This is a genomic window from Bradyrhizobium altum (genome assembly GCF_020889705.1).
In the GTDB taxonomy this organism is placed as follows: Bacteria; Pseudomonadota; Alphaproteobacteria; order Rhizobiales; family Xanthobacteraceae; genus Bradyrhizobium; species Bradyrhizobium altum.
In genome coordinates, this window is the sequence record NZ_JACMYP010000029.1 from 1 (window position 1) to 50,662 (window position 50,662).

The following is a 50,662-nucleotide window of genomic DNA, read 5'->3' on the forward strand; positions in this document are numbered from 1 at the left end:
ACCGCCGAGCTCGGCAGGATGGTGGTCGAGCGCGCGGCCGCGCGCCTGGTCGCGCTCGTCGACGAGATCGCCCGATATCCGCTGGCGGCGGTTGCGACCCGCACCGCGTTTGATCGGCCCCGGCCGATCTGACCACGACAGGAGCCGACGCATGGCATTCGGTATCGCGCAACTTGCCAGGGCCAAGGCCTTTCGCATCGCGCCGAACGACACGAACTATTTCGCAATCCTGTTCGATCATACGACCGATCAAATAGACAACATCTTCGTCATCGAGATTTTCCGGCCCGGCGGCGCCACGCCGCCGAACGAGCACGCCATTGCGCATGAATTCTTCCACGTCCTGCACGGCGAAGGACTTGCGAGCTGCGACGGCAGGACGGTGCCGATCCGGAAGGGCGATTCGCTGCTGCTGCATCCAGGCTCCGAGCATGTGATCGAGAATACCGGTGCCGGCAAGCTCTACACGCTCACGGTGATGACGCCGAACGAGGGATTTGCGGAGCTGATCCGTGGCGGCGAGCCGGTCGAGCTCGATGCGGAGGATATTCGCGTGCTGCAGGGGCACCAGGCATGAACTTCGCTCCCCGCCATGACCCGGCCGCCGAACCGCTGACGCCGTTGGGCTCGAGCGAGCGCAACCGCTGGCTGGTGTCGGACAGCCGCGCCGATTTGGTGCGACAGCCGGCCGCGCCGCGCCCGGTTACGCTCCGGACCGACGGCAAGGTGATTTCGATCGACCTTGCGCGCAGCGCAATCATCATCGTCGATATGCAGAATGATTTCTGCCATCCGGACGGCTGGCTGGCCCATATCGGGGTCGACATTGCGCCGGCGCGTGCACCCATCGAACCGCTACGGCGTCTGCTGCCGGTGCTGCGCGATTGCCGACTGCCGGTGATCTGGGTCAACTGGGGTAACCGGCCCGACCGGCTCAATCTCAGCCCGGCGCTGCTGCATGTCTACAAGCCGAGCGGCGCCGGCGTCGGGCTCGGCGACGCGCTGCCGCGCTCCGGGGCGAGAGTGCTGGAGCGTGGCAGCTGGTCTGCCGCCGTCGTCGAGGAACTCGCCGTCGGCTCCTCCGATATCGAGGTCGCAAAATACCGGATGTCGGGTTTCCAGGATACCGAGCTCGACAGCATTCTGCGCAATCTCGGCGTCACGACGCTGATGTTTGCCGGTGTCAATGCCGACCAGTGCGTGCTATGCACGCTGCAGGACGCCAATTTCCGCGGCTACGATTGCCTGCTGCTGCAGGATTGCACGGCCACGACGTCGCCGGAATATTGCCTTGCCGCCACGCTCTACAACGTTCGCCAGTGCTTTGGCTTTGTCGTCAGGTCGGACGAGGTACTGTCCGAGCTCAGCCAAGTGCAATGCAGCCGGGGCGAGACATCGTGAGCGAAGTTTCAGCCGGCGCACTGGACAGGCTGGTCGCCGATCTCGGCGACATGACGGTGATCAGCGACCACAAGGTGGTGCGGCGCCGTTCGCGCGACTTCTTCTGGTACAGCCCCATCCTGAATGATCTGCTGAATGATAAATCAGCAGACCTGATCGTCGTCCCGCGGGACGAGCGCGACGTCCTTCGGCTTGCCGCAGCCTGCGCGCGCCATCGCGTGCCGCTGACAGTCCGCGCCGGCGGTACGGGAAACTATGGTCAGGCCGTGCCGCTCAAGGGCGGGGTGCTGCTGGATATCATGGCGTTGTCAGCCATTGAGTGGACGGCGCCCGGAGCGATACGGGTTGGCGCGGGCGCCAAGCTCAATGCCATCGACGCCGACCTGCAGCCGACGGGCTGGGAACTGCGCATGCATCCATCCACCAAGCGCACGGCGACAATCGGTGGCTTCGTTGCCGGCGGCTCCGGCGGCATCGGATCCGTGACGCATGGCGGATTGCGCGAACCGGGCAATATCCAGGCGGCGCGGGTCGTCACCGTCGAGGAAACGCCCCGGATCATCGAATTGCGCGGCGAGGCGGCACAAAAGATCAACCGCGCCTATGGCACCACCGGGATCATCACAGCACTGGAAATGCCGCTGGCTCCAGCCTGGCGCTGGATCGACGTCGTCGTCTGCTTCGACGACTTCCTGGATGCGGTGGCGGTCGGCTACGAGGCAGCTCTTGCCGATGGCATCACGAAGAAGTTGCTGTCGCCGGTCAGCTGGCCGCTTCCGTCCTACTTCGGTGCGTTGAGATCATGCGTGGCCGAGGGACAGAGCATCCTGATCGCGATGATCGCCGAGCCGTCGCTCGAAAGCTTTAAATCGTTGCTCGGTCGTCGCGGGACCATCACGCTGGAGACCCCGACCGATGACGGCCCGGGCCAGGTGCCGCTCTACGAATACACCTGGAATCACACCACGCTGCAGGTCCTGAAGTCCGATCGCACCGTCACCTATCTGCAATGTCTCTATCCGCATGATGCCCTGATGGAGAAAGTTGCCGAGATGAGGGCGCTGTTTCCCGATGAGGTGCTGCAACATCTCGAGTTCATCCGCTTTGGTGGCCGGGTCACCTGCAGCGGCTTGCCGGTCGTTCGCTACCGCGGCGCTGAACGGCTGAACGAAATCATCCGGATGCATGAGGAGCGCGGCGTTTTCATCGCCAATCCGCACGTCTACACGGTCGAGGACGGCAGCCGCTACAAGCGCGCCGACGCCGATCAACTGGGCTTCAAGCGCGAGGTCGATCCGCACAATCTGCTCAATCCCGGCAAGATGCGGAGTTTCGTCGCTGCCGGGTCCTGACATGCGCGTCCTCTATGTCTACTGCCATCCGCTTGCCGACAGCTTCCACGCCGCGATCCGTGGGGAAGCGCTGGCTGGGCTCGCCGAAGCCGGCCACGCCGTTGATCTGCTCGATCTCTATGCGGAGGGGTTCGATCCGATCCTGACGGCCGAACGTCGGCGCGACTACCATGATCCCGTGCGCAACCGGCACAACAATCAGGCCTACGCCGATCGCCTGATGGCGGCCGACGCGATCGTAGTACAGTTTCCGACCTGGTCGTTCGGGCCGCCGGCCATGCTCAAGGGCTGGTTCGATCGCATGTTCGGCCCCGGCATCGCGCTCGATCTGTCCGATCCCGCGCGGGCGCGGCCGATGCTGCATCACATTCGCCGCATCTCCGGCATTGCGACCTACGGCCGCCCGCGCTGGCAGGCGATTGCGATGGCCGATCCGCCGCGCAAGCTCATCAAGCGATATCTGCCGTGGTTCACCGGGGCAAAGGCGACGACGCGCTATCATGCGCTCTATCACATTAACGTTGCAACGCCGGCCAAGCGTGCGCACTTTCTGGCCAAAGTCAGGCACGAAATGCGCCGGTTCTAGAGCCTGTTCCGTCCCAAGACGCGCCTTCTCCGCGAAACGAGATGCGCTTCGCTCGGAAGCTCTCTAGCTCGGGTCCGGCGCGGCCGCGACCGCTTCGATCTCGACCAGGAATTCCGGCCGGCTGAAGCCGGACACGATCATCAGGGTCGAGGACGGCGGCGTCCCGGGAAATTGCCGGTCACGCGACCGCATGTAGCCCTGCATGTGCTCGCGGTCCGTCACATAGGCGTTGAGCCGGACAATGTTCGCCAGCGTCATCCGATCTTCGGCGAGGATCGCTGCGATATTCGCAAAACAGAGATCGGACTGCGCCTCGCTGTCCGCAGGAATTGTCTCGTCGCTACCGATGCCGAGCTGCCCGGACGTGAACACCAGGCGGTGTCCGGCCGGCACGACGATGCCGTGGCTGTATCGTGCGAACGGGGGACGAATTGCATGAGGGGAAAGCGCGCGCAAGCTCATCGCCACAGGCTCAAAAGTTGTCATTGCTGCTACGAGCTTAGGCCAAGGCGCCGACGCCGGCATGCCGAAATTTGGCTGATCGGCGCCGCCATTTGGTGCCCCTTGCTCAAAAAATCGGCGTTGCCGGAAAGGCAACGGATCGCTCGAATCAAAATGCTTTCGGGCGACAGTGGTCGCGTGCATCCTGAGCTCATCGAGGATGCGGTCCGTGCGCGAGCACATTCCCGTCCAGACAGTATTGACGTCATCCGCAGCCGGCATTCACCGGACGATCAAAGGTAGCCACGATGGCCATGACGATTGCCTCCCGAACGATTGCTTCCGCCCTGGTGGGGACCGCCATGTTTGCGATGTCTTTCGTACCTGCTCTGGCCGCCGACAAGGTCACCTTCCTCACCAGCTGGTTCGCGCAGGCCGAGCATGGCGGATTCTACCAAGCCAAGGCGACCGGTCTCTATGACAAGGCCGGTCTCGACGTGACCATCAAGATGGGTGGTCCCCAGGTCAACGGCACGCAGCTTCTGCTCGCAGGCGATGCGGATTTCATCATGGGTTACGACATCCAGGTGATGAAAGGACGCGAGCAGAACCTGCCGCTCGTGACTGTCGCATCGTCGTTCCAGTTCGACCTGCAGGGGATCATGACCCATGATGACGTGCCGGACCTTGCCGCGCTGAAGGGCAGGCCGGTGCTGATCGCGGGATCCTCGCGGGTGACGTTCTGGCCGTGGCTCAAGGCCAAATACGGTTACAGCGACGACCAGATCCGGCCCTACACGTTCAACCTGCAGCCTTTCTTCGCTGACAAGACCATGGCACAGCAGGCCTACCCGTCATCCGAGCCATATCAGGCGCAGGAGCAAAAGGAGAAGGTGAAGTTCTTCCTGCTGGCCGACGGCGGGTATCCACCCTACGGCTCGACAATCGTGACGACTGAGAAAATGGTCGCCGAGAAGCCGGACGTGGTGGCTCGCTTCGTCAAGGCGTCGCTCGAAGGTTGGCGCGACTATTTGCAGAATCCTGCTCTGGCCAACGGCCTGATCAAGACCGACAATCCCAAGATGACCGACGGGCAGATCGCATTTGCGATCGAGAAGCTCAAGGAGAGCAAAGCGGTCGACGGCGGCGACGCGGCGAAGCTCGGGATCGGCATCATCACCGCCGAGCGCTACAAGCAAGTCTACGACTTCCTGGTGGCCGGCGAACTGCTCGATCCCAAGACCGCCTGGCAAAGGTCGTTTGACGACCGTTTCGTCAAGGATCTCAGGATTGGCGTGAAATAGGAGCGTCCATGAACGTTCTGCCGCCGCCCTACACGTTCGACGACGACACCGAACCCATGGCGACCTCCGAAGGCCGCCCGCCCGTCGTCGAGGTGCTCTCGGCGGAGAAGCTGTTTCCGAACGGCACGCGGGGCCTTGCGCCGATCGATCTCACGATCGCGGACGGCGAATTCCTGACGCTGATCGGCCCCTCCGGCTGCGGCAAGAGTACGTTGCTCAAGCTGATCGCCAACTTGATCGAGCCAACCGACGGTCGGCTGTTGTGGTGGCGTGGCGACCACCGCCAGGTCGGGCAGCAGGGGAGGCGGCTCGCCTTCGTGTTCCAGGAGCCGACCCTGATGCCCTGGGCGCGTGTCGAGGCCAATGTCCGACTGCCTCTGGAGCTTGCCGACATGCCCGGGGTGAAGGCGGCCCCGCTGGTCGAGGATGCGATCGCGCGTGTCGGCTTGTCGGCGTTCAGTCAACACTACCCGCGGCAGCTGTCGGGCGGCATGAGGATGCGGGTATCAATCGCCAGGGCGCTGGTGACGCAGCCCCACCTCCTCCTGATGGACGAGCCGTTCGGCGCGCTCGACGAGTTCACGCGCAACAGACTGGACGACGATCTGGTTCGGCTGTGGTGGGAACGCAAGCTCACGACGGTGTTCGTCACCCACTCGATCTATGAGGCTGTGTTTCTCTCGACCCGGATCATCGTCATGGCTGCCGGTCCCGGCCGCATCTTCCGCACCATGACGATCGACGAGCCGCAGCCGCGTGAGGTCGGGTTTCGCGACAGCCCGAAGTTCGCCGCCTATTGCCGGGAGCTCTCGACCTGGCTCGCTGAAGCTTCGCTGCCGCGGTCGGGCGGGGGCGAAGCATGAAGCCGCTCCTGCAATCGGACGCCTTCGTCCGGGTCGCGGCCCCGGTCGCCGTCGGGATCGTGCTGTTCGGCCTGTGGGAGGCCAGTTTCCGCCTAGCCTCCGTTCCCGTGTACCTGTTTCCCAAGCCGAGTGATATCTTCATAAGTCTTGTGCAGCACGGGCCGTCGCTGCTGCGTGCCCTGCTGGTGACCTTGCGGGTGACGCTGCAGGCCTTCATTGCGGCGACCGTGTTCGGCACCCTGATCGCATTCATGTTTGTGCAGAGCCGGGCGATCGAGGTCAGCCTGTTTCCCTATGCGGTGCTGCTGCAGGTGACGCCGGTGGTCGCGATTGCGCCGCTGATCATCATCCTCGTGAAGAACACCCAGCTGTCGCTGACGATCTGCGCAACCCTGGTCGCGCTATTCCCGATCATCTCGAACACCACGCTAGGTCTGCGCAGCGTCGATCCAGGCCTTGCCAATTATTTTCGGATGAACCGGGCCAGCCGCTTGAAGACCTTGATCAAGCTTCGCATCCCGGGCGCGTTGCCGTACTTTTTCGGCGGGCTGCGCATCTCGAGCGGCCTCGCGCTGATCGGCGCGGTGGTCGCCGAATTCGTGGCGGGCACGGGAGGGCGGTCTTCAGGCCTCGCCTATGAGATCCTCGATGCCGGCTTCACGCTCGATATTCCCCGCATGTTCGCGGCGCTGTTCCTGATCACGTTGACCGGCGTCGTGCTGTTCACCGTCATGGCGGCGCTTTCGCGGTTTGCGTTATCAAACTGGCACGAAAGCGAGATCCGGGCCGAGACATGACATCAATGCTGATCGAGAATGCGGCCGGGATCTTCACAGGCCTGTCAGGCGATGCGATGCGAACGACGGGTGCGATCCGGATTCGCAATGGTGTGATCGTCGCAATCGGCATGCTGCAGCCGGAGCCAGGCGAGCGCAGGCTCGACGCAAAAGGCTGCGTGATCTATCCGGGTCTTGTATCGACTCATCACCACATGTTCCAGAGCGTGCTGAAAGGCGTCCGCGAAGGCATCAATCTTCCGCTCGCAGGGTGGCTGCGTTCGGTGCCCTACCGCTTCTGGTCGGCCATCGACGAGGAGGCTTTGGCGGTTGCCGCGCGGATTGCGCTCGCCGAACTGCTTCTGTCGGGTACCACCACGGTCGCCGATCACCACTATCTGTTCAGCGACACGTTTCGCTTCGATCCGGCGCAAGTGATTTTCGAAGTTGCCCGCAGCCTCGGCATCCGCCTCGTGTTCTGCCGCGGGGGCGCCACCGTCAGCCGCCATTTCGATACCGATCAGTCCGTGCCGATGCCGGTCGAAACGTTGGACCGGATGCTGCAATCGGTCGAGGCCTGTGCGCAGCGCTTCCACGATCCGTCACCGGACAGCCTGACCCACGTCGCGCTGGCGCCGACCACGCCCACCTGGTCGCTGGATCCTGGCGAGTTGCGCGAGGTGATCGCCGCCGCGCGGCGAATGAAGCTGCGGCTGCACAGCCATCTTTCGGAGACGTCGGATTATGTCGACTTCTGTTTGTCGGTTCATGGCAAACGGCCAGTCCACTGGCTCGCAGAGCACGACTGGCTCGGCGAGGACGTCTGGTTCGCGCACCTCGTACATCTCGATCCGGAAGAGGTGGCGATCCTGGCCCGCTCCGGCACCGGCATGGCGCATTGTCCGCAATCCAATTGCCGCCTCGGTTCCGGCGTCGCGCCGGCGGACGCGATGGCGCGGCTGGGCGGCGCGGTGTCGCTCGGCGTGGATGGTGCAGCCTCCAACGAGGCGGCCGACATGATCAGCGAGATGCATAGTTGCTGGCACACACATCGCGCCGTGAAGGGAGCCGACGCGGTGACCGCGGAAGACGTCGTGCATTGGGCCACTGCGGGAGGTGCGCGCGTGCTGGGCCTGCCGCGGATCGGTACGCTGGCGCCAGGCCAGCAGGCCGATATCGCCATCTTCAGCCTGGACCAGCCACGCCACTTCGGCATGCACGATCCCATGATCGCGCCGGTGACGTGCGCAGGTTCGGCGCACGTTCGCCATTTGCTGGTCGGTGGTCGCCCGGTCGTCGAGGACGGCGCGATTCCCGGCCTCGACATGCAGAAGCTGAAATTCGATGCGGCCCGCGTTGTCTCGCGTCTGGCTGCCTGAACCGCGGAGGAAATGATGCTCGCTACCAAGCAACCCGTGCTGCGCCGCTTCTGGTACGCAACGATGCCCGTCGACCATCTCAGGGAGGGCCCGCAGCCGTTCACCCTGCTCGGGGAGCCGATCGTACTGTTCCTGGATGCCAATGGCGAGCCGGCCGCGCTCGAGGATCGCTGCTGCCATCGCACCGCCAAGCTGTCGAAAGGCTGGTGCAACAACGGGAATATCGTCTGCGGCTATCACGGTTGGGAGTACGACCGCGACGGCAAGCTGGTCATGGTCCCGCAGTTTCCCTTCGAGCAGCCGATTCCCGATGCCAGGGCGCGCTCGTTCCGGGCCAGCGCACGGTATGGTTATGTCTGGGTCGCTCTGGATGAGCCGCTGCGCGGCATTCCCGACATTGCCGAAGAGAACAAGGCGGGCTACCGCCGCATCCATCAGTTCTATGAAAAGTGGGACACGGCGGCGCTCCGCCTGATGGAAAACTCGTTCGACAATGCCCATTTCGCATTTGTGCACAAGGGGACGTTCGGCGACATCAATCAGCCAAAGCCCGAGAAGTACGAGATCACCGAAACCGAGGATGGCTTCGACGCCGAGACGATCATCACCATCCGCAATCCGCCGAACGCTTTCCGGATCAGCGGCACAACCGATCCAGCCACGAAACGTCATCAGCGCAACAAGTGGTTCATGCCGTTCTGCCGCCGCCTCGACATGGAGTATCCGTCCGGCATTCGTCACATCATCTTCAATTGCGCGACGCCGATCTCTGATGGCCAGATCCAGGTCGTGCAGCTGCTGTTCCGCAATGATACCGAAGCCGATTGCTCCACCCAGGAGCTGATCGATTGGGACGCCGCCATCATCGCAGAGGATCGCGAGATGCTCGAATCGACCGACCCTGACGCGATCGTCGACATGAGCCGGAAGCTCGAAATGCACATGCCTTCCGATCGGCCCGGAATGATCATGCGAAAGCGCCTGCTCGAGCTTTTGGGCGAGCACAACGAAAAGGAGCAGCCGAGGGAGAGGGTCGCTTGAACCGAGGCGAACTTCCGTCGTTGAGGCCCGGAGAGCCTGCGTTGCTTCGACGGAAGCAGGTCTGGCAATTCACCGACAAGATTGGCCGCACGCTGCCTCCGACGCATAGGGCATAGACCGATCGATGCGCCCGGGACTTGGAGTGGTTCTGTGAGATACACGGCGGGTGTTGTTCGGACCGCGCTCGTGCAGGAGTGCCTTCGGGAGATCCGGCTCTGGCCGGGATGTGAAGCCGTGGAGGAGGTCGGCGTGCTTGGAGACCCCTGCGGCGGCTTCTCGGTTCATGTCGTCCAGTACGGCACTGCAAAAAAGTGGCTCGCTGATCGCGCCATTCGTTGCATCACACGTGAGAAGCTCCGGTGGTACCACCTTGAAGCAGAGTAGCCATGTCCGACGGTGAAGCCATGTTGTTGATCGGCTCGCGCAGCGAGCCGTTGCGGGCGCGACTTCGGCCGGACGGGCAGGCATCAGGCCGAAGTTGTCTTGGCGCGCCAGAGTCTGGAGTTGGACTAGTGTCCGGCCGGAGCCGAATAGCCGCCGGTGTAATAAGAGGAAACGGGGCTGTTTACCCTGGGTTGCTGCCAGGCCGCATAGGCGTCGGTCGGACGGGACTGCGATTGCTGAACCGGTGCAACCTGTGGCTTGCGATGGCGCTCCGAGGCCATCGCGCTTTGTAAGGTCGATCCGAGCAGCAGACCGGCCGTCACGACGTAAACAACGCGAGTGTTTTTCTTCATTGGGTTCTCCCTTGGGCTCCTGGCCGGAGGAATCGTTCGGCCTGGTTTTCCGCAAATAGTGCTTGCAACAGGGTTGCTTAGCCCGGCGGCGATCACGAAGTGGTGCGCAAAATAATTGGGCGCGACTAAACTTTTGGCAGGGTCTATCGTTGGCAGACTCCAATCGCACGCGCGCAAACCATCCGAGAACACACAGCCGATGAAGACGAAAATCTTGTTAGTCATGCTGTTGGCCGCTTCGCCGGCGGCGGCCGAGACGCGGCCGGCGCCCAAAGCCGTTCCGAAAGCTGCGGCCGCACCAGCAGACATTTGCGCCCCGATCGGCCGGACTGCGAAAGGCGAGCTGGTCTATTCGATGAAGTGCCAGGACGTGCCGGTCGCTGCAGCGCCAGCGGCCGAGTCCAAGGAAGCTGCGCCGCCGCCCGAACCGGAAACGCAGCGGACCGGATTGTTCGGTTTGTCCTACGACCGGCGGAAACAGGGAGACTAGTGCATTGCAGCGTGCCGTGCATCGCGCGGAATGACCCTGCGCGCCGCATGTCGAAGAGCCATCCATCGAATGGACCAGCGGACGAATTCATGACGACGTTGATTGATCTCAACAATGCCAGCCGAGATGACTTTGTCGCGGCCCTCGCCAATGTCTTCGAGCATTCGCCGTGGGTTGCCGAACAGGTTGCGATGAAGCGGCCGTATGCCGGGATCGCTCAATTGTTCATGGCGATGAAGGCGGCGGTCGAGCAGGCACCGGCCGAACTGCGACTGGCACTGATCAAGATGCATCCCGACCTCGCCGACAAGACGCAGCGTGCAGCGGGTCTCACCGATGATTCCTTTGCCGAGCAAAATAGCGCGGGGCTCGATCGGCTGTCGGGTGCGGAATACGATGCGTTTCAGCGCGTCAACAATGCCTACCGCGCGAAGTTCGGATTTCCTTACATCGTCTGCGTGCGGCGCCACACCAAGGATTCCATTCTACGTGATTTCGAGCGACGCCTGCCGAACGACATCGCGGTCGAAATGCAGACCTCGGTGGACGAGATCTGCCGCATCGCGGCCCTGAGGCTCGACCAGATCGTGATGGCTGACGACCGGCTTGCCGTTCACGGGCGTCTCTCGACCCACGTGCTGGATACCCACAGCGGCAAGCCCGCTGCCGGGATTGCAGTCGAGCTGATCGAACTCGCGGGGCTGGGCACGAGCCGCGTGGTGACGCGTGCCTTGACCAACGCCGACGGCCGGACGGACCAGCCCTTGATTGGCGGCCGTCCCGTTCCGGCCGGGACGTACGAGCTGCTGTTCAGCGTCGGCGACTATTTCGCCAGGCGCGGCGTGCCTTTGTCTGATCCACCGTTCCTTGACCGGATACCCCTGCGCTTTTCCGTCAGCGAACCCGAAGGCCATCTCCATGTGCCGCTGCTCGTGACGCCGTGGAGCTACGCGACCTATCGTGGCAGCTAGTGTTTCGAGCGAAGTGAGCTTCGGCTGGTGAAAAGAAAACTCGTCAACCGGAATCCGGGCCTCCGTTTTGATTCCACCGAAGCGGCCCTCGGTGCACAAGCGCAAGCGGTGGACGGTTGCTGAAAGGTTCGGCAAGCATGGTGAAGAATCCGGCAGCGATAGCCGTGCTGTGGATGCCGCTAAATCCGGTGATCGGCATTCTTTATCCGTCCACAGTGCGTGGCATGGGCTTGCCGATGGCACGAACGTTGCTCGATACTGGCTGCGAGAGGCGGCGGGCGTTGCTGGCCTGGTGCCATTGCTGGAGACTTTGACGTGTCGCTGATCAAGAACCGATATGGCAAGGGCCGGGTCCGCGTGATGCGGATTCACCGTGACGGAGAGCGGCAGGAGGTCAGTCAATTGAGCATCAGGGCGATGCTCGAAGGCGATTTCGCTCCCACCTTTACCCACGCCGACAACAGGATGACGGTCTCGACCGACACCATCAAGAACATCGTCAACATCGTGGCGCGCGAGAACACCGGTCTTTGTGCCGAGGAATTCTGCCAGGTCCTGGCGAGCAAATATCTCGAGACCTATCCGCAGATTTCATCCGTCGCGATTACTTCGCACGAGACCAAATGGAGCCGGCTGAGTTTCGACGGCAAGCCACATCCACACAGTTTCGTGCTCGACGCCAACGGCCGTCCGACGGTTGAAGTCACGATGACGAGCACCGGCGGGCCGGCGCTGGTTTCGGGCATCGATGGGTTCGCATTCATGAAGTCGACCCAGTCGGGCTGGGAGAACTATGTCAAGGATCGCTACACCACGATCCCGGAGACCGCAGATCGCATCTGCGCGACCAGCATGGTCGCGTCGTGGACATGGTCCGCGAAGCCCGAAAGCTATCCGGCAGCGAATTCACATATCCTCGATACCTTGCTGAAGGTCTTTTCGACAACCTACAGCAAGAGCGTGCAGGACAGTCTATACCGCATGGGAGAGGCGGCACTCGCAGCGGTATCCGAGATATCCGAGATCAGCATGGCTTGCCCGAACATGCACTTCATCCCGATGAATCTTTCGCCTTTCGGACTGGACAACAACAACGACGTGTTCCTCCCCACCGACGAGCCGCATGGCCAGATCGAGTGTACGGTGGGGCGGAGATAGGGGCTGCCCAAGACATTAGCCGAATTTCTTCAGCAACTCCGGAAACAGCCGGTCAGGCTTGAAGGGAACGTCGGTAAAGCGGATGCCGGTGGCGTCGGCGATGGCGTTGCCGAGCGCGGCGGCGACGGGGTTGTAGGGGCTCTCGCTCATCGATTTCGCTCCCATCGGGCCGACGCTGTCGGAGGTGTCGGCAAAATAGACGTCGGTGCGCGGTACGTCTGCAAAAGATGCCAAGTGATAGTCCCGGAAACTTGGATTGATCACGCGGCCGCCGCTGTCGATCACCAACTCCTCAAAGAGTGCCGCGCCCAGCGATTGCGCCACGCCGCCCTCGACCTGACCGCGGCACTGCATCGGGTTGGCGACACGGCCGGCATCGGCGGCCTGCACGCTCCTCAGGATCTTGAGCGCGCCGGTACCCTTGTTCACTGCGACGCGAAACCCCTGCACGTTGAATGCGACCGAACGCGGCGTTCCCTCCGACGTACCGCTGGCTTGCAGGACCTGGCCGCTGCCGCGCGCCGAGCGCGCAAGCTCGATATAGGGCAGTCGCTGCCTGCCGCAGATCGCGTGATCGGCCTCCAGCACGCACGTGCCAGGATCACCTCCAGCCAGACGGCAGGCCAGCGCCCTCAAGTCGCCCGCCAGATTCTCGGCCGCGGCCTGAGTCGCGCTTCCGGCCACGAAAATCCCCGCGCTGCCATAGGCGCCGGTGTCGTGGCCGCCATGCGCGGTGTCGGATTGTCTCAGGCGGATGCGATCGACCGAAGTGGCGAGCGCGGTGGCCGCGATCTGGCGATGCACCGTGCTGGTGCCGTTACCGAATTCCGCGGTGCCGACGGTCAGCTCGAAATGCCCGTCGTGGCAGAGCCTAATCCTGCAATCCGCGAGGTGGCCGGCGGGTGGTACGGTATCGATCATGGTCAGCGCGATGCCGTCGCCGACCAGCCAGTCGGCGGAGAGCTGCGGTGCGGGGGTTTCCGCTGACATCGCGCGCTCAACCAGGTCGAGACACTGGTCGAGGCCGTAGGAGCCATACGTCACGTCGTGATATTCGGAGCCGGGTGGCGAGAGCATCGGGTCGCCTGGCCTGACGACATTGCGACGGCGTATATCGAACGGCGAGATGCGGAGCTGTTTGGCGAGTTCGTCGATGGCCGCCTCGACGGCGATCAGCGTCTGCGGCAGACCATAGCCGCGGAAGGCGCCGGCCGGCAGCGTGTTCGTGTAGCTGGCAATCGCATCAACCTTCTTGTTCGGGCAGTTGTAGACGCTGATGCATTCGCTGACCGCGTGGAAGAGCACAGGGCCTGCGTGATTGCCATAGGCACCCGTGTTCGAGAGCACATCGAGCTGCAGGGCTGTCAGATTGCCGTCCTTGTCGGCCCCCGCCTTGACTGTCACCCGCATTGGATGCCGCGTCGAGGTCGCCGTGAATTGCTCTTCGCGTGTGAGTTCGAGCTTGACCGGCCGCCCGGTGCGGAGCGCGGCGAGCGCCAGGATGTCCTCGACGAGCATCTCCTGCTTGCCGCCGAAGCCGCCGCCGACGCGCTCGCAGAACACCCGGACCTTGTCCGTCGGCAGCTTGAAGAGGCTGGCCAGCGCGCGGCGGGTGAGGAATGGGACCTGCGTGCTGGAACGGACGTTGAGCACGCCCGAGGCGTCAAGCCATGCCAGCCCGCCATGGGTCTCCAGTGCGGCGTGCTGGACGCGCTGGGTGGTGAAGGTCCCCTCATAGGTGACAGCAGCCTCGGCGAATCCGCGTGTGACGTCGCCAAACTCGCCATGCGTTTCGGCGACAATGTTGCGCGCGGCATTGGCGACGCGATGCGCGGCCGTCTTGTCGGCATGAATCGCCGGAGCGCCCGCGGCGATAGATTCGGTGGGATCGAACACGGCGGGAAGGATCTCATACGCGACCTTGATCAGCCGGCAGGCATTTTCCGCGGCGGCTTCGCTGTCCGCCACCACAGCTGCGACCTTCTGACCGATGAAGCGGACGGTCGTGTCGAGCACCCTGGTGTCATCGGGATCCATCCAGTCGCGCTCGTGGCGCGCGGTCGAGAACAGGCAATCGGGCGCGTCCTCATGCGTCAGCACCGCGTGGACGCCGGCGGCCTTCAGCGCATCCGTCTTGTCGATCGCGACTATTCTCGCGTGGGCGTGAGGAGAACGCAGCAGCTTGATGTGCAGCAGGCCGTCGATCGTCGTGTCGAAGGTGTAGGGCGCTGCACCGCGCACGATCAGGGGGCCCGCGGGGGCGGGCAGGCTGCGGCCAAAGGCCGTGCCGGGCGTGGCATCCTCTATGTTGGTCTTGCCGTCGAGCGCGTCCTGGATCGAACGATAGCCGGTGCAGCGGCAGATATTGCCCTTTAACGCCGCATCCAGGTCCTGCCGTTGTGCCTGGTTCAGCGAGGCACCGGTCAGGATCATGCCGGCAGTGCAGAAGCCGCACTGAAATCCCTGCGCATCGAGAAACGCCTGCTGCAGCGGATGCGTGCCGGTGATGCCGGCAAAGCCCTCGATGGTGGTTATTGCATGGCCGTCGGCGCGGAATGCCGGGATCAGGCAGCTATGGACCGGCTCGCCGTCGAGCAGCACCGTGCAGGCGCCGCAGTCGCCGGCATCGCAGCCCTTCTTGACGCCGAGATGGCCGAGCTCGCGCAGGAACGTGCGCAGGCATTGTCCGGCACGCGGTGGATTCGAGAACGTCTTGCCGTTGATCTCGAACGTCATGGGTGCGCCTGCAATTCGTCGCGGATCTCCTCGGCAAGCCGCAACGTCATGTGCTTGCGCCACAGCGGCCTGCCATGGACGTCGGCGTGGTAGAGGCCATCCGCAATGAGCCGCTGGATCGTGTCGCGGAGTTGGTCGGCACGAGGCATGGCAGGAAACGACAATTGCACCGGCCGCACCGTCGAGGCGGTGACGGTCAGTGTGAAGCTGCCGTTGTTGTCGACGCTGCCGATCAGCAGCGCGGCTGAGCGGCCGACTGGCGTCAGCGAAATCTGGCGGAATGCCGAGCGCCGCTTCAGGGCAGCGATCGGGATATCGATTTGCCGCAGCAGGTCACCGGGGGCCAGCACGTTTGCATGATCGCCGGTCACGAAGTCCATGACCGGGATGGTTCGCTCGCCGCCGCTCGCCGTCCAGATCGTGCACACGCCATCGAGCGCCGAGGTCAGTGAAATCATCGGTCCCGCCGGGAGCGACATGCAGATGTTGCCGCCGACGGTCGCGGTCTTCCAGATCTTGAACGAAGCGAGAAAAGCACGGCAGCACTGGTTGATCAGCGGCGCGGCCATCCAGTCCGGCGGGCAGGCCAAGGCATCGAGCTGCGCGACCGTACAGGTCGCCGCAATGCTCAGATGCGTGTCACCAATCGTGAGGGCCGGCCAATTCAGCTCAGCGAGATCGATCAGGCGGATGAGATGCACCTGGGGCTCCGAGAACAGCCAGGTCCCGCCCGCGAGCCAGGCATCGCCTGCCGTCCAAACGGGCAGTTGTGCCCGCGAGAGCGGATGGACAACCTCGGTGATGGTGTTCAAGTCCATGGATACGCCAGCGCTTTCAACGAGATGCATCATTGACTATGAAGTCCTGCAAGAGCAACGCCAAGTCTCGCGGGACGTGGGACGGTCCTTGCAGGTCAGGAATGGCGTTCGCCGGCTCGGGAGACGAAAATGATGGATCAAATGCAGGCAATCTGGATCAAGGATCCCCTGTCGATTCTGGCCAACGGAGCCGAACGCGGCGTTGTGGTCTATGGCGGCAAGATCGTCGAGTGCGTGGGCGCCGGGCATCAGCCGACGACGGCGAATGTTGCGGTCTACGACGCGAGCGCCCATGTCGTGCTGCCCGGGTTGATCAATACCCACCATCATTTCTATCAGACGCTGACGCGGGCGCTGCCGGCTGCGATGGATCGCGAGCTGTTTCCCTGGCTGCAGGCGCTGTATCCGGTGTGGGCGCGACTGACCCCGCAATCGCTCGAACTCGGCGTCAGCGTCGCGATGTCCGAGTTGCTGCTGTCTGGTTGTACCACGACCACCGATCACCACTACGTGTTTCCGGCGGGCCTCGAGGAGGCGATCGACATCGAGGTCGCGGTGGCTAGGCGGCTGGGTATCCGTGTGCTGCTCACCCGCGGCTCGATGAATCTCTCGCAGCGCGACGGCGGGTTGCCGCCAGACAGTGTGGTGCAGGACGAGGATGCGATCCTTGTCGACAGCGAGCGGCTGGTGTCGAAGCATCACGAGCGCGGCGAGGACGCGATGGTGCAGATCGCCCTGGCGCCGTGTTCGCCGTTCTCGGTGACGTCGTCGCTGATGCGCTCGACCGCCGATCTCGCCGGCAGGCTCGACGTCCGGCTGCACACGCATCTTGCCGAGACCGAGGACGAGAACAGGTTTTGCCAGCAGATATTTGGCTGTCGCCCGCTCGATTACCTCGAGCAGTGCGGATGGCTGAATGCCCGGACCTGGCTGGCTCACGGCATCTTCTTCGATGCACAGGAGATGAAACGGCTGGCCGGGGCCGGAACGACCATTAGCCATTGCGCCTGCAGCAACCAGATCCTGGCGTCCGGCTGCTGTCCGGTCTGCGAGATGGAGGAGGCCGGCGTGGTGATCGGGATCGGTGTCGACGGCTCGGCGTCGAACGACGGATCCAACCTGATGCAGGAGGTCCGCGCCGCGTTCCTGCTGCAGCGTGCCCGTTACGGCGTAACGAAGGTCAGCCACAAGGATGCGTTGCGATGGGCGACCAGGGGCTCGGCTGCCTGCGTCGGCCGTCCGGAACTGGGCGAGATCGCCGTCGGCAAGGCGGCTGATCTCGCGCTGTTCAAGCTTGATGAGCTACGCTTCTCCGGCTCTGGCGACCCACTTGCCGCGTTGGTGCTTTGCGGCGCACATCGTGCTGATCGGGTGATGGTCGGAGGGAGATGGGTCGTGATCGACGGAGCCATTCCCGGGCTCGATGTCCCGGACCTCATCCGACGTCACAGCGCAGCTGCGAATGCAATGCACGCGGGATAGCGCGCAAGGAAACTCGGGCCGGATCACCCGAGCCCGAGCCTGGCCGTGATCGGGTCTATTTCCCGGGGAGCTTGTCGTCGATCCCTTTGACGTAGAAATTCATGCCCAGGATCTGAGTGTCCTCGAGGTGATCGCCGCCCTTGCATTCGACGTCCTTGCCGTCCTGCGTGACGACGGGGCATTTAAATGGATGCAGCTTGCCCGAGGCGATAGCGGCCTGAGTGTCCTCCGCCATCTTCTTCACGTCGTCGGGCATGTTGGTGTAGGGAGCCATCTCGAACATCTTGCTTTCGAGGCCTCCCCAGGTGTCTTCGGATTTCCAGGTGCCGGCGAGCTCGGCCTTGACGCGCTCAATGTAGTAGGGCGCCCAGGTGTCGAGGATCGAGGTCAGCTGCGCCTTGGGACCGAACTTGATCATTTCAGAGTCCTGGCCGAATGCGAGCTTGCCGCGTTCGCTTGACACCTGCATTGCAGCCGGGCTGTCGGTGTGCTGCATGATCATATCGGCGCCCTGGTCGAGCAGGGCCTTGGCGGCGTCGGCTTCCTTGCCGGGATCGAACCAGGAGTTCACCCAGATGATCTTGACCTTGATGTTCGGGTTGATGGTCTGGGCGCCCAGCATCGTCGCGTTGATGCCCGACACGACCTCAGGAATCGGGAACGAGCCGATGTAGCCGAGCACGCCGGCCTTCGACATCTTGGCCGCGATCAGGCCCTGGATGTAGCGGCCCTGGTACCAGCGCGCCGAATAGGTCGACATGTTCTTGTCGCGCTTGTATCCCGAGCAATGTTCGAAGTGCACATTGGGATATTTCTTCGCGACCTTCAGCGTCGGATCCATGTAGCCGAAGGATGTGGTGAAGATCAGCTTGTTGCCGGCACGCACGAGCTGTTCGATCGCGCGTTCGGCGTCCGGTCCTTCCGGCACGTTCTCGAGGAATGTCGTTTCGATCTTGTCGCCAAGTTCCTTCACAAGAGCCTGGCGCGCCAGTTCGTGCTGATAGGTCCAGCCAAGGTCGCCGACCGGTCCGAGATAGATAAAGCCAACCTTCAGCTTGTCGGCGGCCCAGGCGCCGCTGTTGATGCATCCGGCCAGGAGTATCGCTGCCGCCGCAAATAATGTTCTCTTCATCTCAATCTCCAAACGGGGAAACCATAGTTCGGAACGTGGGCGCCCCATCGCGGCACGTACCGACATCAAGCTAGCGGTCCGGCACGAATACGGTTCCGAGCGCAGCGGGCGCCGTCGAGCCGCCGGTGCGCGCGCGCGAGAGCAGAACCAGAACAATGATGGTTGCGAGATAGGGCAGCGACGACATGAACTGAGATGGAATTCCGATGCCGGCGCCTTGCGCGTGGAGCTGAAGAATGGTGACGGCGCCAAACAGGTAAGCTCCGACGACCAGCCGGGCCGGCCGCCAACTCGCGAAAACCGTCAAGGCCAGTGCGATCCAGCCGCGGCCTGCGGTCATGCCGGGAATGAAGAAGGGCGTGTAGGCGAGCGGCAGATAGGCGCCGGCAAGCCCGGCGCAGGCGCCGCCGAACATCACCGCATAGAGCCGGATCCGGAGCACCGGATAGCCCAACGCATGGGCGGAGACGTGGTTGTCGCCGCAGGCGCGCAAGATCAGCCCGGCCCGCGTCCGATACAGGAACCACCAGACGCCGACCACCAGGGCGATCGAGAGATAGACAAATCCGTCCTCTCCAAACAGGATGCGCCCCGCCAGCGGAATGTCGCTGAGGCCCGGAATGTGGAGATGCGGCGCCGGCGTGATGCGTTCGCCGACGAAGCCGGCGCCGATCAGGCCGGACAATCCGATTCCGAGGATGGTCAGCGCGAGGCCGGTCGCGACCTGGTTGACCGCGAGCCCGAGCGCCATCAGCGCAAAGATCAGCGACATCAGGATGCCGGCGACCATGCCGCAGAGCGCGCCGACGATGATCGAACCGGAGAGCCACGCGCCGCCGAAGCCGCAGGCCGCGCCGACGATCATCATGCCTTCGACGCCGAGGTTGAGCACACCCGAGCGCTCGGTCACGAGTTCGCCGGTGGCTGCGAGCAACAGCGGCGTGGAAGCCGCCAGCACCGACAGGATGATGGCCTCAATGAGCCCCACTTTGCACCTTTGGCGATGAGGAAATAAGCCGAAAGCGGTAGAGGATCAGGGAATCGCAGGCGAGCACGTAGAACAGCAGAATGCCCTGGAACACCTTGGTGACGTCCAACGGGATTTTCATCGCGATCTGGGCCTGCTCGCCGCCGATAAAGGTCAATGCGAGGAACAGTCCTGCAATTAATATTCCAATTGGGTTCAGTCGCCCGAGGAAGGCGACGATGATCGCAGTGAAGCCATAACCTGGCGAAATACCGGGCTGCAGATGGCCGACCGGGCCGGCCACCTCGATGATGCCGGCGAGCCCGGCCAGCGCGCCGGAGATTGCAAAGGTCAGCAGCACCAGCTGGTTGGCGTTGAACCCGCCGAACCGCGCTGCCCGCGGCGCGGCGCCGACGACCCGGATCTCGAAGCCCTTGATGGTCCTGCCGAGCAGCACCGCGCCGGCGGCCACCACGAACAGTGCGATGATCGAGCCAAGATGCAGCCGGCCGCCTTCGATCAGCGTCGGCACGGTTGCCACCGGATCGAACTCGGCCGTGGTCGGGAAGTTGAAGCCTTGCGGATCACGCCAGGGACCGCGCACGAGATAGTCCAGCAGGAGGTCGGCGACATAGACCAGCATCAGCGAGGTCAGGATCTCGCTGGCGCCGAACCGCACCTTGCAGATCGCCGGAATCAGTGCGTAGAGCGCGCCCGCGGCCGCGCCGAGCACGAGCATCGCCGGCAACACCCAGTGGCCGGCATCGGTGCCCTGGGTCTTCACCGCGAGCCAACTCCCGGCCACCGCGCCGATCAGGAATTGGCCTTCGGCACCGATATTCCAGGCGTTGGCGAGATAGCACAACGACAGCCCGATCGCGATCATGACCAGCGGCGTCGCCTTGACCGCGATTTCCTGCAGGGAGTAGCCGTCGGTCAGAGGGTCGATGAAGTAGACGGCGAGCGCGGCAATCGGATTCTTGCCGAGCACTGCGAACACGATGCACAAGGTGGCGATCGTGAGTCCGATTGCGATCAGCGGCGAGATGAGCGCGATCGTGGCCGAGCGCTCGGCGCGCTTCTCAAGCACGAGTTGCATGAGGTGTCTCCGGAGCTTCGATGCTGCTGCCGCCCATCAGCAGGCCAAGTGTCTCGCGGCTGGCTTCGGCGGTTGGCACGGGGGCCGACAGGCGGCCATGGAACATCACGGCGATGCGGTCGGTGATTTCGGCAAGTTCATCGAGGTCCTGGCTCGTCACCAGCACCGCGGCGCCGCCTGCGGCAAGATCGAGCAGGGCCTGCCGGATCACGGCGGCCGCACCCGCGTCGACGCCCCAGGTCGGCTGGTTCACGATCAGCACGACGGGATCGCGGAGGATTTCGCGGCCGACGATGAATTTCTGCAGGTTGCCGCCCGACAGGCTCGCCGCCTCCGGGTCGCGCTTGGCTTTGCGCACGTCGAAAGTCTCGGTCGTGCGGTCGACGGTCTTCAGGGTCGCGGCCGTGTTCACGAAGCCATGAAGCACCATATTGCCGATGGCGTGGCCGGTCAGGAGGGCGTTTTCCGAGAGCCGCATGCGCGGCGCCGTGCCGTGGCCGAGCCTTTCCTCCGGGATGAAGGCCGCACCCAGCTTGCGGCGCCTGGTGATCGACAGGTGACCCGCCGCGTGCCCGTCGATCACGATCGTGCCCGGGTCTTTCGCCAGCCGCTCGCCGGAAAGGGCTGCGAACAGTTCGTCCTGTCCGTTACCGGCAACACCGGCGATGCCTAGAATTTCACCACCCCTGAGCTCGAACGAGATGTGCTCGAGCCGTATGCCGTGCGGATCGTCGGGTGTGAGGCTGAGATCGTTGACCAGCAGGCGAGGCACGGTGATCTGGCGGCTCGCCGCAGCCTTCACTTCCATGATCTCGCCGCCGACCATCATGCGCGCAAGTGACGCCGCGGTCTCAGCCCTGGGATTGCAGGTCTCAACCTTCCGTCCGCCGCGCAGGATCGTTGCGGTGTCGCAGAGCCGCTTCACCTCGTCCAGCTTGTGGCTGATGTAGAGAATCGCGCGGCCTTCGGCCTTGAGGCGATTGAGCACGATGAAGAGCTGATCGGCCTCCTGAGGTGTCAGCACGGCTGTCGGCTCGTCGAGGATCAGGAATTGTGGATTCTGCATCAGCGCGCGCACGATCTCGATACGCTGCCGCTCGCCAACCGAAAGCTGCCAGACCTCTCGCTTCGGATCGAGTGGAAGTCCGTATGTACGCGACACCTGCTCGAGGCGCGCCGACATGTCCTTGAACGGCTCCTTGCCGTCGAGGCCGAGCGCAACATTCTCGGCGACCGTCAGATTGTCGAACAGCGAGAAATGCTGGAACACCATGCCGATTCCATGTGCGCGCGCATCCGATGGCCCAGACAGCACGATCGTCCTGCCCTGCCAGCGGATCTCGCCCTCGCTCGGCTGGATCAGGCCGTAGATCGTCTTGACCAGGGTGGATTTTCCGGCGCCGTTCTCGCCGAGCAACGCATGGATCTCTTGCGGCCGAATATCGAGATCGATCTTGTCGTTGGCGAGAAACGAACCGTAGCGCTTGGTCAAGCCGACCGTCTGCAGAAGCGGCGTGGCACCTGTGTGCTGCGCGGCAGATGTCGTGTCTGGCATCCCGGGATATCGCATGCGTGGAGAGAGGAGCCGCAATAGTGGGCCAGTTTTCACGCACGCGTAAGTAGGGAAAAAGCGCCAGTGCTTGCTCAAGGCTTTGGCACGGTTGAATCGCTCCGTAAATTTGCGGGGTCGACTGTCAGTCGGCCTTGCTTCCACGTCCGTGGAAGTTGTTGCAGAAATGTGACTGTCGATCCAATTCGAAAGTGGAGCGGTCAACGATGACGCAAAGTTGAGCAGCGTGTCACCGCAGGATTCCAGCGGATTTCCCGCGCCCCGGCGTTACGTCCCCGTGCTGTGCGCAAATGTCGCGGAAGTCGAGCAATGATGGGCATAATTTGAAAAATCCAGAATTCCGTCGAAGCGAATTTTGCGGCCGTCAACCGCTACAGGACTGGCCCAACCAGACTGATCTCGCGGAGGTTGCTGATCAAACACGCGTCAGCGCGTGGAGAAACTTCGGGCTTCCCGTTCGCCCCGAAGCTGCGCCACGCTCCTGCATCAGCACGAATTCGTTGCGTTCACTCCTGGGGGTCTTTCACAATGTTCAACATCCGCCGAACCATGTCGGCCGCGGCACTATCATTGGGGTTGATGCCGGTCGCTAACCTTGCAAGCGCCGCAGATCTGCCAGTCAAGGCACCCAAGCCGGCAGCTGATCTGCCATTCTTCCTGGTCATCGACGACCGCGTGACCTACTCCTACATCTTCTCCGGCACGGATCCGGGCGTATTCTCCGTCCGCCCTGACGGCAGCATCAACGGAAAGACCGCCAAGCAGGTCTACTCGTTCACGCATTTCGATATCTGGGCCTATGGTCAGAACTTCTTCACGATCTCGATGTACAAGTCGGATCATAACGACCCGGCGTCACCGTGCTCGAATGTCGGCGTGACCATCACGGGAGCTCCGGCAACCTGCGCCGGTGCGACCGAGATCTACGGCCTGTTCCGCTCGACCTTCGGCTGGAATCAGATCTTCAACACGAAGGCGTTCAGCATGGGGCCGCTGAACAACATCTCGTTCGAAGTCGGCATGGACGCCAACACGGAAAACAACTTCCTGGCGCCCGCCAAGCGTGACGTCGTCGCCGGTCTCCAGTTCGAATTCAATCTTCCGTACAAGGGTTACATCAACGTGTCGCCGTTGATGTACTACGAGTTCCATAACCACAATGCGTTCGACCAGTGCGGTCTGTTCGGCCCGGGTGTACCCGGCGTGAGCTGCCTCAGCGACGGCAATACCAAGTTCAAGCCGACCTGGGCCGTCGAAGTAAACTACTACATGGATCTCGGCTTCCTGCCCGAGAACATGCAGTACTTCTCGATCAGTGGTCGCGCAGGTTGGTACGGCAAGAAGGGCACCGAGAACGAACCGATGGCGTTCAATCCGGTTACCAACATCAGCACGGCCGTCGAGCTCAACTCCGAACCGATCCGTCTGACCTTTGACGCGAGCAAGGCGCTCTGGGGTCCGAAGTATTCACATTTCGTGGACGTCTGGGTAGCCTACCGGTATTGGCAGAACAAGTTCGGCCTCGATCACGCCAAGAGCGTCGTCTGCAATGTCTCGCCCGGCGTCAGCAACAATTCCTGTACCGAAGAATCGCTCTACTCCGGTATCTCTGTGAAGTTCTGATCCACCCGATCCGTTCCACGGGTGGCTCCTGGTGGCGCCGCGACACACCGCGGCGCCACTTTTCACGTTCCTGCACGGCGGGATTCCGATCGACAGGGTCGCTGCGCGCCTATCGGGTCCAGATGCCCTCGTGCACGACCGCGGCTTCGTCTTCAAGCAACGGGCCGACGACCTCGGTTGTGCGTTGACCGCTATCGAACACGTTGCGGCAGGGCAGATCGAGCGTCGGATTATCAGGGTGATTGCCGGTCAGTTCGCGCAAGCGGTGTTCGCTCAGTCCGTAGACGATGCGGCCGATTCCGGCCCAGTAGATCGCCCCGGCGCACATGGCACACGGCTCGGCGGATGAATACAGCGTCGCAGTCGCGAGGACCTCCGCGGACAACGTCGTGCATGCCAGGGTCGCCAGCAGTCGCTCGGCGTGGGCCGTGCCGTCGCGCGACGGCATGAAGCCGTTCTCGGCCTCGAGCAGGACGCTGCCTTCGCGATTCACGAGAACGGCGCCGAAGGGATGATTGCCATTGCCGATCGCGCGGCGCGCAACCGCGAACGAGTGCCGCAGAAAGCTCTCGTCATCGAGCAGGTGGTTCGAGTTGTCCGCGTCGCTCATCAACGGTCTCCTTGCCAGTCACATCTACGCGGCGGCTGCGAATTGTCAGCCGGCGTCTTCCTTTCCTGAAATCGTGACGACGGCAATCTCGGCTCTCACGGCTGCAATGGCGTCGCTGGCCCGGCCATTCTCTCCCGATCAAGGCGGCGGGGCCATTCGATGATCCGGATGCGTGTGAGGATCTTACACCAGTCCCTTGCCCGCGTCCGATCCATGACGTCTCTGCCGGGCCTGAAGCACAAGAATGACAACCAGCGCCAGAAAGATGACGAGAAAGGAAACAGCGCTCGTCAATGTTCCGAGCGCATAGATATCTGGCTTCGTGACGGTGGTCGTCAGGCCCTGCAGGTCAAGGGGCAGCGTATTGACAGGGCCGATGGTCTGGCTCGAGCGCGCGAGTTCGTCCCAGGACAAGGTGAACCCAAACAGGCCGATACCGACGACGGATGGCAGTATGATCGGCAGCACAACATGCCGAAATGTCTGCCACGGCGTGGCGCCCAGGTCGCGTGCGGCTTCTTCAAGCCGGCTATCGAACCTGTTGAAGATCGCAAACATGATCAGGAGACCAAAAGGCAAGGTCCAGGTCAGATGTGCACCAAGGCCCGATGTAAAAAGCCCCATTGCCGTCGTCCAATCCGCGGCGCCGCTCTTGATGATGAAGTCGTCAAGCAGCCGGAATTCCAGGGCGATGCCGAGCGAGGTGATAATCGATGGCATGATCAGGCTGGCAATGGCCACGTAGAATAGCAAGGTCGCGCCGCGGAACGATCTGCGGAAGGCCAGACCTGCCGAAACCGAGAGGACGACCGTAAGCACCATGACGACGAGGCCGAGCTGAAGCGATCGCCTGAAAGCCGCGGCGATGTCGACGATGCCTGAGCCGGAGAATACCTTGCCGAACCACACCAGGGACACACCATTCATGGGGAATGTCAGGCCGCCATCCGGCCCCTGAAACGACAGGATGTAGATCGCGAACATCGGCCCGTATAAAAACAAGACGTAAGCGGTGAAAAATGCGGCGAGAAGATAGAAGGATCGCGATCGCTTCTCGTTCATCTCACAGCTCCTTGCGAACATCGACGATTCGGGTCAGCGCCGAAATGATCAGGATCGTGATGCCGAGCAGGATGACCGCATTGGCCGCGGCGGCCGGGAATTGCAGCGCATTCAGGCGCGTCTCGATGATCTTGCCTGCAGATGCAATCTGTTGGCCGCCCATCACGCCTATCGTGACAAAATCGCCCATTACGATCGTGATCACGAAGATCGAACCAATGACGATTCCGGGTTTTGCCAGCGGAATAACGACGTTGACCAGGGTCTGCCATCCGGTGGCGCCGGCGTCATAGGCGGCTTCGATCAAACGCTTGTCGATGCGAATCATCGAGTTGAAGATCGGCACCACCATGAAGAATGTGAAGAGGTGAACGAGGGCAAGTACGACGGAGAACTCCGAGAACAAGAGCCACTCCAGCGGTTGCCGGATCAGTCCCACGCCCTCGAGCCCCCTGTTGACCAACCCGTTCCGGCCAAGCAGCGGAATCCATGCGATCATGCGGATCACATTCGACGTCCAGAACGGGATGGTGCAAAGCAAGGTCAGTACGATCTGCCAGGTTTTGGACCGGACGTGGAACGCGAGAAAATAAGCGACGGTGAAGCCGATCAGAAGGGTCAGGCTCCAGGTCAGCAGGCACAATTTCAGCGTCTTCAGATAGGTCTTCAAGATGGTGCAGAGGTTGGGCAGATCGGCGATGCATCCCTCGAACGTGTCGCTGTAGCCACGCAGGCTAAAGGCCGGGATCATTTCATACTCGTTGTAGTCCCACGCGCTGACAATCGTCACAAGAAGCAGCGGCAAGAGAAAGAACACCGAGAAAACGAGCATCATCGGTGCAGCCTGGAGCCAGGCAACGAAGGTCTTGCGGTCTTGCATCATCGAAGGATGAATCGCGGTGATGGCGCAGCAGGACTTGTCAACGCCTTGTCCTCCTTTGGATTGCATCAGGCGGCGATGAATTCATTCCATTTGCGCACCATGTAATCGTTCTCGTCCATAACGGCGTTCCAGCAGGCGACCGCGCCCATGCGGTCTTCGTAGGATCCCCCGTCGCGCTTGGTGCCGGCCTTTTCGAGAATCGTGCCGTCGGGTGCCTTGATGTCGCTGACGGCGGCCTTGCCTTCCATCCAGTAGCCCCACTCGTCCGCCGTCATGTTGGCCTTCGCAGTCGACAGCACAGCCGAATAGTAACCCTGGCGGTTGAGATAGGCGCCGGCCCAACCCGACAAGTACCAGTTCACGAATTCATAGGCCCAATCGAGCTTTGGCCCCGTAACCGCCTTCGATACGCAGAACCCCGACGCCCACGAGCGATAGCCTTCCTTGAGCGGCTGGAATGTGCAGGCGATCCCCATCGAGCGCACCTTGGTGACCGCGGGCGACCACATCGACTGGATGACGGTTTCACCCGAGGCCATCAGGTTGACGGATTCGTTGAAATCCTTCCAGAACGCGCGGAACTGGCCGGCCTTCTTGGCTTCCGTCATGATCTTCATGGTGAGATCAATCTCGGCCTTCGTCATGTTGCCCTTGTCGGCATAGGTGTGCTGACCGCTGGCTTCGACCACCATCGCGGCATCCATGATTCCGATCGACGGAATGTTGAGAATCGAGGCCTTGCCCTTGAATTCGGGATTGAGCAATTCGGTCCACGATGAAATTGGCCGCTTGATCAGATCCGGCCGGATGCCGAGCGTATCGGCATTGTAGACCGTCGGGATCAGCGTCACGAATTCGGTCGGCGTTCTTGAGAACGTCTTGGAGTTTGCACCCTCAAGATAAAGCACCTTCCACGGCGCGGTGCCCTGATCGCCGATCTTCTTGCCGTTCGGCAGCTGACCCTTGGTGAACACCGGGGTGATGTTGTCGAATTCCTTGATCTTCCTGGCGTCCAGCGCAAAAATATTGCCCGACGGCACCAGCTTTCTCAGCGAGAAATATTCGGTATCCAGCACATCAAACGAGTTCGGCTGGGTGATCACGCGTTTGGTCACGTCGTCGGTGGTTGCCGTGATGTATTCGATCTTGATTCCGGTATCTTCCAGACACTTCTTGGAGATCTCGTCACCTTCGTTCACCGCCGTTCCGAGATAACGCAGAACCTTCGGATCGGCTGAATGGACGTAGGGAAATCCGGTAATTGCGCCCGAACCCGCCGCAAGGCCGACCGCTCCGGCCGCACCCTTCAGCATGGTGCGACGGCTAATGCGACGATCGAATTTCGAGGATTTGCTCATGATTGTCTCCTTGGGTGTCACGCCGCCCTTTCAGGCGACCGGGCGATTACAGGACTCGTGGTTTTAAGAAGGTTGGCCTGCGTCGGGTCCCATGTGGCCAGAACGCGTTCACCGACAGCGTAGTTGGCCGCGTCGAATTGGGTTTCCGTGACCTGGGCCGAGATCTCGGAGCCACCGTCGACGGCAATGACAACGCGGACATAGGTTCCCTGGTATTCGACCTCGCTGATGGTGCCTGCAACCGATGGACCAGCGACGGCTTCGCTCGGCCGCTTCGGCATCAGCCGGTCAACCCGAACGGCGAAGGTCTCGGGACCCACAGCAATTACATTGTGGCCGCCGATGAATTTCGCCGTGAATTCGGTTCGAGGGTGGTTGAAGATTTCACGCGGCGAACCCTGCTGCTCGATCCGGCCCGCGTTCATGAGAACCACGATATCGGCCAGAGCCATCGCCTCGTCCTGGCCATGCGTCACATGGATGAAGGTAAGCCCGAGCTCGCGCTGCAGCTTCTTCAGCTCGGCTCTCATCCGCAGCCGCAAGAACGGATCGAGCGCCGACAGCGGCTCGTCGAGGAGCAGGATTTGAGGAGAGGTGATCAGCGCGCGCGCGAGTGCGACTCGCTGCTGCTGGCCTCCGGAAAGCTGGCCTGGCAGCCTCGCCGCATAGGGCTGCATGTCGACGAGCTCCAGCAACTTGTTGGCCTCGTCATGGCGTGCAGCCTTGGCGACGCCTTTCATCTTCAAGGCGAACGCAACGTTGTCGATGACCGAGAGATGGGGGAACAGGGCGTAAGACTGGAACATCATCGCCGTGCTTCGATCGGCCGGGGGCAGGTCGGTTACATTCTTCGGCCCGACCAGGATGTCGCCTGAAGTGACCGATTCGTGGCCGGCCACCATGCGCAGCGTCGATGTCTTGCCGCAGCCGGACGGCCCGAGCAGGCAGCAATAGGAGCCGGGCGGAATCTTGAGGTTGATGGCGTCAACGGCGGTGACGCCGCCGTACATCTTGGTCAACTGTACGAGTTCGAGCGCCGCCGTCGTCGTCATCCGCACCATTCCGCATAGTCTTGCCAGGGATCTTGAGCGACATTGTCGCCCCGGCACGCGACCCGGAATTCGATGCAACAGATGTGCCAAATCTTGCGACAGGCCAGACAAAAATTGGGCAGATTCCGCCGGCCGACGAGGTCGGCCGCGCCGCTCCGACCGAGATCGGAGGTCAGTTGCCAGCTACGCTGTCTGCGAGGCTTGAGTTCCGGACGTAGGCGATCGAGGCGATGTTGAAGGTCGATCCCTTTGCCGAAGCCATCTCGATGCGATCAAAACCGGTGCCGTGCCCGCAGGCGCCGGGAGGCGTTTTGGCTTGCCATATCTTTTCGCCAGTCCGAAGATATCCGAGGGGAAGAGCATGCGCACAAAATCGGTCGACGTCGTTCGTATTTCCACCAGGGGCCCCGGTGATGTCTCCGGCCTGCTGAGCTTGATCGAGCAAGGCAGGATCGATCCAACGTCGATCGTCGCGATCTTGGGGAAGACCGAGGGCAATGGTGGCGTCAACGATTTCACGCGTGAGTTCGCCGTTTCAGCTCTCCGTACGGCCCTGGCGCCTTATCTGGATCTGCCGCCGCATCGCGTTGAGCAACGGATTGCGTTCGTGATGTCGGGTGGGACGGAAGGCGTGCTCAGTCCACATATCACCGTGTTTACCCGTGACGATGCCGCCAATCACGATTCAGGTATCTCCGGCAAACGCCTTAGCATCGGGATGGCACAGACGCGGGATTTCCTGCCCGAGGAGATCGGTCGCGACGTGCAGATCAGGGAAACCGCAAGGGCGGTGGCTGCCGCCATGGCCGATGCTGGGATCGTCGATCCGCAGGACGTTCATTTTGTGCAGATTAAGTGCCCGCTTCTGACCAGCGACCGCATCGAGGAAGCGGTGGCGCGGGGTCATGAGACCGTGACCAACAGCGCATACGGTTCGATGGCGTATTCCCGTGGCGCCTCAGCGCTGGGCGTGGCCGTCGCGCTTGGCGAGGTTGAAAGCGAGATTGACGACGAACACGTTCTCCGGCGGTTCGATCTGTTTTCGTCGGTCGCCTCCACGTCGGCGGGCATCGAACTGATGCATAACGTGGTCATCGTGCTGGGCAATACGACGTCGTCGGCGGCTCCATTCGAGATCGGACACGCCGTGATGAAGGACGCCATTGATTCGGCAGCGGTGATCGATGCGTTGAAAAGCGTGGGGCTGCACATCGACGGCGCCTTCAAGCCGCCGACGGCGTCGCGGCAGCTCGTCAATATTTTTGCCAAGGCGGAAGCCGCGCCGAACGGGAGCATCCGCGGATTTCGTCACATCATGCTTGAGGATACTGACATCAGCTCAACCCGGCACGCTCGCGCTGCCGTCGGCGGATTGATCAGCGGATTGTCGGGAACCAGCGCTGTGTATGTTTCCGGCGGAGCCGAACATCAGGGACCCCCAGGTGGCGGGCCGGTTGCCGTAATCGCTCGACTGTTGGCAAACGGGTCCGACTGAGCATCGGGCGTCGTGTGCCGTTACGAACGGCATCTGTTCACGCTTCAGCACGGACGCGCTGCCGACGGCTCACCTGGTACCGAACATTCTGTCTCCTGCATCGCCCAAGCCTGGCACGATATACCCGTGATCATTCAGTTTTTCGTCGATGGCAGCGGTCCAGATCGGAACGTCCGGACACTCGTCCTGGAATCGGGCAATTCCTTCGGGGGCTGCGAGCAGGCAGACGAACCGAATGTCTTGCGCGCCTCGCGATTTGAGCAGGCGGGCCGCTGCGCTGGCGGAATTTCCCGTAGCAAGCATTGGATCCAGCAAGATCACGATGCGCTCCGAAACATCCTGCGGCGCCTTGAAGAAGTACTCCACGGCTTGAAGTGTTTCCGGATTCCGGTAAAGGCCGACGTGCGCGACGCGTGCTGATGGGACGAGCGCCAACATTCCGTCGAGAAACCCGACACCCGCCCGCAAGATCGGAGCGAATGTGAGTTTCTTGCCCGCAATTTTGGGTGTCCTCATTGCAGCGAGCGGCGTATCGATGTCGACCATCTCCAGGGGTAAATCCCGGGTGACCTCATAACAGAGCAGCATTCCGATCTCGTTCAGTAGCTCGCGAAACCCTTTGGTGGAACGATCCTTGTCGCGCATCAGCGAGAGCTTGTGCTGGACGAGGGGATGGCTGACGAGGTTCACGTTCTTGGTCATGATATGGCTTTCTCAATAAAGGGGGCGCGTGCGAGTTCGTCCAAGTCGTCGCGTGTGCAAGTAGCGTGCCCCGCTTCTTCTGACCGTCGAGCGCGGCCTCATTCATTGGGCGGAAGGGCTATTCTTCAGGGCGATCCACCCGGCCCCTTCATCGCCTGACTCGTTGTTCGTGTTTTGCGGAACACGATCATGGCCCATTCGGAGGATAGGGAATCTGCTCGTCGAAACCAATGCATTACTGCGCGAAGTCTACCAGGCCATCGAAAGTCCGGTGTCGGAGGTTAAGCCGCGCCCGCCGAACGCGAGCCTGTCGGGCGCGGATGAGGCTAGCGATTGGTGTTCTCGCCGAGATCACCGATGGCGCCGCCGCCGAACCGCTCACGCGACCGGGCGCGGCCAACTTCTACGGTCATGTTTGCTGCGGCACGACAGAGGATCGGAAAGCCCGGATTGGCCAAAGGAGTGTTAAGAGCCATGTCCGATTTTCGTCGATCGCGCAGAACTGACATTAAATTGTCACGCTGTAGGAATCGGGGAAGCTTGCCACAAGCGGCGTGAGGACAACATGACGGCCTTCATCACTTGGAAGGCGGAAGTTGGAATATCCTCGCAAATGAGGTCGGCACCGGATGAGTGCCAAGCGTGCCCGGATGGTCTCCTGAAGCGCTTTGCGCGCGACCAGTCCGGCAGCTACGCGATTATCATCGCCTTGCTGATGCCAGTCCTGGTGGGAACCGCAGGACTCGGTACCGAGGTCGCGTGGTGGTTCTACAAGCACAAGAATATGATGAGCGCGGCCGACTCCGCGGCGGTCAGTGCAGCCACCGCCGGCACCAATTTTGCGACCGAAGCCAACGCCATCACGACGTTCTACGGCTACGCGAACGGGATCGCCAACGTCACCGTCACCGTGAACCAGCCGCCGTCCACGGGAAGCTTCACTTCCAGCTCCCAGGCGGTCGAAGTCATCATCACCCAGCCGCAAGCGCGGCTAATGTCGGCGTTGTTTGGCTCCGGAGCGGTGCCGGTCACGGCCCGTGCCGTCGCACTGGGCAATGTCGGCACAGGCTGCGTGCTGGCGCTCGACCCGACCGCCAATCCCGCCGTGACGGTGAAGGGCAACACCCAGCTCAACCTGATCAACTGCAACCTCTATGACAACTCCAACGGCGGCTCGGCACTCAATGTCAGCGGGACGGCAACGATATCCGCAGCCATGGTTGGCGTCGTCGGCGGGGTTTCCGGCACGAGCAGCATCACGGCGACCAACGGCATTCGGACCGGCATCAGGGCGATCGCGGATCCCTATGCCAACGTCACGCCCACGATGCCGACGTGGTGCGACTACTCGAACAAGTTCAACGTGAAGGGGACGACGACCCTCAGCCCGGGCAGCTATTGCGGCGATATCTCGGTGGCCGCAGGTGCGATCCTGACACTCAATCCGGGGATCTACTATTTCAACGGCGCGAATTTGTCTGTGGCCGGCAACACCACGATCACGGGAACGGGCGTCACCCTGGTGTTTACCGGCTCGGGCGGCAACTGGGGCTGGCGACGATCGGAAGCAACGCCAACGTCAGCCTCACGGCGCCGACGAGCGGAACGACCGTGGGAATCGCAATCTATGGCGACCGAAAGATGCCGGTCGGCAGCAGCTTCAACTTGACGGGCGGCGGTACGCAGAATCTGCAGGGAGCAGGTCTACCTGCCGAAAGGGGCGCTGAGCTTCAGTGGCGGCAACGGCACGAGCACGACATGTACGCAAATCATCGCCGACACGATCTCGATCGTCGGAAATTCCAATGTCCAGGTCAATTGCGCTGCGATGGGCGGTAATGCCATCGGTACGACGACAGCGCAGCTTGTCGAGTAAGCTGGAGGGATGAGATGAAAACGGGCACGATAGGTAGTGAGCGTCGTTCTCAACGCCGCCGCACACTCTTCCGTCGCAGGTTCGGAAATGACACGCGCGGTGTCGCGGGGATCGAATTCGGCGTCCCGGTTCCGCTGCTTTCGCTGATGGTCGTCTCGGTGACCGATATCGGCCTTGCGATCTACCGCAAGATGCAGGTGGAGGGTTCGTCGCAAGCGGGCGTCGAGTATGCCATCGCACATGGGTTCGACGCCAATGCGATTTCGACCGCCGTGGCAGCCGCGACGAATTCCAATGTGATCAACGCCTCGCCTGTTCCGATCAAGTTTTGCGGGTGTGCGACCGCCTCGGGCGTCAGCAGCATGACCTGCGGCGGAATCTGTCCCGGAGGCGGAATGGCGGGTACGTACACCATCGTCTCCGCGCAAGGCAGCTACTCGACCATCATCAACTATCAGGTCGTTCCGAACGCCTATATCATCAGCACCCAGTCGACAGCGAGGCTGCAGTGAAACGCGCATTATGGCCCGACCGGAGCGGGGCGTCGGCGCTCGAGTTCGGCCTGATCGCGCCGCTCTTTTTCGCTTTCCTGTTCGGCGTCATCGAATTCGGTCTGTTGATGTGGACGCAGGTGGGAATGCAGCACGCAGTGGGGGTCATGGCGCGATGCGCCAGCGTCAACGCCGCGCTTTGCCCGACCGGCAACCCGAGCGCGATCGCCACCTACGCAACCCAGCAAGCGTTTGGACTGAGCTTGCCGTCCTCGACGTTCACCTACAGTGCCGCGGCGTGCGGCAGCCAGGTGAGCGCGAACTATCAATTCCAGTTTCCCCAAATCCTCAATCTGGCGCCGTTCACGCTGACGGCCGCGGCCTGCTTCCCGGCCTGAAAGTTCGCCTCTTGAGGCGCGCCGCAAAGATATCGGCGCCCCATGCCCGGGGCGCCGATAAGTAGGCCATTCGGTGCGTTGCTCCCTTTGCGCTTTACTTCAGCTTCAGGGCCTCGACACCCTCGTCACGAACCGCCTGGAGCCTGCGCGGATTGAGGTCGAGCGCATGGAGGATCGTCGGCGCGATCTGGGTGGTGAAAGCCGTCTCCTCGACGACCCTCGCATGCTTGATGCGCGGCGAAGAGAGCAGCAGCAGCACGTTGCGATCGTCGTTGGAGAAGCCGCCGTGCTCGGCGAGCTTGCTGCCGCCGGTGCAGATGACGCCATGATCGGTGATGGCGATGAAGTCCGGCACCCGGCTGTTGTGGAACGGATCCTCGTAGAGCTTGGTCAGTTCGTCGCGGTCGAGCAGCTTCTGGATATGCAGATCGGCGGCGTGGGCCAGGATGTAAGCCTTGGCATCTGCGTAGTAGGGATGGCCGGTCGCCGGATTGGTCGCCTGCTGCAGCTCCGGCGACAACCAGACCAGCGCCTCGTCATCGCAAATCTCGAAGCCGTTGGTGCCGAAACCGGGCGCCTTGCTGTACAAGGCGTCGGAGATCGCCACGCGGTCCTTGACGTCGATCGGTGACTGGCCGTGCTTGGCGCTGACGATGATCAGCGTCGAATCGTAGAGGTTTTGCGCCTTGAGTTCATTGACGAACTTGCCGAGCGCGTCGTCCACGAACTGGAATTGCAGCGTGAGCGCATTGCCGGGCGTTGCCTTGCCGTCGGCATAGCCGCCGACGAGCGACTTGTCGGCATCCGCATGGCCCGCCTTGGCGAGCTTCTGGCCGACGCTGACCGCCTGGAAGTTCATGCCGAAGATCGCGGGCACCGGCTGACGCTGGGTTCGCGTGCCGTCATAGCCGTCGATCCAGTTCAACACCGCCTTCACTTTCAGCGAGTCGTAGGAGCGGACGCCGGTGTAGCTCTTGGTGTAGTCGTCGCCGGGCTGGGCGCCGGCGTCGATGGTGTCCTGCGAATTGATTTCCGGCGTGAAGAGCTCGTCGAGGCCCTTGCCCGACGGGCCCGCGAGGTCCTCATAGGCTGGATGCTTGTCGGACCAGGCCGTGCGCATTCCGGCCTCCTTGATGACTTCGAAGATCGTGTTGGTGCGCACGTAATCATGCGGATAGACCGGCACGCACTGGCCGTTCACGAGCTTGCGCTGCATGTGATCCGGATCGAGCTGGGTGTAGACCTGACCCAGCGTGCCGCCGGCGGTGTAATCGGCGACCAGCCCGCTGGAATAATTGTAGGTCTTGTCGAGCGCTTCGAAGTTGGTGAGCTCGGTTCCCGCCGGGCCGACGCAACCGGGGTCCGCAAGACCCTGGCTGGTGTAGAAGGCCTTGGCCGGATATTCGGTGCGGTCATAGCTGTCGTCATAGAACAGGCCGCCGCCCTTCGGCGTGGCGCCCGTGACCTGCGCGAGCATGCCGGGAAAGCTGTCGGATGGCGCGGTGGTATAGGCGTTCGGATACACGACGCCCTTTCCAGTGAGCTGGGCGAAGTTGCCGCCCGGGCGGCTTTCGACCCAACGCTTCAAATCGACGGCGTGCATGCCGTCGACGCTGATCAGCAGGACGTGCTTGTAGCCATGTCGCTGCGAATGGTCGTTGTCGTCATCCGCTTGCGCGACGGCGACGCCGCAAGCCAGCATGGCTGCCGCTATCGCGGCGGTTGACAAGAAATAGTCACGAAAGCCACTCATGAGTTCGCCCCTCTTTGATTTCGGTGAATTTGGAATCGCCTGCGCTGGCCGCGACAACTTGTCGCGGTCAATTGACGGCGGGATGACGCTTTCATGCGAGTTCGATGACCGTGGTCGGGGCTGACGGGCATCCGAGGCGGGGCGACGCCGCGCAACGGCAAGCTTTTGCCGTTCAAGTCTCTGACGTCTTACGCTGGACCGCGCGACACTGCCGGCTCTATGAGAGCATGAGGGGGAACGCGCATGCCCAACATGTCTCGCCGGCCATTCCTGCAACTCGGGCTCGGCGCGGCGACGCTGCCGCTTGCTTGCCGCGGCACGCGCGCGGAAACGCTTGCGCGCCCCATCACGATGATCGTGCCGTTCGCCGCCGGTGGGCCGACCGACGTGCTGGCGCGGATCCTCGCCGAATATATGCGCAATACGCTCGGCCATCCTGTCATCATCGAGAATGTCACGGGTGCCTCTGGCACCGTCGCGGGGCTGCGCGCCTCGCGCTCGGCGCCGGACGGCACCACGATCACGATCGGGCATTGGGGCACGCATTGCCTCAATGGCGCGATCTATCAGCTGCAATATGACGTGCGCGAATTCGTACCGATTGCGCTGATCGCGAGCGGACCGCAGCTCATCATCGGACGGCCCGATCTGCCGGCGCAGAATCTGAACGAGCTGATCGCCTGGCTCAAGTCCAATGGCGACAAGGCCACCGCCGGCACCGCGGGCCCGGGTTCGGGCGCGCATGTCGCGGGCGTGTTTTTCCAGCAGCTGACGGCTACCCACTTCTCGTTCGTGCCGTATCGCGGCGCCGGTCCCGCGCTGAACGATCTGATGGCCGGGCATATCGACATCATGTTCGATCAGGCCTCCAACTCGCTGCCGCAGGTGAAGAGCGGGACCGTGAAGGCTTTTGCGGTGACCGCATCATCACGGCTCGCGTCGGCACCCGAGATTCCGACCGTCGACGAAGCCGGACTGCCGGGTCTCTATATCGCCTATTGGCACGGCATCTGGGCGCCGAAGGGCACGCCGCCCGATATCGTGTCGACGTTGTCGAAGGCGGTGACGTCGGCACTCGCCGAGCCCGTCGTTCGGCAACGCTTCGCCGAGCTCGGGCAGGAGATCCCGCCGCCGGATAGACAGAGCCCCGCCGCGCTGCGCGACCATCAAGCCGCCGAGGTCGAGAAGTGGTGGCCGATCGTCAAGTCGGCCAACATCAAGGCGGAATAGGCGCAATCATCTGATTCAAAAAGTGTTTTTGACCGGCCCCGATCCGGGCTCGTTGCCTTGAAAAGACGGTTCATGCTCCTATATGTGCAATCGTACATATAAGAGCGACGATGACTGATCCGAGTAAATTGGTGGCGGCGCAGGCCTCCCGGCCCAAGGGACGCCGCAGCAAGGACATGCCCGACGGCCGCCAGGCGCTACTGATCGCGGCGACCGAGGCCTTTGCGAGTCTCGGTTCCGACGGTGCCGACCTGCGCAGCATCGCCGCGGCGGCGGGCGTCGCGCCGAATCTCGTGCGCGTCCACTTCGGCAACAAGGCCGCGCTATGGGATGCCTGCCTCGACCGCATCGTGGTGCTTGCGAAGCCTGTGATGGCCGAGGTGCATGCGATCGCGACCGACACGCGCCGTTCGCTGGCCGACCGGCTGCGCGATCTCATCATCCGCGTCGCCACGTTCTATGCCGCGCATCCGCAGGTGAGGGACTTCGTGGTTCGCCACGGCGCGGAAGCGCCGGAGCGCTCCGCAATGGTGACCGAAAAGCTGCTGCGTCCGGCCTATGAGAGCGCGCGCGAGCTCTTCGAGGCCGGTATCGCGGCGGGCATCATCCGCAGCAGCCATCCGGCGCTGTTCTTTGTGTTGCTCAACGCGGCGCTCAACCAGCCGCCGGCCTTTCCGATTCTGCTCGGCCGGTTCGCGCCCGAAATCGATCCCGAGACAGCGCGGACGCAGCTGCTCGATACGACGATCGCAACGCTTCTGCATCTTCCGCCGTCGCAAGCCGACGCCGAACCCGCCGCCGGCAACGGCCACACGCCGCTGTCGTGACATCCAGTCTCGACCAACACTTCAACCTGTCAGTGAGAGAGTGAACCATGAAACTTCGTCTTGCCCTCGTGCTGCTCGGCGCAACCATCGCGCCCGCCATGGCCCAGTCCGGACTGAACGAATCGATGCAGCGTCAAGCCTGCATGGGTGACGCGGTCCGCCTGTGCGGCGCCTACATTCCGGACCGCGACCGGATCAGGGACTGCATGGCGGCGCAGGTCGAGCAGCTCAGCCCGTCATGCCGCGCGGTGTTCGATGCATCCGTGCAGGCCGAACGGTCGCCGTCGCGGCGTTGATCCTCGCCGCCGGTCCCAGAATCATGCGTCCAGGCAACAGGTCGCAGCCAACAGCGGTTGTCCGAGGAGCAGTCATCGCAAATCCGTGAAAACACCTCCTTCCGTTAACCTTTGATTAACCATGCGGTCCGATTGTTAACCATTCGAAAATACAGCCGAGTCAGAGGCGATGGACGCAACTCAACAGGTGGCACGTCAGCAGGTCCGCATGCGCGGCCGTTCCTATGTTGCGTTCGTTTTCTCGCCCGTCGTGCCGGTCGTGTCCTGGCTCGCCGAGATCGACGCGACGCTGGGAAAGTCGCCGGGTTTCTTCGCCGGCAAGCCTGTGGTGCTCGACCTGTCGGCTGTCGATCTCAGCCAGGCCGCGATCGCGCATCTGGTTGGCAGTCTCGCTGAACGCAACATCCGCATCCTCGGCATCGAGGGTGTCGACGAATCCAAGCTCGGCGCCAACCTGCCGCCGCTTCTGACCGGCGGCCGCGCCTGCGCGATCACCCATGTCGAGCCGAAGACGCCGCCGGCGCAGGAAAAAAACAAAGACAAGGACAAGACCAAGCTGCCGTCGCTGCTGCTGGAGAGCCCGGTGCGTTCCGGCCAGTCGATCGTGTTCGCCGAGGGCGATGTCACCGTGCTCGGCTCGGTCGGCTCCGGCGCCGAGATCGTCGCCGGCGGCTCGATCCATGTCTACGGCACGCTGCGCGGCCGCGCGATGGCCGGCATCAACGGCAACTCGGCGGCCCGGATCTTCTGCCAGAAGATCGAGGCCGAACTGCTCGCCATCGACGGCTACTACCAGACCGCAGATGAAATCGCCGACAGCTTGCGCAACCGGCCCGCCCAGGCGTGGCTTGAGGGCGAGATGCTGCGCATCACAGCTTTGAACTGATCGACCACAAGGAGAGAGAGAATGGCCAAGGTATTGGTCGTGACGTCTGGGAAGGGCGGGGTCGGCAAGACGACCTCAACCGCTGCGCTTGGCGCGGCGCTCGCGCAAATGGGCCAGAACGTCGTCGTCATCGATTTCGACGTCGGCCTGCGTAACCTCGATTTGGTGATGGGCGCGGAGCGGCGGGTCGTGTTCGACCTCATCAATGTGGTGCAGGGCGTTGCGAAGCTGCCGCAGGCCTTGATCCGCGATAAGCGGTTGGAGAATCTCTGGCTGCTGCCGGCGTCGCAGACCCGCGACAAGGACGCGCTGACCGAAGAAGGCGTCAAGCGCGTGATCGCCGATCTCAAGACCAAGTTCGACTGGATCCTGTGCGACAGCCCGGCCGGCATCGAGCGCGGCGCGACGCTCGCGATGCGCTATGCCGACGAGGCGATCATCGTCACCAATCCGGAAGTGTCGTCGGTGCGCGATTCCGACCGCATCATCGGCATGCTGGATTCCAAGACGGCCCGCGCCGAGCGCGGCGAGCGGGTCGAGAAGCATCTGCTGGTCACCCGCTACGACAGCGCCCGCGCCGCGCGCGGCGAGATGCTGTCGATCGACGACATCCTGGAGATCCTTGCCACGCCGCTGCTCGGCATCGTCCCCGAAAGCCAGGACGTGTTGCGCGCCTCCAATGTCGGCTGCCCGGTCACGCTGAACGCTGCAAGCAGCGCGCCGGCGCGGGCCTATACCGACGCGGTGCGGCGCCTGATGGGCGAGGCGGTCGAGATGATCGTGCCGGTCGAGCGCAAGGGGTTGATGGACCGGCTGCTGCGACGGAGGGCGGCATGATGAACGTAATGCGGCTGTTCGGCGGCCGCTCTGCATCGGCGCCCGTCGCGCGGGAGCGGTTGCAGATCCTGCTGTCGCATGAGCGCGGCCGGACCGGCACGCCGGACCTTCTGGAGATGCTCCGCTCGGAAATCCTGGGCGTGGTCTCCAAGCATATCGACGTCGATCCCGACAAGGTCGTGGTTCGGATGGACCGGGGCAAGTTCGTTTCGATGCTCGAAGTCGACATCGAGGTACCCAACGGCATGCAACGATCAAAGATGGTGGCGGCCACATGACAGCAGACAGCAACAGTCACATTGCCTGGCAGCGCGCGCAGCTGAAGAAGCTGCGTGCGGCGTTGAAGGCGATCGAGGTCGATCAGCTCGGCAAGGCCAATTGCGGCCGCGCGACGCAGATGACGATCGACGAATTGCAGCGCAAGATCGGCGAATCAGGCCGCTGCATCGCCGAGTACGAGCGCCGCACGCGTCGTCCGTTGGCAACGGACCGGGGCAGCCTCGCCAGCGTCAGCTGGACGCACTGGAACGCCAACATGCCGATGGCCAAGTCGCAGCGCCATCGCGCGTGAGAGCGCGGGCGAACGGCGCTGGCCTACAGCAAAAACGCCAGCGCCGCCTCGCACTGGTCCTCGATCTTGAGCGTGAGCAGATCGTCGGCGCGGGTGCGGCCGAGATTGACCGCGGCGATCGGCAAGCCGCGCTGCTCCGCCATCCGGACGAAGCGAAAGCCGGAATAGACCATCAGCGAGGAGCCGACGATCAAAAGAGCGTCGGCCTGCTCGAGATGCGCCTGCGCCGACGCGACGGTGTCGCGCGGCACGTTCTCGCCGAAGAACACCACGTCGGGTTTCAGCACGCCGCCGCAGGCCTCGCAGGCCGGTATCACGAACGACGAAAAATCCTGCTCGAGATCGGCATCGCCGTCAGGTGCGTCAGTGGCATCGAGCGTGAGCCAGGCGGGATTCAGCCGCGCCAGCTCGCCCTGAAACTGCTCGCGCGGCGTCGTCGCGCCGCAGCCGAGGCAGCGCACCACGTCGAGCCGGCCGTGCAGGTCGATCACGCGCTGGCTGCCCGCGGCCTGGTGCAGGCGGTCGACATTCTGCGTCAGCAGCAGCTCACAGCGACCTTGTTGTTCGAGCTTCGCCAGGGCGCGATGCGCACCATTCGGCGTCGCGCGGCCGAACCGCCGCCAACCGACCATACTGCGCGCCCAGTAGCGCTGGCGCGTCGCCGCCTCACCCAGGAATGCCTGGATCGTCACCGGCCGCGTCCGCTTCCAGTTGCCGTCGCTGTCGCGGTAATCGGGAATGCCGGAATTGGTGCTGCAGCCGGCCCCGGTCAGGACAAACAGGTGCTGGTGGCCGGCGACGAAATCCTCAAGGGCGGGGTGCTGCATGGCAGCACATCTAGTGTGGCGGGCATGCCTGCGCCAGATGTGGGGCCTGCCAGATGAGGACCCTTCGCGTGGCCTCTGCGTTGACCGCATGGCGGCCGGGGCGGGGTGTTGCAAACTGTCTTGTTTAGCTCAATTGCCGAGGGAGAGACCGATGCGGCCAGGATTCATCGTCGTCGTTTGCGGCCTGATGTCCCTGCTATTGTCGCCGTCCCATGGCCAGGATGCGGGCGTGTCCGGCGAGCAGGCGTTCAATAATTCTTGCCGCACCTGCCACACCGTCAAGGAGGGGGACAATCGTGTCGGCCCGAACCTGCACAACATCATCGGCCGCAAGGCCGGATCGGTTGCGAACTTTCCCTACTCGGAGGCGATGAAATCATCCGACATTGTCTGGGATGACAGCGCGCTGCTGCGCTTCATCGAGGATCCCGAAGCCGTGGTGTCGGGCAACGGCATGAAGCCGTATACCGGCGTGCGCTCGGCGGAGGATCGCGCCAAGATCGTCGCCTTCCTGAAATCCGCCGGCAAGTGAGCGTTGCCGGAATGCCGGCCTCACCGAGCCGGCAGCACGAACACCTGGCCGGGATAGATCAAATTGGGGTTACGGATCTGCTGCGAGTTGGCCCGATAGATCACTGCGTAACGCTGCCCGGCACCCAATGCACGCTGGCTGATCCGCCACAGGCTGTCGCCGCGGGCGACCGTGGTCGTGGTGATCTTCGGCACGATCACGGCGGAGGGTGAGCTCAATGCGGCGGTGGTTGCCGCCGCGAGCTGCGGCGTGGTCCCATCTGTGCGGCCGGACGATGCCGCAGGCGCCGGGATCGATGCGGTCGTCGTCGTGTCCGGAACGTTGAACGGCACCTCGGCACGCGCGCGGACCTTGCCGGAGCCGGGGTCGACGTCGTCAAGCCGGATCCGATAATCGCCGGTCGTGACGCCCTTGTTGATCGTGACCGAGAGGTGCCCCGCCGCGTCGGCAGTCGCGGATGTGATCAGACTGTCGTTGAGATAGAGCCTGACGTTCGCGCCGGGCGTTGCCTGAGCGCTGACATGGAGCTTGCCGCCCGGTTCGGTCTCGACGGCCTCGACAGCCACCTTCCCGTGCGTCGCCGCCGCAGGTTGCGACAGCACGCGGATCGCCTTGTCCGGCGCCATCAGCGCCACCATCGGCCGCTCGCTAGCCGCAGCGTCCAGCGCCACTGCCACGCTCTGCTTGGAGGTCACTGGCTTGCCGTCATGCGTGATGCGCAGGGTGAGGTCATAGTTTCCCGGCGGAAGCGGGCGCGGCACCATGACGAACTGGCCGGACTTGTCCGCCACGGCGCGATCATGCACCTCGCCATTGCGCAGCAATTCCACCGTCGCGCCAGGGAGCGCCCGGCCGGCGACAACGGTCTCGCCGGTCGGCTCGATGCTGACGACGTCGAACTCCGGCACCGCGTTGCCGCCCGGTGTTGGCGACGGTCCTGCCAAAGCGTTGGCCAGCGCCGCGGTCTCGGTCTGCGTCTTTGCCAGCGCAGTCTTGTCTTGGTTCCCCGCGTCTTGGTCTCGCGCGGGAGCCGCTGGCGCCGTCGCCATCAAGCGGGTGTTTACGCCCAGGATCTGCTGGGTTTGGTGGATGCCGAAGATGAACGCAGCGGTGCCGCCGGCCGCAAGTGCCAGCAACGGTATGGCCAGTCTCATCGCCGTGACGTTCATGACGGTCATCCCCGGATGAATCGACCCGCGCATCCACGCGCGCGACCCTGCAGCCCTGTGGGGAGTCCGGAAAGAGACTGCGCCGATTTGCGCGGCCCATCAAGTCGAATGAAAGGACTACTCCTCTCGGGCAGGCTGGCCGACGCCGTAGCTGTTGGGGATCGCGTCTGGCTCAGAACCCCGGCGGCGCATTGCCTATTGCGAGTACGTCAGCTGCTCTTCCGTCACCACGCGCTCGATATTGCCTGCCTTGCTCCTGATTCGGTATCGAAGCCGCCCGTCGGCTTCGATCGGCATGCGTTGAATGATGGTGTAGACCGCCGGCTCATCGGCCTCGGCGCGACCTTGCGGCCCCTGGGCCCGGTGGTGAACGTCTTCATTCAGCTTGTAGGCATATGACATCTGTCCACCTCTGCAGTTGGGGGTGCTCTCACGCAGGACTGTGCTGTGACGCAATGGAGCTGTGGCTTCCCGTATGGACGCGACTTGCTACTTCGATGGCCGCGTCAGGCCTCTCCGGAGTCCGCAGGAGCACGTTGGTTACATTGACCGAATACGCCGCAAATAGCCACCAAATACTCGCCTTCGACCAAGGATGGGTGAGAGCGCTGGGTGGGTTCCCGGCCGTTTGCGGCCTCAATTGCCATTTGATCTCCGCAGGCAGATGCTGCCAGCCAATGGTACAAGGGAGAGCAACATGGGCAAGGCGGGTCTCGACCACCGGCATCCCAACAAGGATGGCGAAATCAGCGGCAAGCACGGCAACACGCTGCTCCGCACCTTGCGCAAGGTTTACGGGCCAAGTTTCGCAGCGGGTTATCCCGAAACCGAGAAGCTGAGCGATGTCCTGGCTGCGTTGAACGAGACCTCGCTGAGCCAACTCCGCAGAGATCATCAGACCGGCCATCTCGCGCACAAGATCGCCAAAGCTTCGAAGTAGGTGCTGAGCGGAACCGCAGCTCAGAACTCCAACTCCGCATTGTCCACCACCTCCTTCATCACGAAGAAGGTGCGGGTCTGCCGCACACCGGGCAGCGCGATCAGCTGGTCGCCATGGATGCGGTTGAAGTCCTCCATGTCGCCGACGCGGATCTTGAGGAAATAATCGAAGTCGCCGGCGACGAGGTGACAGTCGAGCACGAACTTCAGCTTCGCCACCGCCTGCTCGAAGCTCGCAAAGCTCTCCGGCGTCGAGCGGTCGAGCACGACGCCGACCATCACCAGCGCGCCCTTGCCGACCTTGCGCGGCGCGACCATCGCGCGGACGCCGCTGAGAAAGCCCTCGTCGAACAGCGCCTGGGTCCGGCGATGGCAGGTGGCGGGGCTGACGCCGACCTGGTCGGCCAGCTCGGCGTTGCTGAGCCGGCCGTTCTTTTGCAGCAATCTCAACATCTTGAGGTCAATGCGGTCGAGCCGGGCGGACATGGAAGGATCTCTCATCGCTAGCCAGTAATGTGAGAGAAAACATATCATCCGGTGCAAATTCAGCAATCTTCGGCGATCGGGTGGCCTGACTTAGAGAGCACCTTTCGCAGCCGGGGTGATAGTTCTGGCCGCCGTTCCAGACCACCAAAGAGGATGCCAGTATGCTGGAGAAGTTCGCACGCTACCCGCTCACCTTCGGGCCGACTGCCATCGAGAAGCTCGATCGGTTGTCAAAGCACCTCGGCGGCAAGGTCGAGCTCTATGCCAAGCGCGAGGATTGCAATTCCGGGCTCGCCTTCGGCGGCAACAAGCTGCGCAAGCTCGAATACATCATCCCCGACGCGATCGCCTCCAACGCCGACACGCTGGTCTCGATCGGCGGCGTGCAGTCGAACCATACGCGGATGGTTGCGGCGGTCGCGGCCAAGATCGGCATGAAGTGCCGGCTGGTGCAGGAAAGCTGGGTTCCGCATGAGGACGCAGTCTATGACCGCGTCGGCAACATCCTGCTCTCGCGCGTGATGGGCGCGGATGTGCGCCTGGTCGACGAAGGTTTTGACATCGGCATTCGCAAGAGCTGGGAGCAGGCGCTCGAGGAAGTGAAGGCGGCGGGCGGCAAGCCCTACGCGATCCCGGCCGGCGCTTCCGTGCACAAATATGGCGGGCTCGGCTATGTCGGCTTCGCCGAAGAGGTGCGCGCGCAGGAGCGCCAGCTCGGCGTCAAGTTCGACTACATCATCGTCTGCACGGTGACCGGCTCGACCCATGCCGGCATGCTGGTCGGCTTCGCCGCCGACGGGCGCGCGCGCAACGTGATTGGCATCGACGGTTCGTTCACGCCTGCGCAGACCAAGGCACAGGTGCTGTCGATCGCGCAGAACACCGCTGATCTGGTCGAGCTCGGCCGCGACATTGTCGAGGATGATGTCGTGCTGATCGAGGACTACGCCTATCCCGCCTATGGCGTGCCGTCGGAGGAGACCAAGGCGGCGATCCGGCTCAGCGCGCGGCTGGAAGGCATGATCACCGACCCTGTCTATGAGGGGAAATCGATGCAGGGCATGATCGATCTGGTGCAGAAGGGTTTCTTCCCGGCCGGGTCGAAGGTGCTCTACGCCCATCTCGGCGGTGCGCCGGCGCTCAACGGCTACGCTTACGCGTTCAGGAACGGCTGAGGCGGCCGGCGCTTCTCATGTCGTAGCCCGGATTGCGCTTCGCTTCATCCGGGCTACGCCCCTACCGACGTCAGGTCGGCGTCAGCTTCTCCCGATATCCTGTCCAGGCCGGGCGAGCCGGGAGACCTTCGCGTGAGGATGATGAATGCGGCCGGCCGAGCCATCGCCGCGCTCGGCGTCGGCATCGTCGCGGTGGGACATTGGTTCTGGGCTTACCCGGGCCACGGCGTCGTGTTGCGCGCCCGCCTGCTGACGATGAACCATGCGGTCGAACTCTATGCCGGCATTTTCCTGATCGGTGTCGGCGTTCATGGGCTGGCATCCCGCTCCTGGTTCAGCGATCCAAATCCGCCGGCGCAGTCTTCGGTTCGGGAGCCGCAATAACGTCCGCCTGGCGCGGCGGCTGGAATGTGTCCGGGTTGACATTCTAGGAACATAATAGGAACATGCCATCTGTAACCTGAGGGTGTGGCGATCGCCTCATCCGCGGCGGTATTGCGTGGCCGTGGACCAAAGGCCAAGCCACGCACCACTTGCGGATGAATTTCTCCGCCTCCTAAGGGGTTGTGGCTGGGGAGCGTATGTCATGAGAGTTGCGATCTGGGCGGTCGTTGTGGCCGCGTGGCTGTTTGCGTCCGCAACTCCATCGAGCGCCCGCGGCCCTTACGGCTCGATCACGGTCGGCAATTGGAAGGGCGGCGCCTTCACCGACGAGAGTGGTGCGTTCACGCATTGCTCGGCGGGGAGCACATACCAGAGCGGCATCTTCTTCATGGTGGCGGTTGCCGCGAATGGCAGCTGGCGGCTGGGCTTGGCTCATGACAGCTGGCGTTTGACGCCGGGCGAAGCCTTTCCGCTTGCGCTGACCTTCGACGGCCAGCCCGCGTTCAATGTCTACGGCATGCCGCTCGGCGAGAAGCTCGTGAATGTCGAGATGCCGGTGAATTCGGCGCTGATCAATCAGTTCCGCAAGGCGCGCCAGATGACGGCGTTCGCGCAGGGGCAATTGTTTCAGTTCAATCTCAATCAGACCGCGCAATTGCTGCCGGCGCTGCTCAACTGCGTGGTCTCGGTGAAGAAGAACGGTGTCTCCAACGCCGGCGAGTTCGCGGTCGCGACAAAGCCTGCGGCTGCGCCGCCGCAACAGGCTGCAGCACCCAACGCGCCGCCCGCGAAGCAGGCGAGATCGGGGACCGGCACCGGCTTCGTCGTCAGCGATAGCGGCCACGTCGTCACCAACCATCATGTCGTCGATGGTTGCAGCGAGATCACGGGCAATCTGAGCGGTGCGGCGCCGGTCAAATTGCGGTTAGTGTCCGACGACGAGACCAACGATCTCGCGCTGCTGCAGGCGCCGTCCCCGTTCAAGGATGTCGCGAGCATCCGGCAGAACTCGATTCGGGTTGGCGACGGAGTCGTGGCGATCGGCTACCCCTATCATGGCCTGCTGACATCCGATTTCACCGTGACCACGGGCATCGTTTCTTCGCTGAGCGGCATCCTCAACGACACGCGTCATCTGCAGATCAGCGCCGCGGTACAGCCCGGCAACAGCGGTGGGCCGCTGTTCGATCTCGGCGGCGCCGTGGTCGGCGTGGTGGCCGCGAAGCTCGACGCGGTCAGGATGGCGCGGGCCACGGGATCGATCCCGGAAAACATCAACTTCGCCATCAAGACTGGCGCGCTGCGCGACTTCCTTGACAACAGCGCGGTGATGTACCGGACCGCCGAATGGCGCGATGGGACGAAGAAGGAGACGTCCGATATCGCCAAGGATGCGCGCGGCTACACCCTGTTGATCACCTGCACGGTGAACGAGCAGAGCGCGAGCGCGAAGAAGGGCAATTGAGACCTCCGCTACTCCCTCTCCCCATCCTTACGGCAGGGCGATCGCATATGGCGATCGGCCACACGTCATTCCCTGCGAAAGTCCGGGCAGCCGCCGGCTACTTTGCATGGGGTTGTTTTCGATATTTTGGCCGTGCGCGCCTGCGACGTACGGGCGGGTATCAGCCGAGCCGGCGCAGCGTATGCACCGTGATCTCGGCCGGGCAGTTCAGCCGAACCGGCGCAAGGCTGGTGCCGGCGCCGGCCGATGTGTAGCCGGCAAGTTCGCCGAACCGCCAGGCGCCTCTGCCCATCCGGCGCGGCAGCCGCGCCTCCAGCTTGATTGCGATGCCGCCGGGCAGGCAGAGCTGGCCGCCATGGGTATGGCCGCTCAGCATCAGGTCGAAGCCGGCCGCTGCGGCCTTGCGATAGGATTCCGGCGTATGTGCAAGCAGGATCGAGAACGCATCGCGCGGGATCGCCGCGGCAGATTTTGCAATGTCGTCGGTGCGATAGAAATGCGCATCGTCGATGCCGGCGAGATGGATCGTCGCGCCATCGCGCGTGATCGGCTCCTGCTCGTTGAACAGCATCCTGATGCCCATCGCTTCCAGCGCCGGCGTCATGCGGATGCTGTCGTGATTGCCGAGGATGCCGTAGAGCGGCAGCTTGATCAGTGCGCAGAGATCCTTCATCAGCGCGAGACTGGTTTCGAACGGGCCAAACGTCTTGCCGCGATAATCGCCGGTGAGGACGCAGATGTCGCAGGCGACATAGCGGACGATGTCAGCCAGATGCCGCATCGCGCCCTGGCTGATGTCGGCGTGGAGATCGCTGAGATGCAGGATGGTGAAGCCGTCGAACGCCGCCGGCAGGCGCGCCGACGTCACCAGGTTGCGCCGCACCTCGACCCGGTCGGCGTTGCGGCGCGCACGGCCATGGAGGCCGGCCAGCTTGAGCGCGGTCTCGACCACCCATGGCGCCAGCTTCCAGTTCTCGACGTTGAACACGAGTGTGCCCTGGCCGAACAGCTGCTTCTCATGCGCGGCCTCGATTCCAAGCCGGCGCACGACGTGATCCGCGCCGATCCGCTCGACCAATCCCTGCAATGCCGTGTCGGCCATCGTCCCCCGCGCGGCCCGCGATGCGAAACGCGGGGCGGCAACGACACTATCATGCGCAATCCCGGCGGGGATACCGCTGAAGCTCAGACCATGGGGACGCGCTTGGCGGCGACCGCGGCCGGCGAGATCACCTCGATGTCGAGCGGCACCTGCCAGCGCTCGGTGAAGCGGACCTGCGGCGGCGCGTTGCCTTTGCGCGCACCCTGCAGCACGAAGCCGTCATAGCCCGAATTCATCACCTCATTGCATTTCTGCACATAGATCGGGAAGCCGCCGATATAGGGCATGAACACGCGGGGACGGCCCGGGATGTTGGCGCCGACATACCAGGAGCTGCAGGTCGAGCGCAGCGAGACCGTGGAGACGTCGTTGACATGGGCGACCCAGGCGTCCTCATCGTCGCGGACCGCCTCGATCGTGCCGGCGCCGATGTCGCGCATGTGGCTGATGCAATCCGCCAGCCAGTCGACATGCTGCTCGATCGCCTGGATCATGCTCGCCAGCACCGATGGGCTGCCGGGCCCGGTGATCATGAACAGGTTCGGAAATCCCTCCGAGGCGAGGCCGAGATAGGCGCGTGGGCCGGCCTGCCATTTTTCGGCGAGCGTCTGCCCGCCGCGGCCGGTGATCGCGATCTTGTCGAACGAGCCCGTCATGGCGGCAAAGCCGGTGGCGGAGACGATCGCATCGAACTTGTATTCGGTGCCGTCGACCACAATGCCCTCGGTGGTGAAGCGCTCGATCGGCGTCTTCGACACGTCGACCAGCTTCACATGCGGCAGATTGTAGGTCTCGAAATAGTTGGTATCGACGCAGAGCCGCTTGCAGCCGAACACGTTCTGCGGGCACAGCAGCTCGGCGGTGGCGGGATCCTTGACGATGCCGCGGATCTTCTCGCGCGCGAAATCGGCGATGGTGTCGTTGGCGGCCTTCTCGAACAGGAGGTCGCCGAACGCGCCGAGGAAGGGCAGGCCGCCGCGCTGCCAGGCTTCCTCATACAGCCGCTCGCGTTCGTGCTCGCTCGCCTGCAATGCGGGCTGGGCGTTGAATTGAAAGTAGAAGCCGGTCGGGCGCGCACGCGCCTTAGCGCGCAGCTCCGGATAATGCGCCTTGGCTTCCTTCAGATACTCCGCCGACAGCCGCTCGTTCCATGCCGGCACCGACCAGGTCGCGGTGCGCTGGAACACGGTGAGCTCCGACGCCTGCTGCGCGATGATCGGGATCGACTGGATCGCGGACGAGCCGGTGCCGATAACGCCGACGCGCAAGCCGGTGAAGTCGACACCCTCATGCGGCCATTCGCCGGTGTGATAGATCGGCCCGCGGAAATCTGCCGTCCCGGGGAAAGCGGGTCGGTTGGGCGCCGACAGGCAGCCCACCGCCATGATGCAGAATTTGGCGGTGACCCTGTCGCCGCGATCGGTTTCGATCGACCAGCTGCATGCCTGCTCGTCGAAGGTCGCTGCGGTGACGCGGGTGTCGAACACGATCTGGCTGCGCAGGTCGAAGCGGTCGGCGACATGGTTGGCGTAAGCGAGAATTTCGGGCTGCGGAGAATATTTCTCCGACCAGCTCCAGTCCTGATCGAGTTCCTCGGAGAACGAGAACGAGTATTGCAGGCTCTCGACATCGCAGCGCGCGCCGGGATAGCGATTCCAGTACCAGGTGCCGCCGACGCCACCGCCGGCCTCATAGACCCGTGCGGTGAAGCCGAGCCCGCGCAGCCGATGCAGCATGTACATGCCGGCGAACCCGGCGCCGATCACGACGGCGTCGAACGTTCCACTTTCGGCAGGACGCGCGGCTTTGCGCGCGGTGCTCTCCTGAGCCATGGCCCGTCTCTTCCCTATCTCTTGTCGTTATGCCTTGTCGGCAAGTCTTGGCCGCGCCTCGTTGGACGCGACGACCGAAAGATTAGGGCGAGGGCGGCGCGGCCCGCAAGCGCATGCGTTGCCCCGCCGGGTATGGCTCCTATGCCGCGAGGCCGGTCGCTGCGGTATCTGGAGCAGGTTGGGCGATGCAGCCGGGGATTGCGTGGACATGCACGGCTCCGGCGGAGCGTGTGACCGCAGTCAATGCAGTACGCTTGTACTGGTTTAAGGCTCAGCGCGAAGTTCAGCCGTCGTTAGACTTCACGATTCGGATCAGCTCGTCGCCGTAATGCTCGAGCTTCTTGTCGCCGATCCCGGCGATGTTGCGCAACTCGCCCAGCGTATCCGGCCGCATCGCGGCGATGCCGTCGATGGTCGAATCGTGCAGCACCACATAGGCCGGTACGCCGCGCTGGCGCGCGACCTCCGAGCGCCAGGCGCGCAGGGCCGCATGCAGGG

General features: G+C 63.1%; 52 protein-coding genes and 1 pseudogene. 30 read left to right on the plus strand and 23 right to left on the minus strand.

All coding sequences use genetic code 11. The annotated features are described in order from the left end of the window. Positions 1-151: 151 nt before the first annotated feature. Genes H8B02_RS10785 through H8B02_RS10800 form a run of 4 tightly spaced genes read left to right on the plus strand, consistent with a single transcriptional unit; the run spans position 152 to position 3,339 of the window. Positions 152-577 carry a cupin domain-containing protein gene (locus tag H8B02_RS10785; RefSeq protein WP_229166228.1) on the plus strand — a complete coding sequence of 142 codons (426 nt, stop codon included), beginning with the start codon at positions 152-154 and terminating at the stop codon, positions 575-577. Continuing rightward, a complete protein-coding gene (locus H8B02_RS10790; protein ID WP_229166229.1) occupies positions 574-1,401 on the plus strand; it encodes a cysteine hydrolase family protein in 828 nt (275 codons plus the stop codon). Before H8B02_RS10785 ends, H8B02_RS10790 begins: the two co-directional genes overlap by 4 nt. Continuing rightward, entirely contained in the window at positions 1,395-2,753 is a 1,359-nt protein-coding gene (locus tag H8B02_RS10795; protein WP_376711640.1) for an FAD-binding oxidoreductase, read from the plus strand. Before H8B02_RS10790 ends, H8B02_RS10795 begins: the two co-directional genes overlap by 7 nt. Position 2,754: 1 nt before the next feature. Next, positions 2,755-3,339 (plus strand): NAD(P)H-dependent oxidoreductase, encoded by a 585-nt coding sequence (locus H8B02_RS10800; RefSeq protein WP_229166230.1) that lies wholly within the window; start codon positions 2,755-2,757, stop codon positions 3,337-3,339. Positions 3,340-3,402: 63 nt separating this feature from the next. Here the strand turns inward: H8B02_RS10800 and H8B02_RS10805 are convergent, their stop codons facing one another. After that, positions 3,403-3,801, minus strand: a complete 399-nt coding sequence (locus H8B02_RS10805) for a RidA family protein (protein WP_229166264.1) — start codon at positions 3,799-3,801, stop codon at positions 3,403-3,405. A gap of 341 nt (positions 3,802-4,142) precedes the next feature. Between H8B02_RS10805 and H8B02_RS10810 the strand changes: the two genes are divergently transcribed. Genes H8B02_RS10810 through H8B02_RS10830 form a run of 5 tightly spaced genes read left to right on the plus strand, consistent with a single transcriptional unit; the run spans position 4,143 to position 9,143 of the window. Next, positions 4,143-5,084, plus strand: coding sequence for an ABC transporter substrate-binding protein (locus tag H8B02_RS10810; protein WP_229166231.1), 942 nt, complete (start codon positions 4,143-4,145; stop codon positions 5,082-5,084). 8 nt (positions 5,085-5,092) lie between these two features. Next, positions 5,093-5,947 (plus strand): ABC transporter ATP-binding protein, encoded by an 855-nt coding sequence (locus H8B02_RS10815; protein WP_376711638.1) that lies wholly within the window; start codon positions 5,093-5,095, stop codon positions 5,945-5,947. Further along, positions 5,944-6,744: an ABC transporter permease gene (locus H8B02_RS10820; protein WP_229166232.1), complete on the plus strand. Its 801-nt coding sequence runs from the start codon at positions 5,944-5,946 to the stop codon at positions 6,742-6,744. Before H8B02_RS10815 ends, H8B02_RS10820 begins: the two co-directional genes overlap by 4 nt. Next, positions 6,741-8,102, plus strand: a complete 1,362-nt coding sequence (locus tag H8B02_RS10825) for an amidohydrolase family protein (RefSeq protein WP_229166233.1) — start codon at positions 6,741-6,743, stop codon at positions 8,100-8,102. Before H8B02_RS10820 ends, H8B02_RS10825 begins: the two co-directional genes overlap by 4 nt. A gap of 15 nt (positions 8,103-8,117) precedes the next feature. Then, positions 8,118-9,143, plus strand: coding sequence for an aromatic ring-hydroxylating dioxygenase subunit alpha (locus H8B02_RS10830; protein ID WP_229166234.1), 1,026 nt, complete (start codon positions 8,118-8,120; stop codon positions 9,141-9,143). A gap of 509 nt (positions 9,144-9,652) precedes the next feature. Here H8B02_RS10830 and H8B02_RS10835 read toward each other — a convergent pair. Next, the gene (locus H8B02_RS10835; RefSeq protein ID WP_229166271.1) at positions 9,653-10,189 is read right to left on the minus strand and encodes a hypothetical protein; all 537 of its coding nucleotides are present in this window, start codon (positions 10,187-10,189) and stop codon (positions 9,653-9,655) included. Between H8B02_RS10835 and H8B02_RS10840 the strand changes: the two genes are divergently transcribed. From H8B02_RS10840 to pucL, 3 genes are all read left to right on the plus strand, one after another. Further along, positions 10,080-10,370, plus strand: coding sequence for a hypothetical protein (locus tag H8B02_RS10840; RefSeq protein ID WP_229166235.1), 291 nt, complete (start codon positions 10,080-10,082; stop codon positions 10,368-10,370). The genes H8B02_RS10835 and H8B02_RS10840 overlap by 110 nt on opposite strands. Before the next feature lie 89 nt (positions 10,371-10,459). Continuing rightward, on the plus strand, positions 10,460-11,341 hold the full coding sequence (gene uraD, locus H8B02_RS10845) for a 2-oxo-4-hydroxy-4-carboxy-5-ureidoimidazoline decarboxylase (protein WP_229166236.1): 882 nt from the start codon (positions 10,460-10,462) through the stop codon (positions 11,339-11,341). 315 nt (positions 11,342-11,656) lie between these two features. Next, positions 11,657-12,499, plus strand: coding sequence for a factor-independent urate hydroxylase (pucL, locus tag H8B02_RS10850; protein WP_229166237.1), 843 nt, complete (start codon positions 11,657-11,659; stop codon positions 12,497-12,499). 15 nt (positions 12,500-12,514) lie between these two features. Here pucL and H8B02_RS10855 read toward each other — a convergent pair whose 3' ends face one another. After that, complete coding sequence (locus H8B02_RS10855; RefSeq protein WP_229166238.1) at positions 12,515-15,235, minus strand: molybdopterin-dependent oxidoreductase; 2,721 nt, start codon at positions 15,233-15,235, stop codon at positions 12,515-12,517. Further along, positions 15,232-16,053 carry an FAD binding domain-containing protein gene (locus H8B02_RS10860; RefSeq protein WP_229166239.1) on the minus strand — a complete coding sequence of 274 codons (822 nt, stop codon included), beginning with the start codon at positions 16,051-16,053 and terminating at the stop codon, positions 15,232-15,234. Before H8B02_RS10860 ends, H8B02_RS10855 begins: the two co-directional genes overlap by 4 nt. 132 nt (positions 16,054-16,185) lie before the next feature. Here H8B02_RS10860 and H8B02_RS10865 point away from each other — a divergent pair, with 132 nt between their 5' ends. Beyond that, complete coding sequence (locus H8B02_RS10865; RefSeq protein ID WP_229166266.1) at positions 16,186-17,535, plus strand: 8-oxoguanine deaminase; 1,350 nt, start codon at positions 16,186-16,188, stop codon at positions 17,533-17,535. 55 nt (positions 17,536-17,590) lie between these two features. Here the strand turns inward: H8B02_RS10865 and H8B02_RS10870 are convergent, their stop codons facing one another. The 4 genes from H8B02_RS10870 to H8B02_RS10885 all read right to left on the minus strand — a co-directional run bounded on the left by H8B02_RS10870 (position 17,591) and on the right by H8B02_RS10885 (position 22,288). Next, complete coding sequence (locus H8B02_RS10870) at positions 17,591-18,667, minus strand: BMP family ABC transporter substrate-binding protein (RefSeq protein WP_229166240.1); 1,077 nt, start codon at positions 18,665-18,667, stop codon at positions 17,591-17,593. A gap of 70 nt (positions 18,668-18,737) precedes the next feature. Then, complete coding sequence (locus tag H8B02_RS10875; protein WP_212316714.1) at positions 18,738-19,655, minus strand: ABC transporter permease; 918 nt, start codon at positions 19,653-19,655, stop codon at positions 18,738-18,740. Beyond that, entirely contained in the window at positions 19,642-20,733 is a 1,092-nt protein-coding gene (locus H8B02_RS10880) for an ABC transporter permease (protein WP_092122242.1), read from the minus strand. Before H8B02_RS10880 ends, H8B02_RS10875 begins: the two co-directional genes overlap by 14 nt. Further along, positions 20,717-22,288 (minus strand): ABC transporter ATP-binding protein, encoded by a 1,572-nt coding sequence (locus H8B02_RS10885; RefSeq protein ID WP_229166241.1) that lies wholly within the window; start codon positions 22,286-22,288, stop codon positions 20,717-20,719. Before H8B02_RS10885 ends, H8B02_RS10880 begins: the two co-directional genes overlap by 17 nt. A 543-nt stretch (positions 22,289-22,831) precedes the next feature. Here H8B02_RS10885 and H8B02_RS10890 point away from each other — a divergent pair. Continuing rightward, entirely contained in the window at positions 22,832-23,926 is a 1,095-nt protein-coding gene (locus H8B02_RS10890) for a hypothetical protein (protein WP_229166242.1), read from the plus strand. Between the two features lie 109 nt (positions 23,927-24,035). On the opposite strand, the gene H8B02_RS10895 is transcribed toward H8B02_RS10890, so the two are convergent. The 5 genes and pseudogenes from H8B02_RS10895 to H8B02_RS10915 form a co-directional block, all read right to left on the minus strand. Continuing rightward, entirely contained in the window at positions 24,036-24,536 is a 501-nt protein-coding gene (locus H8B02_RS10895) for a nucleoside deaminase (protein ID WP_229166243.1), read from the minus strand. A gap of 183 nt (positions 24,537-24,719) precedes the next feature. Beyond that, a complete protein-coding gene (locus H8B02_RS10900) occupies positions 24,720-25,598 on the minus strand; it encodes an ABC transporter permease (protein ID WP_212316720.1) in 879 nt (292 codons plus the stop codon). 1 nt (position 25,599) lies between these two features. Next, positions 25,600-26,463 (minus strand): annotated as a pseudogene (locus H8B02_RS10905) (ABC transporter permease); the annotation flags it as partial. Between the two features lie 83 nt (positions 26,464-26,546). Then, entirely contained in the window at positions 26,547-27,839 is a 1,293-nt protein-coding gene (locus tag H8B02_RS10910; protein ID WP_229166244.1) for an ABC transporter substrate-binding protein, read from the minus strand. Positions 27,840-27,856: 17 nt separating this feature from the next. Continuing rightward, positions 27,857-28,891, minus strand: a complete 1,035-nt coding sequence (locus H8B02_RS10915) for an ABC transporter ATP-binding protein (protein ID WP_229166245.1) — start codon at positions 28,889-28,891, stop codon at positions 27,857-27,859. Positions 28,892-29,252: 361 nt separating this feature from the next. On the opposite strand from H8B02_RS10915, the gene atzD reads away from it, so the two are divergent. Continuing rightward, positions 29,253-30,386: a cyanuric acid amidohydrolase gene (gene atzD / locus H8B02_RS10920; protein ID WP_229166246.1), complete on the plus strand. Its 1,134-nt coding sequence runs from the start codon at positions 29,253-29,255 to the stop codon at positions 30,384-30,386. Between the two features lie 69 nt (positions 30,387-30,455). Here atzD and upp read toward each other — a convergent pair whose 3' ends face one another. Then, a complete protein-coding gene (gene upp / locus H8B02_RS10925) occupies positions 30,456-31,088 on the minus strand; it encodes a uracil phosphoribosyltransferase (protein WP_233287582.1) in 633 nt (210 codons plus the stop codon). A gap of 326 nt (positions 31,089-31,414) precedes the next feature. Further along, positions 31,415-31,597: a hypothetical protein gene (locus H8B02_RS10930; RefSeq protein ID WP_229166247.1), complete on the minus strand. Its 183-nt coding sequence runs from the start codon at positions 31,595-31,597 to the stop codon at positions 31,415-31,417. Between the two features lie 104 nt (positions 31,598-31,701). Between H8B02_RS10930 and H8B02_RS10935 the strand changes: the two genes are divergently transcribed. From H8B02_RS10935 to H8B02_RS10945, 3 genes are all read left to right on the plus strand, one after another. After that, positions 31,702-32,757 (plus strand): TadE/TadG family type IV pilus assembly protein, encoded by a 1,056-nt coding sequence (locus H8B02_RS10935; RefSeq protein ID WP_229166248.1) that lies wholly within the window; start codon positions 31,702-31,704, stop codon positions 32,755-32,757. 221 nt (positions 32,758-32,978) lie between these two features. Then, on the plus strand, positions 32,979-33,476 hold the full coding sequence (locus H8B02_RS10940; RefSeq protein WP_229166249.1) for a TadE/TadG family type IV pilus assembly protein: 498 nt from the start codon (positions 32,979-32,981) through the stop codon (positions 33,474-33,476). Then, on the plus strand, positions 33,473-33,853 hold the full coding sequence (locus tag H8B02_RS10945; RefSeq protein ID WP_229166250.1) for a TadE/TadG family type IV pilus assembly protein: 381 nt from the start codon (positions 33,473-33,475) through the stop codon (positions 33,851-33,853). The genes H8B02_RS10940 and H8B02_RS10945 overlap by 4 nt, the downstream gene beginning before the upstream one ends. A 94-nt stretch (positions 33,854-33,947) precedes the next feature. On the opposite strand, the gene H8B02_RS10950 is transcribed toward H8B02_RS10945, so the two are convergent. Then, positions 33,948-35,606: an alkaline phosphatase family protein gene (locus H8B02_RS10950; RefSeq protein ID WP_229166251.1), complete on the minus strand. Its 1,659-nt coding sequence runs from the start codon at positions 35,604-35,606 to the stop codon at positions 33,948-33,950. A gap of 243 nt (positions 35,607-35,849) precedes the next feature. Between H8B02_RS10950 and H8B02_RS10955 the strand changes: the two genes are divergently transcribed. The 7 genes from H8B02_RS10955 (at position 35,850) to H8B02_RS10985 (ending at position 40,253) form a co-directional block, all read left to right on the plus strand. Then, a complete protein-coding gene (locus H8B02_RS10955) occupies positions 35,850-36,836 on the plus strand; it encodes a tripartite tricarboxylate transporter substrate-binding protein (protein WP_229166252.1) in 987 nt (328 codons plus the stop codon). Positions 36,837-36,946: 110 nt separating this feature from the next. Further along, entirely contained in the window at positions 36,947-37,663 is a 717-nt protein-coding gene (locus H8B02_RS10960; RefSeq protein ID WP_229166253.1) for a TetR/AcrR family transcriptional regulator, read from the plus strand. 47 nt (positions 37,664-37,710) lie between these two features. Then, positions 37,711-37,959 carry a hypothetical protein gene (locus H8B02_RS10965; protein ID WP_229166254.1) on the plus strand — a complete coding sequence of 83 codons (249 nt, stop codon included), beginning with the start codon at positions 37,711-37,713 and terminating at the stop codon, positions 37,957-37,959. Between the two features lie 169 nt (positions 37,960-38,128). Then, positions 38,129-38,845, plus strand: a complete 717-nt coding sequence (gene minC, locus H8B02_RS10970; RefSeq protein WP_092122312.1) for a septum site-determining protein MinC — start codon at positions 38,129-38,131, stop codon at positions 38,843-38,845. 21 nt (positions 38,846-38,866) lie between these two features. After that, positions 38,867-39,682: a septum site-determining protein MinD gene (gene minD / locus H8B02_RS10975; protein ID WP_212316733.1), complete on the plus strand. Its 816-nt coding sequence runs from the start codon at positions 38,867-38,869 to the stop codon at positions 39,680-39,682. Then, a complete protein-coding gene (gene minE, locus H8B02_RS10980) occupies positions 39,682-39,960 on the plus strand; it encodes a cell division topological specificity factor MinE (RefSeq protein ID WP_229166268.1) in 279 nt (92 codons plus the stop codon). Before minD ends, minE begins: the two co-directional genes overlap by 1 nt. Next, positions 39,957-40,253 carry a hypothetical protein gene (locus H8B02_RS10985; RefSeq protein ID WP_092122321.1) on the plus strand — a complete coding sequence of 99 codons (297 nt, stop codon included), beginning with the start codon at positions 39,957-39,959 and terminating at the stop codon, positions 40,251-40,253. Before minE ends, H8B02_RS10985 begins: the two co-directional genes overlap by 4 nt. Before the next feature lie 23 nt (positions 40,254-40,276). Here the strand turns inward: H8B02_RS10985 and H8B02_RS10990 are convergent, their stop codons facing one another. Continuing rightward, complete coding sequence (locus H8B02_RS10990; RefSeq protein ID WP_376711639.1) at positions 40,277-41,170, minus strand: NAD-dependent protein deacetylase; 894 nt, start codon at positions 41,168-41,170, stop codon at positions 40,277-40,279. Positions 41,171-41,231: 61 nt separating this feature from the next. Here H8B02_RS10990 and H8B02_RS10995 point away from each other — a divergent pair, with 61 nt between their 5' ends. Continuing rightward, positions 41,232-41,612 carry a c-type cytochrome gene (locus H8B02_RS10995; protein ID WP_312000796.1) on the plus strand — a complete coding sequence of 127 codons (381 nt, stop codon included), beginning with the start codon at positions 41,232-41,234 and terminating at the stop codon, positions 41,610-41,612. 20 nt (positions 41,613-41,632) lie between these two features. Here H8B02_RS10995 and H8B02_RS11000 read toward each other — a convergent pair whose 3' ends face one another. Together H8B02_RS11000 and H8B02_RS11005 are read right to left on the minus strand one after the other, a co-directional pair. Continuing rightward, positions 41,633-42,781, minus strand: a complete 1,149-nt coding sequence (locus tag H8B02_RS11000) for a LysM peptidoglycan-binding domain-containing protein (RefSeq protein WP_229166256.1) — start codon at positions 42,779-42,781, stop codon at positions 41,633-41,635. Between the two features lie 195 nt (positions 42,782-42,976). Next, on the minus strand, positions 42,977-43,183 hold the full coding sequence (locus tag H8B02_RS11005; protein ID WP_092122331.1) for a hypothetical protein: 207 nt from the start codon (positions 43,181-43,183) through the stop codon (positions 42,977-42,979). 295 nt (positions 43,184-43,478) lie between these two features. On the opposite strand from H8B02_RS11005, the gene H8B02_RS11010 reads away from it, so the two are divergent. Next, entirely contained in the window at positions 43,479-43,721 is a 243-nt protein-coding gene (locus H8B02_RS11010; protein ID WP_229166257.1) for a hypothetical protein, read from the plus strand. A 20-nt stretch (positions 43,722-43,741) separates the two neighbouring features. Here the strand turns inward: H8B02_RS11010 and H8B02_RS11015 are convergent, their stop codons facing one another. Beyond that, entirely contained in the window at positions 43,742-44,206 is a 465-nt protein-coding gene (locus tag H8B02_RS11015) for an Lrp/AsnC family transcriptional regulator (RefSeq protein WP_092122337.1), read from the minus strand. A gap of 161 nt (positions 44,207-44,367) precedes the next feature. Here H8B02_RS11015 and H8B02_RS11020 point away from each other — a divergent pair, with 161 nt between their 5' ends. The 3 genes from H8B02_RS11020 (at position 44,368) to H8B02_RS11030 (ending at position 47,230) form a co-directional block, all read left to right on the plus strand. Continuing rightward, positions 44,368-45,381 (plus strand): 1-aminocyclopropane-1-carboxylate deaminase, encoded by a 1,014-nt coding sequence (locus H8B02_RS11020; protein WP_229166258.1) that lies wholly within the window; start codon positions 44,368-44,370, stop codon positions 45,379-45,381. Positions 45,382-45,519: 138 nt separating this feature from the next. Further along, positions 45,520-45,765: a hypothetical protein gene (locus H8B02_RS11025; protein ID WP_229166270.1), complete on the plus strand. Its 246-nt coding sequence runs from the start codon at positions 45,520-45,522 to the stop codon at positions 45,763-45,765. Between the two features lie 202 nt (positions 45,766-45,967). Next, positions 45,968-47,230, plus strand: coding sequence for a S1C family serine protease (locus tag H8B02_RS11030; RefSeq protein ID WP_229166259.1), 1,263 nt, complete (start codon positions 45,968-45,970; stop codon positions 47,228-47,230). Between the two features lie 160 nt (positions 47,231-47,390). On the opposite strand, the gene H8B02_RS11035 is transcribed toward H8B02_RS11030, so the two are convergent. The 3 genes from H8B02_RS11035 to H8B02_RS11045 all read right to left on the minus strand — a co-directional run. Beyond that, complete coding sequence (locus H8B02_RS11035; RefSeq protein WP_229166260.1) at positions 47,391-48,332, minus strand: metallophosphoesterase; 942 nt, start codon at positions 48,330-48,332, stop codon at positions 47,391-47,393. A gap of 83 nt (positions 48,333-48,415) precedes the next feature. Beyond that, positions 48,416-50,164: a flavin-containing monooxygenase gene (locus H8B02_RS11040; protein ID WP_229166261.1), complete on the minus strand. Its 1,749-nt coding sequence runs from the start codon at positions 50,162-50,164 to the stop codon at positions 48,416-48,418. Positions 50,165-50,447: 283 nt separating this feature from the next. Continuing rightward, positions 50,448-50,662 (minus strand): HRDC domain-containing protein (locus H8B02_RS11045; protein WP_229166262.1); only part of this gene is annotated, 215 nt, incomplete at its 5' end.

Bases quoted from the DNA above. Each gene is read 5' to 3' on its own strand.
- H8B02_RS10785 (WP_229166228.1), top strand. From the start codon at position 152: ATGGCATTCGGTATCGCGCAACTTGCCAGGGCCAAGGCCTTTCGCATC.
- H8B02_RS10790 (WP_229166229.1), top strand. From the start codon at position 574: ATGAACTTCGCTCCCCGCCATGACCCGGCCGCCGAACCGCTGACGCCG.
- H8B02_RS10800 (WP_229166230.1), top strand. From the start codon at position 2,755: ATGCGCGTCCTCTATGTCTACTGCCATCCGCTTGCCGACAGCTTCCAC.
- H8B02_RS10805 (WP_229166264.1), bottom strand. From the start codon at position 3,801: ATGAGCTTGCGCGCGCTTTCCCCTCATGCAATTCGTCCCCCGTTCGCA.
- H8B02_RS10810 (WP_229166231.1), top strand. From the start codon at position 4,143: ATGTTTGCGATGTCTTTCGTACCTGCTCTGGCCGCCGACAAGGTCACC.
- H8B02_RS10815 (WP_376711638.1), top strand. From the start codon at position 5,093: ATGAACGTTCTGCCGCCGCCCTACACGTTCGACGACGACACCGAACCC.
- H8B02_RS10820 (WP_229166232.1), top strand. From the start codon at position 5,944: ATGAAGCCGCTCCTGCAATCGGACGCCTTCGTCCGGGTCGCGGCCCCG.
- H8B02_RS10825 (WP_229166233.1), top strand. From the start codon at position 6,741: ATGACATCAATGCTGATCGAGAATGCGGCCGGGATCTTCACAGGCCTG.
- H8B02_RS10830 (WP_229166234.1), top strand. From the start codon at position 8,118: ATGCTCGCTACCAAGCAACCCGTGCTGCGCCGCTTCTGGTACGCAACG.
- H8B02_RS10840 (WP_229166235.1), top strand. From the start codon at position 10,080: ATGAAGACGAAAATCTTGTTAGTCATGCTGTTGGCCGCTTCGCCGGCG.
- H8B02_RS10835 (WP_229166271.1), bottom strand. From the start codon at position 10,189: ATGTCTGCTGGTGCGGCCGCAGCTTTCGGAACGGCTTTGGGCGCCGGC.
- uraD (WP_229166236.1), top strand. From the start codon at position 10,460: ATGACGACGTTGATTGATCTCAACAATGCCAGCCGAGATGACTTTGTC.
- H8B02_RS10855 (WP_229166238.1), bottom strand. From the start codon at position 15,235: ATGACGTTCGAGATCAACGGCAAGACGTTCTCGAATCCACCGCGTGCC.
- H8B02_RS10860 (WP_229166239.1), bottom strand. From the start codon at position 16,053: ATGGACTTGAACACCATCACCGAGGTTGTCCATCCGCTCTCGCGGGCA.
- H8B02_RS10865 (WP_229166266.1), top strand. From the start codon at position 16,186: ATGGATCAAATGCAGGCAATCTGGATCAAGGATCCCCTGTCGATTCTG.
- H8B02_RS10870 (WP_229166240.1), bottom strand. From the start codon at position 18,667: ATGAAGAGAACATTATTTGCGGCGGCAGCGATACTCCTGGCCGGATGC.
- H8B02_RS10880 (WP_092122242.1), bottom strand. From the start codon at position 20,733: ATGCAACTCGTGCTTGAGAAGCGCGCCGAGCGCTCGGCCACGATCGCG.
- H8B02_RS10885 (WP_229166241.1), bottom strand. From the start codon at position 22,288: ATGCCAGACACGACATCTGCCGCGCAGCACACAGGTGCCACGCCGCTT.
- H8B02_RS10890 (WP_229166242.1), top strand. From the start codon at position 22,832: ATGTTCAACATCCGCCGAACCATGTCGGCCGCGGCACTATCATTGGGG.
- H8B02_RS10895 (WP_229166243.1), bottom strand. From the start codon at position 24,536: ATGAGCGACGCGGACAACTCGAACCACCTGCTCGATGACGAGAGCTTT.
- H8B02_RS10900 (WP_212316720.1), bottom strand. From the start codon at position 25,598: ATGAACGAGAAGCGATCGCGATCCTTCTATCTTCTCGCCGCATTTTTC.
- H8B02_RS10910 (WP_229166244.1), bottom strand. From the start codon at position 27,839: ATGAGCAAATCCTCGAAATTCGATCGTCGCATTAGCCGTCGCACCATG.
- H8B02_RS10915 (WP_229166245.1), bottom strand. From the start codon at position 28,891: ATGACGACGACGGCGGCGCTCGAACTCGTACAGTTGACCAAGATGTAC.
- atzD (WP_229166246.1), top strand. From the start codon at position 29,253: ATGCGCACAAAATCGGTCGACGTCGTTCGTATTTCCACCAGGGGCCCC.
- upp (WP_233287582.1), bottom strand. From the start codon at position 31,088: ATGACCAAGAACGTGAACCTCGTCAGCCATCCCCTCGTCCAGCACAAG.
- H8B02_RS10930 (WP_229166247.1), bottom strand. From the start codon at position 31,597: ATGTCAGTTCTGCGCGATCGACGAAAATCGGACATGGCTCTTAACACT.
- H8B02_RS10935 (WP_229166248.1), top strand. From the start codon at position 31,702: ATGAGGTCGGCACCGGATGAGTGCCAAGCGTGCCCGGATGGTCTCCTG.
- H8B02_RS10940 (WP_229166249.1), top strand. From the start codon at position 32,979: ATGAAAACGGGCACGATAGGTAGTGAGCGTCGTTCTCAACGCCGCCGC.
- H8B02_RS10950 (WP_229166251.1), bottom strand. From the start codon at position 35,606: ATGAGTGGCTTTCGTGACTATTTCTTGTCAACCGCCGCGATAGCGGCA.
- H8B02_RS10955 (WP_229166252.1), top strand. From the start codon at position 35,850: ATGCCCAACATGTCTCGCCGGCCATTCCTGCAACTCGGGCTCGGCGCG.
- H8B02_RS10960 (WP_229166253.1), top strand. From the start codon at position 36,947: ATGACTGATCCGAGTAAATTGGTGGCGGCGCAGGCCTCCCGGCCCAAG.
- H8B02_RS10965 (WP_229166254.1), top strand. From the start codon at position 37,711: ATGAAACTTCGTCTTGCCCTCGTGCTGCTCGGCGCAACCATCGCGCCC.
- minC (WP_092122312.1), top strand. From the start codon at position 38,129: ATGGACGCAACTCAACAGGTGGCACGTCAGCAGGTCCGCATGCGCGGC.
- minD (WP_212316733.1), top strand. From the start codon at position 38,867: ATGGCCAAGGTATTGGTCGTGACGTCTGGGAAGGGCGGGGTCGGCAAG.
- minE (WP_229166268.1), top strand. From the start codon at position 39,682: ATGAACGTAATGCGGCTGTTCGGCGGCCGCTCTGCATCGGCGCCCGTC.
- H8B02_RS10985 (WP_092122321.1), top strand. From the start codon at position 39,957: ATGACAGCAGACAGCAACAGTCACATTGCCTGGCAGCGCGCGCAGCTG.
- H8B02_RS10990 (WP_376711639.1), bottom strand. From the start codon at position 41,170: ATGCGGTCAACGCAGAGGCCACGCGAAGGGTCCTCATCTGGCAGGCCC.
- H8B02_RS10995 (WP_312000796.1), top strand. From the start codon at position 41,232: ATGCGGCCAGGATTCATCGTCGTCGTTTGCGGCCTGATGTCCCTGCTA.
- H8B02_RS11000 (WP_229166256.1), bottom strand. From the start codon at position 42,781: ATGAACGTCACGGCGATGAGACTGGCCATACCGTTGCTGGCACTTGCG.
- H8B02_RS11005 (WP_092122331.1), bottom strand. From the start codon at position 43,183: ATGTCATATGCCTACAAGCTGAATGAAGACGTTCACCACCGGGCCCAG.
- H8B02_RS11010 (WP_229166257.1), top strand. From the start codon at position 43,479: ATGGGCAAGGCGGGTCTCGACCACCGGCATCCCAACAAGGATGGCGAA.
- H8B02_RS11015 (WP_092122337.1), bottom strand. From the start codon at position 44,206: ATGTCCGCCCGGCTCGACCGCATTGACCTCAAGATGTTGAGATTGCTG.
- H8B02_RS11020 (WP_229166258.1), top strand. From the start codon at position 44,368: ATGCTGGAGAAGTTCGCACGCTACCCGCTCACCTTCGGGCCGACTGCC.
- H8B02_RS11025 (WP_229166270.1), top strand. From the start codon at position 45,520: ATGATGAATGCGGCCGGCCGAGCCATCGCCGCGCTCGGCGTCGGCATC.
- H8B02_RS11030 (WP_229166259.1), top strand. From the start codon at position 45,968: ATGAGAGTTGCGATCTGGGCGGTCGTTGTGGCCGCGTGGCTGTTTGCG.
- H8B02_RS11035 (WP_229166260.1), bottom strand. From the start codon at position 48,332: ATGGCCGACACGGCATTGCAGGGATTGGTCGAGCGGATCGGCGCGGAT.
- H8B02_RS11040 (WP_229166261.1), bottom strand. From the start codon at position 50,164: ATGGCTCAGGAGAGCACCGCGCGCAAAGCCGCGCGTCCTGCCGAAAGT.